Genomic DNA, 57,340 nt, shown 5'->3' on the forward strand with positions numbered 1-57,340 from the left:
TTGGATGCGGGGAGATTGAGATTAATATTTTTAGGTGGAATGGGCTGTTCAAACCATTTTGTATAGTAGCTTTCCAAGCGTCCTGAACGAATAATTTGATCAATAGCTTGATTGACCAAATCTTGTAACTCACTATCCTCTTTGGGCAGTGCCAATGCATAAGGTTCATCGCTGTAAAGCTCGCCACTGATGCGATAATCTTGAGGGTTCTGTGAATTAGCGATAAAGCCAGAAAGCAATACATCGTCCATAAAATAAGCATCAGCCTTACCTAAGGTCACCTGATTAAACCCTTGGGCCAATGTTTGGGCAGGGATAATATTCATGTGCATATGTAGGTCTTGATTGGTCTTAGAAAGCCATGCTAATGGTCTGGTTCCTGCGGTTGACGTGACGTTTTTGCCTTTCAGATCCTCAAGCGTGACAATCGGGCTTTTGGCAAGGGTGACAAAACGAATACTGGTGATAAAAATAGCGGGGCTAAAATTCACCATTTTTTGGCGTTCTTGAGTATTGCTAATATCGCTACACAGTAAATCAATACGATTATCCGCCAAAGCAAGCAGACGATTGGCGTGTGTGACAGGATAGTAGGCGACTTTTAGCGGTTCATTCAACGACTTGGATAGTTGCTCGACCACATCTTTGCACACATCGATTGAATACCCCATAGGTGTTTGATTGTCGAGGTTTTCGCTGTCAACATATGAAAAAGGAATGGCGTTATTGGTGTATCCAAGATAAATGGTTTTAGTCTCTTTAATCTTGTCTAAACGCGTGCCTGCCTGTGCGGGCAAAGCGGCGATTAATGTACTAAGACCGAGTGTCAACGCAAGGTGAGAAAATTTCATCATGAACTCCCATACAAAAACGTTCTCGTTTTATGAGGCGTTTTTCAGTAGTTTGGCAGCTTCAATGGCAAAGTAAGTCAAAATGCCATCGGCACCTGCACGTTTAAAACATAACAATGATTCTAAGATCGATTTTTCACGATTTAGCCAACCTTTCTCAAAAGCCGCGACCATCATGGCATATTCGCCAGAGACTTGATACGCATAGGTAGGCATTTTGAACGTATCTTTGACCTCACGCAAAATATCAAGATAAGGTAAACCAGGTTTGACCATGACTAAATCAGCACCTTCTTGAATATCTAAGGCCACTTCATGTAGTGCTTCATTTCGGTTAGCAGGGTCAATTTGATACGTGCGTTTATCGGCTTTGCCTAAATTCGCAGCTGAAGCGACTGCATCGCGAAATGGTCCATAGAATACACTGGCATATTTGGCAGAATACGCCATAATCATGGTGTTAATAAATCCATTATCTTCTAAAGCACGACGAATCGAACCAATCCGTCCGTCCATCATATCGCTAGGAGCAACGTAATCGGCTCCCGCTGCTGCATGAGTTAACGCCTGTTTAATTAAAATTTCTACGGTAATGTCATTTAAGATATAACCGTTTTCGTTAATCACACCATCTTGTCCATGGCTGGTATAAGGGTCTAAAGCAACGTCTGTCAATACACCAAGATTAGGAAATTCTGATTTTAATAGACGAACGACTTTTGGAATCAGCCCATCGGGATTCGTTGCTTCAATCCCATCAGGCGTTTTTAATGACGCATCAATAACGGGGAAAAGAGCTATCACGGGAATACCCAAATCAACACATTCTTGAGCGATAGGCAATAAAGTATCTGGCGAATATCGATTCACGCCTGGCATAGAAGGAACAGGTTCAATGACCCCTTTGCCTTCACGAACAAAAACAGGGTAGATGAGATCGTTAGGGGTTAATACATTTTCTTGTACCAAACGTCTGGAAAAGTCAAATTGACGATTGCGACGTGGACGAATATAAGGAAATTTGGATGTTAATATCATGGTACCACCTGTGGAGAAATCCAATTTAAAATTGCATCATTAGCTTCTTGAATACCGATTCGATTAGAAGCTGAAAAAGGAATGGTTTTGAGATCGCCAAGTTTGCTGAGTTGCTGGTTCACCTGTGCAACCGCTCGAACTCTTTGTCCATAAGGCAATTTATCGGCTTTAGTTAGTAGAACGAGTACAGGTTTGCCAGTCGGTGCGATCCACTGGGCTAGTCGTTGGTCGAGATCCGTCAAGCCGCGACGAATATCAATTAACAAAACAATCCCTGCTAAGCTGGTGCGTTCTTTTAAGTAGCTTCCTAGCACATCCGCCCATTCTTCATGGGTGTTTTTGGCAACGGAAGCAAAGCCATATCCAGGTAAATCGACTAGAAAGCCAAGAGGACTTTTGGGATTCAAAGGGTCGGGAATGCCAAACATATTGATCAGCCGAGTGCGACCAGGCGTTTTACTGGAAAACGCAAGACGTTTTTGGTTAGTGAGAACGTTAATGGCAGATGACTTCCCGACATTCGAACGTCCTACAAAACATACCTCAGGGGCATGCGGTATCGGCAATTGGTTGAGTTTGGCAGCCGATATGAAAAATGAAGCACGATGTAAAAGAGACACAAGAAATTAATTTATATCAAAGGTTAAACAATTTTATCATTGTATAATTTTTCAAGTTCATAAGCCAATAGGGCTTTGTGTTAAAATGATATATTGATTTATTATTGAGAGCGTCGGCTTACTTAACGTAAACTGGCTTGCGTATTTTGTCATATAGGTATTTACGGCAAATGAAAAAATTTAACTCTACACTTAAAGCAGTTGGCGTTGCACTAGGATTGATGACCTGTGCAGGTGCTTTTGCAAATGAAATTAGCCCGAATTTGGAAAACGGTCAGAAACTTTATTTACAAGGTGATGTGTCTCGTGGCATTATCGCCTGTATTGCTTGTCACGGACCAGGCGGTAACAGTGTGATCGCTATGTATCCTAGTTTGGCAGGTCAGCCAGCAGGTTATATCGTAAGTCAGTTAAAACACTTCCAAGCTAAAGACGGTGCGAAACCTGCACGTTTGGATGCGTCTGGTAAGATTACTACGATGACAGCTACTGTTGCGAACATGACAGAACAGGATATGGCTGATTTAGCCGCTTATATTAGTTCCCAAGAGTTGACATCTTTGGCTACCTCTAAATACACGACAAATAAAGACATGGTGGCTTTAGGTCGTGATATTTGGCGTGCAGGTATCCCTTCTCGTAACGTGCCAGCCTGTGCTAGTTGTCATGGACCAGCTGGTCAAGGAATGCCGGAAGAATTCCCTCGCTTATCTGGACAACAGCCTGATTATGTTTATAGTCAGTTGATTGCGTTTGCAGATGGCTATCGTCAGAAAGGCGGGAACGAAAATATGATGGGTACGATTGCGAATCGTATGAGTCGTCAAGAGATTCAAGCTGTTGCAGACTACGCGACTGGCTTGCGTTAAATTCTTTTGATTCATCAGTAAGGGGGGATTCCCCCTTTTTTTATCGGTATAACATGAAAGATCTAAAACGCCAATATTCACCCCGTTTTCTTTTGTCTTCATCCTTTGAATTGCTTGGTTCCATGCGGTTTGCCATCAGCTTGCTGACCTTGGTTTGTATCGTTAGTGTGATTGGAACGGTCGTTGAGCAGCATCAGCCAGAACTAAGCTATATTGATAAGTTTGGCACTTTTTGGTATCAGGTATTTGTTCAGTTTGATATTGGTGAGATTTACAATGCACCTTGGTTTTTGTTTGTTATGGGCATTGTAGTCGTGTCAACTAGTATTTGCTTGATCCGCAATGTTCCTAAAATGATCAAAGAAATGCGAAATTTTCGAGAATATGTGAGGGAACAAAATCTACGTGCATTTCCACATCGTTTTCAGATACAGAGTGAACGTTCGGTTGAGGGAATTGAAAAGAACGTATTAGCTTGGTTGGGTAACGAGGGGTATCGTTACAAGATTCGTCGTGATGATACGGCCATCATGGTGGGAGCGAAAAAAGGATCCTCAAATAAATGGGGATATATCTTTGCTCATTTGGCGATTGTAGTGGTGTGTTTGGGCGGTTTATTAGATAGTGAATTACCTCTAAAATTACAAATTTTACTTGGACAAAAAACACCGATTCCTCAGTCGGCTCGTTATGTGTCAGAAGTGCCATCTGATGCTATTTTTGGGGTGAATAATATTAGTTTTCGTGGGAATGTGTCTTTGTCTGAGGGGGCAGAGGGCTCTGACTTTGCCTTACTAAGAGTGGGTGGTAATTTATATCTCCAACAGCTTCCGTTTTCGGTTAAGTTAAATCGATTTATTGTTGAATATTATGAATATAACGGGATGCCGAAACGTTTTGCCAGTGAAGTGACGATCACTGATGCAAAGACAGGTAAACAATACGATGAGACGATTGAGGTCAATCACCCTTTTACGCTTCATGGCATCACGCTTTACCAGAATAGTTTTCAAGACGGTGGCTCAAAAGTCTGGCTAGAGGGATATCCGTTGATTGGTCAGGGTACTTCTGTGGTCGATGTTTCAGGGACAGTGGGACAAGATTATCAGGTGGATGTTGATGAGGGAAGACTTCAATATCGTTTGAATATCGATGATTTTCGTTTGTTAAATGTTGAGAATTTGGGCGGACCGAATGATGCGACAGGACATGCGAAAACATTTACCTCAGATCTAAAGGATTTAACGGGAAGTGCGGCAAGAGAACGTAATCCTAATATTCGTAACCTAGGGCCAAGTATTCGATACACGCTGACAGACAAAAACAATCAGTCTGTCCAATTTATGAATTACATGTTACCAGTGGTGGGGCTTGAACCGATACCTGTTTTCTTATTTGGTGTCCAAAACGCATTAACGAATAATATGATGTATATTCGAGTGCCTGCTGATGAAAAGGGTAGTATCCAGCAGTTTTTATTACTTAGAAAAGTGTTGAATGATCCGAATATGCGTGAAAAAGCGGTAAACGCATTTGTAGAAAAAAATCAAGATTCAGGAAAGATTCCAAAAGAGGGATTACGCAAGTTAGCTTCACAAGCACTAACCATCTATGCTAATGCAGGATTTGCTGGCATCGAGGATTACATTAATGGAGTGGGCATCCCTGAATCTCAGCGTGTGCCAGAAACATTACGTGGCACCATGAGAGAGGTGTTGCAGAATTATTTGGTGTTCTCGATTATTGAGCTAAATAATATCGTTCGCCAAGAAATGGGATGGGAAGCAGTAGCGATGAATGACGAAGCAAAAGTGGTCCAAGAAGCTCGTTGGTTGGATTTGGCCATGAATGCGTTGTCAGATTTTACGCATTACCCTTCTCCGATTATTTTTCAACTTAAATCGTTTAAACGGGTGCAAGGCAGTGTTTTACAAGCGACCCGTTCACCTGGTGAGGTTTGGGTATATTTGGGTTGTATAATGCTGGCATTGGGCGTATTCGCGATGTTTTATATTCGTGAACGTAGGGTGTGGGTGTATATTAAGTCAGGTCATCCTAATCAGATAACGGTGGCTATGACTTCTCCAAAACGCACAATGGACTTTGAAAAAGAGTTTAATCAGTTGCGTCAAGATTTTAGAAAATTAGGCAGTATAGATGAGTAATACTTTGAACGATAACCGCGATGAGATTATTTGGACTGAAAAGTCTAAACGTAAAGTCAGTTTGGTCGATTATGCTTTTTTGTGTTTGTTATTGGTGCTAGCTGGTATCAGCTTGTATGTGTACGGACACAATATGGACATTTATGAAAAATGTATTTTAGTGTTCAGTGCTGGGGTGATGGCATGGCTGGGATGGCTTTGGAAACCCTTGCGTACACTCATGATTGCATGCGGTTTAACAGCAGGGTTGGCTATTTTTCTATACGATGGAAATTTAAACAATGCACAGACAAACTTCTTTCTAAAGTATTTACTGTCTTCGCAATCCGCTATTTTGTTTATGTGCGTGATGTTTTTTATGGCGACATTGTCTTACTGGGTCGGTTTTGTGAGTCGCACCGCTTTATGGTTGGGAACCGCATTGACTTGGGGAGCGGTATATGCGGGCTTTGTTGGCTTGTTAGTGCGTTGGCGTGAAGGGCATCTTATTTCAGCAGAGATGGGGCATATTCCTGTTTCTAACCTGTATGAAGTATTTGTCTTATTTTGCTTAATTACGGCATTGTTTTATTTATATTACGAAAAACGTTATCGCACTCAATCATTAGGGGCGTTTGTTTCCTTAGTGATTACTTCGGCGGCGGTCTTTTTGTTGTGGTACACCGTGGAACGTAATGCAGCAACGATAACGCCTTTGAATAATGCTTTACAAAGTTGGTGGATGAAATTGCATGTTCCCGCTAACTTTATCGGCTACGGTACGTTTGCTTTGGCCGCTATGGTCGGATTCGCTTATTTGGTCAAACAGCACGGCGAAACAAAATCATGGAAACCGCTTATTCCTGTCTTGGTGGTGGGAGCCGCCTTAGTGTCTGAACCTTTTATTTTTAGAGCCAAAGATAATGTAGGATTTTGGGCGGTGTATTTTGGCATAAGCGTGTTGCTCGTTGCTTTGATTTTGTCATTTAGACATAGAATCGCGGCCAAATTACCTGCGTTAGAAGTGCTGGACGATATTATGTATCGTGCCATCTCGATTGGGTTTGCATTCTTTACGGTGGCGACGATTCTAGGGGCTTTTTGGGCAGCTGATGCTTGGGGGACTTATTGGCAGTGGGACCCTAAAGAAACATGGGCGGCGATTGTATGGTTAAATTACGCAGCATGGTTGCATTTGCGTTTGATGAAAGGAATGCGAGGCACAGTGGCTGCTTATTGGGCTTTAGTGGGCTTGGTGGTGACCAGCTTTGCTTTCTTGGGCGTAAATATTTTCTTGTCAGGCTTGCATTCTTACGGTGAGCTTTAAGAATCATTGCTGATCGCTGAATATGAAATTCAGCTTGAGTGTGACTCGATGAAGACGATTTCACTGCCATCGATGATTGATGAAAGAGCTGAGCAGTGAAAAATAAGGAGGGAGTTTCCCCTCCTATTTTGTCGTTTAAAGTTCTATGGTTAAAGGATGTTGACTCAGTTCAGAACAGACTTTGGAGAGTCGTTGGGCAAGATTGAGTTCGCCTCGAGTATCTTCCCAGTGGCCGTTATGAAACTGGTAATGCCAAGCCCCACTCGGTGCGGCTAACCAGATTTCTTGTAAAGGTGCTTGTGTGTTGATAATCGCTTGTTGTCTATTGGCAAATGTTAAACTGAGTACCGCTCCATTTCTGGATGCATCAATATCGAGATCAAGATGTTCAAACCATTGGTCCACTTGAGTTTCAATTTTTGAGAAAATGGTTTCGGCTAATGATAAAAATTCTGTTTCAGTCATTTAAAAGGGCATAAAAGTTATGAAAACGCTTATTATAAAATGTTTTGTGATTCTCGGCATGGCATTTATCGTTTCTTCTTGTGGTTATAAAGGCGATTTATATTTGCCCAATCATCAAACATCCGCATCAATACAAAATTAATAGGTAAATAAATGAGTGAATTAAGTCCTGTCTCAGCCCCTTTTTTTCATTATGAGAAAGGGGAGCTTTACGCTGAAAATGTTGCTTTGTTACAGTTGGTCCAAGAATTCGGTAGCCCCTTGTATGTGTATTCTCGTGCAGCACTCCAATCGGCTTGGTCAAAATGGGAAGAAGCGGTGAAACCTTATCGTGCCATGGTGTGCTATGGTATGAAAGCTAATTCTAATTTGGCAATTTTGCAAATGTTCGCTCGTTTAGGTGCAGGGTTTGATATTGTGTCAGGCGGTGAATTAGAACGTTGTTTAAAAGCAGGAGCCGATCCTAAGAAAATCGTGTTTTCAGGCGTTGGAAAACAGGATTGGGAAATCAAAAAAGGGATTGAAGCGGGTATTTTTTCGTTTAATGTTGAGTCGATCTCTGAACTTAAAAATATTATTAAAGTGGCGACCGAATTGCGTCAAAAAGCTTATATTTCGTTTCGAGTCAATCCAGATGTGGATGCAAAAACGCATCCTTATATCTCAACAGGATTGAAAGAGAATAAGTTTGGAATTGATTTGGCCTATATCGAAGAGGCGGCTCAGATAGCGAGTGCCTCTGAATTTGTCGTGTTAAAAGGATTGGACTGTCATATCGGTTCGCAAATAACGGAAATCGATCCTTTTATTCATGCTTTAGAACGTTTGTGCGTGTTGGTGAAAAAATTAAAAGCAAAAGGTCATCCGATTTCTCATATTGATTTAGGGGGCGGTGTCGGTATTCGCTATCAAGATGAAACCGTGATTAATTTAAATGATTATGTGTCATTGGCGTTTTCGGTTTTGTCTCAACAAGGATTGGATGATGTGCAAATGGTGTTTGAGCCAGGGCGATCTTTGGTGGGCAATGCAGGGGTGTTGTTGACTCAGGTCCAATATATCAAGCAAACAGGTGAGTATGAGTTTGCGATTGTAGATGCAGCGATGAATGATTTGATTCGTCCTACCCTTTACGATGCGTACCATCAAATTATTCCATTGGTACAAAAAGAACATATTGCAACGAAAGTCTATGATGTGGTAGGGCCTGTATGTGAAACGGGCGATTGGTTAGGTAAGAAAAGACCTTTAGCCATCGAGGAAAAAGATTATTTGGCGGTTGTTTCTGCAGGGGCTTATGGTTTTACCATGTCTAGTCAGTATAATTCTCGACCGAGAGTGGCTGAGGTTTTGGTGGACAACGATCAGTATCATTTGATTCGTCGCCGTGAAACTTTGGCGGATTTATATGCTCAAGAAGTGATGCTTTAAGTTTGGGAGAGGTAAGAAAATGAATGCATTGCGTTTAGATTTTGTGCGTTTTGCTTTGGAACAAGGTGTGTTGAAATTCGGTGAGTTTGAAACAAAATCAGGTCGATTAAGTCCGTACTTTTTTAACGCAGGATTGTTCAATACGGGTCGATCATTAGGTCGTTTGGCGACGTATTATGCAGAAACATTATTGCAATCTAATGTTGAGTTTGACATGATTTTTGGACCTGCATATAAAGGCATTTCTTTGGCGGCGGCTACGGCCATGGTGCTTTCAGAAAAGACAGGTAGAGATATACCGTATGCGTTTAATCGCAAAGAAAAGAAAGATCATGGAGAAGGTGGTGTATTGGTGGGATCGCCTTTAAAAGGTAAGGTGATTATTATTGATGATGTGATCACCGCAGGTACATCAGTCAGAGAGTCAGTGGATATCATTCAAGGACAACAAGCAACCGTCGCAGGTGTGTTGATTGCCTTAGATCGCATGGAAAAAGCAGGGAATGCAACAGACGTTTCTAGCCTGTCTGCCGTTCAAGAAGTCCAAAATACCTATCATTTTCCAGTCATTAGTATTGCTTCATTAAATGATATCATGATGTTTTTGAAAGAAGACGATCGATTCCAAACCTATGAAGCTAGTGTTGAAGCCTATCGCCGCCGTTACGGTGTTTAGCCTGTGATGGTGGTTGAAAGGGTGTAGTGGGTTTTGGTGTAGATGATCGATTCCAAACCTATGAGGCTAGTGTTGAAGCCTACCGCCGTCGTTACGGTGTTTAGCCTGTGATGGTGGTTGAAAGGGTGTAGTGGGTTTTGGAATGTTAGGTATCTGAATAAGAAGCTCCCGTTTGATAAGGGAGCTTTTTTGCTATTAAGCGGATGCTTTTTTTACAAAATAATGAAGCCCCATGGCCAGTGTTACAGCTGTAATCAAAGGTAAGTAGCTGTCATAACCTTGGGCAGTGAAGCTGATGACTAAAGCAAAGGCCGTTAGAGGTGCTTGCATGGAAACCGCTAGAAACGCACAAGCACCTGATAAGGTCATCGCCGCTAACGGTACGTCAGGGAAAATATACTGACATAATAAACCCACAATCAAGCCTAAGATGGCACCCAAAGACAATCCTGGTGTAAGTGTGCCGCCGAATGCTCCGCCTTTTAATGTCATGATGACCGCGAACCATTTTGCAAAAAATAAAGCTATGGCGATTAGCAAAGTGATTTGATGATTAAATGCGGTTTGTGCGGCAGAACGTCCATTGCCCAAAATCTCAGGAAGAAAAATCGCTATCACACCAGAAATAAGAAAGACAGTGGGTAAGGACCATAGTAATGAGTATCCCTTGTATCGAGAGGTTTCTGCCCAGTTGCTTTGTTTTTTAAACCAAGTAGCAGGCAGACTGACGACCAATCCAACTAAGGCGGAAAACAAGATGGTGTTTAATGATCCGTCGATTTGAATGGTGTGGTAAAACGCTGATGAATCAACCGTGATGCGAGCAACGAGGGTGGCGATTAATGAGATGGATAAGGCGATTAATGCAAAGGGAATACTAAAACTGCCTAATAATATTTCTAATGCAAAAATAGCCCCAGCAAAGGGAACGTGATAGACAGCCGCTAAGCCAGCTGCCGCACTGCTTGCAAGAATAGGCGTATGCCATTTGGCATCAATATGAAAATAATTTAGGCATTTTTGAGCAAATAAAGCACCTATCTCTCTTGGAGCGACTTCTCTTCCAATGGGTGCTCCGCAGCCAACGCCAACAATTTGCAAAATAGCATGCAAACAGTTTTCAATAAAAGGAGCGGTTTTGCCAGATAAGATGCCTTTGATGCCAACCACTGCACGTCCTTTTGTTTGTAATAGACAAAGACAGATGGCGACGATAACACCGCCTATCAACATAGATAATAAGCGTCGTGTAGGCGTGGTGTGATCCGTCACAATAGGATATTGAGATTCAGAGTGACCAAAGGAAAGAACCTCAATATGATGAATTAACCAGCTGAGAAAAGCAGCACCTAAACCAGTCAAAATGGCTATGCAAATAATACCAAAAGCTAAATGGAATTTTCTAAGCATAAGGAAAATAGGGGATTAAGATGAAGATATATTATAAATAAAATGCAGGGAGAAAAGATAAGATAGTTAATAATGAGAATAAGAGAATGTGGGTGAGGTGGTGAAAGAGCCTCTGAATGCTAGTGTACAAGCGTGTTTCGAGGATGGGCGTATAGTGTGTGTGGTTAAAGAGATGATAAGACTGATGGTGGGAATGGGGGAAAGAACCTCTGAATGCTAGTGTGCAAGCCTGTTTCGAGACTAGATGTGAAGTGTGTATGGTTAAAGAGATGATGTGGCTGATGGTAGGAATGGGTGAGTGAACCTCTGAACGCTAGTGTGCAAGCCTGTTTCCAGATTAGGGGTAGATGATGTGAGGAATTAGGTGGGACGGTGAGATGAGAGAGATTGAAGTGAATGAACTTTTGAATGCTAGTGTACAAGGGTGTTTCGAGACTGAGTGTATAGTGTTCGTGGTTAAAGAGATGATGAGACTGATGGTAGGAGGTGGTAAAAACCTCTGAACGCTAGTATAAAAGCGTGTTTCGAGGCTAGATGTGAAGTGTGTGTGGTTAAAGAGATGATAAGGCTGATGGTGGGAATGGGGGAAAGAACCTCTAAACACTAGCATACAAGCCTATTTTCAGATGGGGTGGGTGGTGTGAGGAATTAGGTGAGACGGTGAAATGCGAGGGGGTAAAGTGAGTGAGCCTCTGAATGCTAGCATACAAGCCTATTTCCAGATTAAAGGTAGAGGGGGTGTTTGGATAAGGGAAATAAAAATCTCGTCAATCCATCAACTTTAAAAAAAAGAAAATGAACTGACGAGAATGGTGATGAGTTAGGCACTCAATTTTTCTTTCAGTAAGGCATTTACCTGAGCAGGGTTGGCTTTGCCTTTTGTGGCTTTCATCACTTGTCCTACTAAGGAGTTAAATGCTTTTTCTTTGCCTGATTTAAACTCTTGCACAGTCGCTTCATTGGCTTGAAGTACTTCGTCAATCATAGCAGAAATTGCCCCTACATCACTGATTTGTTTAAGGCCTTTTTTCTCAATAATGCTATCGGCATCCCCTTCGCCTGCCCACATTGCTTTAAATACATCACGTGCGATTTTGCCACTGATCGTATTATCTTCAATGCGAGTAAGCAATAAGGCTAGGTCCGCAGGTTGAATGGGACATTTGTCTAAACTTAATTCGTCTTGGTTTAGAGCCGCACTTAACTCGCCCATCATCCAGTTTGCCACGAGCTTGGCATTGCCTTTGAAATGTTTAAGTGTTTGTTCAAAGTAATCGGATAACTCGCGACTAGAGGTTAATTGGTGAGCATCGTAAGCAGTTAGGCCCAACTCGTTTTCATAGCGTTGACGACGACTAGAGGGTAATTCAGGCATATCCGCTTTGATGCGTTCAATCCAATCTTCGCTGATGTAAAGTGGAGGTAGATCAGGATCGGGGAAATAACGATAATCATGAGCGTCTTCTTTGCTACGCATACTACGGGTTTCATCATTGACATCGTCGTATAAACGTGTTTCCTGAACAACGGTACCCCCATCTTCAATAAGTTCAATTTGACGGCGAGCTTCGTATTGGATAGCACGTTCTAGAAAGCGGAATGAGTTAACGTTTTTGATTTCAGTGCGTGTTCCAAATTCGCTTGATCCGAATGGACGCACAGACACGTTAGCATCACAACGGAATGACCCTTCTTGTAGGTTGCCATCACAGATGCCTAGCCACATAACGAGTGCGTGTAGTGTTTTGGCATAAGCGACCGCTTCAGCAGCAGAACGTAATTCGGGTTCAGTAACAATTTCTAGTAATGGCGTGCCCGTTCTGTTTAAATCAATGCCGGTTGATGCTTCGCCAAGAGGGCCTAAGAAATTATCGTGTAGTGATTTTCCCGCATCTTCTTCTAAGTGAGCACGAGTGAGGTTCAACGTATGAATCTTGTCTTCGACTAAGAAGTTGATTTGGCCACCTTGTACGACCGGTATTTCATATTGGGAAATCTGATAATTTTTAGGTAGATCGGGGTAAAAATAATTTTTACGTGCAAAAATGCTCATCGGTGCGATAGTGGCACCAATGGCTAAGCCGAATCTGATGGCTTTCTCAACCGCCGCTTTGTTCATGACGGGAAGACTGCCAGGAAGTGCCATATCGACTAAATTCGCTTGAGTGTTAGGAGCTGCACCAAAATGAGTGCTACTGCCTGAAAAGATTTTTGATTCTGTGGAAAGTTGTACGTGTGTTTCCAAGCCGATTACTATTTCCCATTTCATAGTTTAATCTCCGGTTTTTGGGTGTGCCAATTTGTGACCTCTTGGAATTGGTGGGCAATCGCTAATAATTCACCCTCTTTGAAATAGTTACCAATCAGTTGTAAACCAATAGGACGATGATGATGGCCGAATCCGCAAGGGATGGACATGCCTGGTAAACCAGCCAAACTAGGGCTAAGTGTGTAGATGTCAGCAAGCCAATCAGCGGTTGGATCGTCGCGTGTTTCCCCGATATTCTTGGCGACCGTTGGACTGACGGGGCCCATGATGACATCACATTTTTCAGCAAATGCATCTTTGAAACTATTTGCAATCATACGACGGATACGCTGAGCTTGCAAGTAGTAGGCATCGTAGTAACCTTGTGAAAGCACGTAAGTACCAATCATAATACGGCGTTGAACTTCTGGACCAAATGCTTCACTACGCGAACGACTGGTCATGTCTTCGATGTGTTGGTAGTGTTGAGTGCGGTGTCCATAACGAACTGCGTCATAACGTGACAGGTTACTAGAAGCTTCAGCGGGAGCAATCACGTAGTAGGCAGGTATAGCCAATTCTGTTAGCGGTAAAGAAATATCAACAAGTGTGGCCCCTAACTGTTCAAATTCTTTTAGTGCCGCTTCTACGGCGATCTTAACGTCTTGCGATAAGCCTTCACTAAAATATTCTTTAGGAATGCCGATACGTAAACCTTTTAGAGGTTGGGGCCCAGAAAACCTTTCCAAAGCTTGTAAGTAGTCTTTTTTGATGCGTCCTTGGGCATTTGGTGTGCCATGACAAAATTCAACGCTGGTAGCATCTTTAGGATCAAAGCTAGCAATACAATCGAGTAGTTCAGTTAAATCTTGGGCACTGCGTGCAAAAACACCCCCTTGGTCAAGACTGGATGCAAAAGCAATCATACCAAAGCGTGAAACCGTGCCGTAAGTAGGTTTTATCCCACTGATTCCACATAAAGCCGCTGGTTGTCGGATAGAACCGCCTGTGTCAGTCCCTGTCGTTGCTAACACGATATCTGCTGCAACGGCTGCGGCTGAGGCACCAGAAGAACCACCAGGAACAGCTTGGGTATCCCATGGATTAAGAACAGGGCCAAAAGCTGAGTTTTCATTACCTGAACCCATGGCAAACTCATCGCAAGAAAGTTTACCGATATTAACCGTGCCAGCATTTAGTAAGTGGCTGACAACAGTCGCATCAAAAGGACTGGTGTAGTTTTCTAGCATTTTACTGCTGGCAGTGGTTCGCCATCCTTGGGTGACAAACAAATCTTTGTGAGCGATAGGCAACCCTGTTAAAAAGCTGGCTTGGCCACTAGCGATGCGTTCGTCTGCTGCTTTAGCTTGAGCCAAGGTTAATTCAGGCTGGATATCGATAAATAGATTCAGTTTTTTTAAGGATTCGGCTTTTTGGAGTGCTTTCTGTGCCAATTCCACCGCACTGACCTTTTTGGTGTCCAAGGCTTGGCGTACGGCTTTAAGAGTATTTAATTCTGTCATTATTCAATTACCTTTGGAACTAAAAATAAGCCATTTTCTGTGGCGGGGGCATTTTTCATCAGTAGATCACGTTCAGCGATAGATGAGGACTCGGTCACTTTATCTTCTCGCAAGCGTAAAGCCACTTGTTCATGTGCAGATAAAGGGTGAGATAGGGGTTCAACGCCAGTGGTGTCAACCGATTGAAGTTTTTCAATAATATTCATGAGGCTATTTAGCTCGTCTAGCATATGAGTTTTCGTATGCTCATCAAGTTCTAAACGGGCAAGTTTAGCAATACGAGTAATGTCTTGAAGATTTAGTGCCATAGTATTTTATCTAAAATAAGACTGAAATATTCGCATATTTCAGGTAAAGAAATTCATTTTAATGTATCATTATAAGATAAACTGAAAAGGTCTTGGGTTGATTATTTTTTCATCCAAGAGTTTATGTATAGAATTTTAGAATGATTTGTTAAAGTTTAAATTATGGGATTTTTAAGACGCTATTTTTCAACAGATATGGCTATTGACTTGGGTACAGCGAATACACTCATCTATGTACGCGGTAAAGGAATCGTTTTAGATGAGCCATCTGTCGTGGCGATTCGTAATGAGGGCGGTACGAATGGTAGAAAAATTATCCAAGCAGTCGGACATGAAGCTAAGCAGATGCTTGGTCGTGTACCGGGTAATATCGAAGCGATCCGTCCGATGAAAGACGGTGTAATTGCTAACTTTACGGTAACTGAACAGATGATTAAACAGTTTATCCGTAAGGTTCATCCTAAGAGTTGGTTTGCTCCTAGTCCTCGCATTATTATTTGTGTTCCATGTGGTTCTACTCAAGTAGAGCGTCGTGCGATTCGTGAAGCAGCTTTAGGTGCGGGTGCCAGTGAGGTTTATCTGATTGAAGAACCGATGGCAGCTGCGATTGGAGCAGGTTTGAATGTTTCAGATGCTAGTGGCTCCATGGTGGTCGATATTGGTGGTGGTACGACAGAAGTTGCCGTTATCTCCTTGGGTGGCATGGTTCACAAATGTTCGATTAGAGTCGGTGGCGATAAATTTGATGAAGCAATTGTGAACTATATTCGTCGCAATCACGGCATGTTGATTGGTGAACCTACCGCTGAGTTGATTAAAAAAGAAATTGGTCTTGCCTTTCCAGAAGCAGAAGTTCGCCAGATGGAAGTAAAAGGACGTAATTTGTCAGAGGGTGTTCCAAGAAGTTTCACCGTTAGTTCAAGTGAGATTTTGGATTCTTTGTCAGACACGTTGAATCAGATTGTGACGGCCGTAAAAGGGGCGTTAGAAGAGACTCCTCCTGAGTTAGGTGCGGATATTACTGACAAAGGTATCGCTTTAACAGGTGGTGGTGCATTACTACGTGATTTGGACCGCTTACTTCAAGAAGAAACAGGGTTGCCAGTAGTGGTCGCCGATGATCCTTTGACTTGCGTGGTAAGAGGTTGCGGAGAAGCATTAGAACATCTTGAGAAACTAGGTCCAGTCTTTACTGACGATTAGTATGAAGCGAGATGGCTCATTAAGGCTTTTTGTCAATGGCCCATCCATTGGGCTAAAGCTATCTTTTTTATTGATATTGGCATTGGCTTCTATGGTTATCGATAGTCGTTGGTCTAGTATTACTAGTCCGTTTAGAAGCCTTTTGTCCACAATAATCGCACCTGTTCGTTATACCGTGTATCTGCCTGGTGAAGTGGTACATGGTATAAGCGTTTGGTCGGATGCGATTAATGCACTGAACAAAGAAAGTGCCGAATTAGAAAATTTAAGAATTAGTTTGGCACAAGAACAAACTCAGTATGAGCAGGTCTCCGCAGAAAATATGCAGTTACGCAGGTTGCTGGGTGTAAAAGAAAATGTATCGACAAATAGTGTTGCGGTAGAAATCTTGTACACTCCAGCGGATCCTTTGGCCCAGACTTTGGTATTAAACAAAGGCAGTGATGATGGGATTGAGGCAGGAATGCCAGTCATCGGTGAAGGAGGGGTGATTGGCCAAATCAGACGAGTTAATGCTCGAACATCTGAGGTTGCTTTGATCACGGACGATAAAATTGCTATCCCTGCTATGGTGCTACGTAATGGACTGAGAGTGATTGTGTTTGGATCGGGGCATCCCTCCCAAATTGAAGTCCATTTTTTACCGAATAACGCCGATATTAAACCGGGCGATAAGCTGATTACAAGCGGTATTGGGGGATTGTTCCCACCAGGCCTTTCTATTGGAACGGTTACCTCATTAGATTCTAATTCGTCCGATGGATTCTTAAAAGCCTTTGTTGAACCTAGTGCACATCCCGAACGCTATCGTCACTTTTTGGTGCTACTGACGAAACCAGAAGGGGTATCAAATGAGTGATCAAAAGAAACGTTCTTTAAAATCGTTACAGCCATTGCGTGCTACCCAGTTTGATATGACGGTTTCGCCCACGTATGCTTGGGTGACGATCTTGATTGCTTGGGCGATTAGCTTTTTGCCTTGGCGAAATTGGCCAGGTACACCTGATATTTTATTGTTGGTCTTGGCCTTTTGGTGTGTGCATGGCATTGTTCGTGTGGGATTGGTGACTGCATTTATTTTTGGCATTTTAATGGATGTCCAAGATACGAATTTACTAGGCACTCATGCGGTTACCTATACGATTGTATTGTTTTGCATGATGTTGTTAAGAAAACGAATGCTCCAATTTACACCAGTGGGGCAGTTTTTTCATGTATGGCCAATATTTATTTTGGCTCCGATTCCATCTTATGTCATTTCTATGTGGTTGCAAGGTAATACGTGGCATCAGTGGGATTGGTTATTGTCGGGTCCATTAACAGGCATTTTGTGGATCTTTGTTGATTTGGTGTTGCGATTGCCATTTGGTTTTGGTCGTAATGATGATGCGACTTTGTAATGATGTTGAACTTTAGGAAAGAACAAAATAAACCACAGAATATTCGCCCTAGGGTGCTGGTGGCTGCTTTGTTTGTATTGTTTTGTTTCGGGATTCTTATTCATCAGTTGTGGGCGTTACAAGTGAGTCGGTATCAAGGCTTTTCTGAACGTGCCGATCGAAACCGTTTGACCCTTATTCCCATCGAACCTCGTCGCGGCGAGATCATGGATAGAAATGGGGTGGTGCTTGCAAAGAATTATCGAGATTACACCATAGAAATTATTCCCTCCCAAACCAAAAACGTCAAAGCACTGGTCGAAAAAATTGCGGAAGTCATTCCTTTGAGTACGGCTGAAATACGTCGTTTTAATCGTAATTTGCCTCATGCAAGACGATTGGATCGCGTGATGCTCAAACGAGGGTTGACTGAACAAGAGGCGGCGGTATTTGCAGTTCGTTCTTATGAATTTCCAGGTGCGTATTTAAGAGCAAGATGGGTTAGGGCCTATCCTCAAGGAGAAACTGCGGCTCATATTATCGGATATGTGGGGCGGATCTCTGAACAAGACCAAGCTAAGATTGAGGCTCAAGGACAAGAAGGAAATTATCGCGGCACGGATATTATTGGTAAACGAGGATTGGAAGCGAGTTACGAGCGTTTATTACATGGACAAACTGGCTGGGAAGAGGTCGAAGTATCGGCCTCAGGACGACCCGTTAGAACCATTAGTCGCACGGATCCCGTCCCTGGATCTGATTTGTATTTATCCATTGATTTGGGGTTACAAAAGCTAGTAGAGGGAATTTATCGTTCTAAAAAAGATCCTCATAAAGGAGCATTAGTCGTCATTGATGTTAAAACAGGCGGTGTGTTAGCCTATGTATCCGAGCCCTCCTATGATCCCAATTTATTTATTGATGGGATTAGCGAGGAAAATTGGCGACGATTGGCAGACGATCCTAACCATCCTTTGATTGATAGACCCTCAGGTTCTTCTTTTCCCATCGGATCGACTTACAAACCTTTTGTTGCCTTGGCCATGCTTTATTACAATGTCCGCGATCCATCGGCCTTAATCCCCGATCCAGGTTATTTTGAGTTGTACGGACAACGTTATCGTAATGCAGGAAATGCTGTTTATGGACCAACGAATTTATATCGTGCTTTGGTCGTTTCATCAGATACCTATTTTTTCAGTTTAGGTCCGCTAATTGGTGTGGATAGACTGCATGATTTTGAAAAACAATTTGGATTTGGCCAAAAAACAGGTATTGATATTGAGGGTGAAAAGAAAGGTGTATTACCCTCAAAAGAATGGAAACAAAAGGCTTTTAGACGTGCAAAAGATCCCTCTGATCGTGCTTGGCATGCTGGCGAAACGGTTTCATTAACGGTGGGACAAGGTTATAACTCATTTACGATGATTCAGTTGGCTCAGGCAACCGCTACATTGGCTAGAAATGGACAATATATCACTCCTCATTTGGTGGATATTATTGCCAATCCTAAACAGGAAACAGCCCAAAAATTATTAGGCAAGGTAAGCCATGTGATTGACTTGCCAGCTAGTTATTGGAAAAGTGTTCAAAATGCCATGCAAGGCGTTAATACGCGTGGAACGGCAGCTAAAGCGTTTGAAGGAGCAAGCTATACTTCTGCGGGTAAAACAGGAACGGCACAGGTTTTTAGTTTAAGAGGTAGCAAATATAACGCCAATACCCTACCTAAAAATCTACGTGACCACGCTTTGTACATGGGCTATGCTCCTGCCAATAATCCAGAGATTGCGGTGGCGTTAATCGTAGAAAATGGTGGCTGGGGAGCAAGTTTGGCGGCACCGATTGCTCGACAGGTATTTGATTATTGGTTCTCGCCCAATCATAAAGTGACTCAATTAGAAAATGAATCATTGGATGAGCCTTTGGAATATGTTCAAGAAGAGTCGCCCGATGTGAATCAAGTTAGTTTGAAAACATCCGATGAGGTGGTGTTTGATGAACCAACAGAGGCGGTTCAAGAAGACGAACCAGTGGTGTTTGACAATAAATCCTTTTTTAAAGATCTGGAATCTAAGTTTGAATTAAGCAATGTTCCTTATCAAAGTCTGCCCAAACAAAAAACAGGAGATTAGGTGATATGTTGATAAGGTTGATAAAGAAAGCGTTTACGGTGTTTGATTGGCCATTGTTGCTGATATTGTGTACATTGGCAGGTATCGGTTTATTGTCGATGTATTCAGCCGTGGGCGTAGGAACAGAGTGGCGTTTTGAAGGTCAAATTCGTAACTTTATTTTGGCCTTTTTAGTGATGTGGGCAGTGGCGATGATACCGCCCAAGTGGCTGATGCAAGTGTCCGTTCCGTTTTACATTCTCGGGGTGGTGCTGTTAATAGCAGTCTTATTGTTTGGTATTACCAGCAAAGGTGCGACGCGATGGTTAAACGTAGGGGTGGTGATACAGCCATCTGAAATGTTGAAGCTTTCTGTTCCTATGATGTTGGCGTGGTACTTTGATAGGTATGCAAAACAAAATTTAATTCGCCATTACATCGCGACTGGTTTTTTATTACTGTTGCCGTTTTTTCTCATTCTCAAACAGCCTGATTTAGGTACAGCACTCTTGGTGTTTGCTACAGGTTTTTTTGTCATGTATTTTGCAGGCATGTCCTTTAAAGTATTGCTTCCTGCGTTTTTATTGGGTGTGTTAGGACTGGCCTTGATTCTGCATTTTGAAGATGTATTATGTTCGCCTCAGTTTGATTGGGTGATCTTGCACGATTATCAAAAACACCGAGTTTGCACGCTTTTGGACCCGACTAGTGATCCTTTAGGAAAAGGCTTTCATACGATACAAGGGATGATTGCTATTGGTTCGGGTGGTATTTTTGGAAAAGGTTATATGCAAGGTACGCAGTCTCATTTGGACTTTGTGCCAGAAAGTACCACTGACTTTATTTTTTCTGTGTTTGCAGAAGAGTTTGGTTTATATGGCTGTATCATATTGTTGCTGGCTTATGTGGCCTTGATTTTTAGAGGCATGATGATTGCCGTGAAGTCAAGTAGCGTGTTTGGTTGTTTGTTGGCCGGTGCGATTAGTCTGATGTTTTTTGTTTATGTTTTTGTCAACATCGGCATGGTTTCTGGTATTTTGCCCATTGTAGGAGTGCCACTACCTTTCATGAGTTACGGTGGAACGGCATTAGTGACGCTGGGGTTGGCTTGCGGTATATTGATGAGTGTGTCTTATCATATTCCCAAAAAGAAAAAAGATAAGGAGGTGTAGTCATGAAGAAATATATTGGGGTATTGGCTTTATTCCTATTACTGGGAGCTTGCCAAACACAGCCAAAAACTGAATATCAGGATAAGATCACTACTCGTATTTACAAAATTCAACATGATTCCGATGATGACGTGATTTATACCCCTGCTCGCTGGGAAGACTTGCCAGGTTGGAATGAACAGTCGCAGGAGGGCTTGGCAAAGGCGTTGATTAAAAATTGCGAAGCTGTATTGCGTACTCGCCCTTTTCCTCATTCAGTTTCAAAGACTGTTTGGCAGGACGTTTGTGAAATAGCACGTTGGTCAAATATGGAAGAGGAGCGGATTATCCCTTTTTTACAAGAATATTTGCAACCTTGGAAATTAGAGGGGAAGGGGTTGGCGACTGGTTATTACGAACCGATCTTAGAGGGGAGTTTGACAAGAACGGAAAGATTTAAATGGCCGTTATATACACCTCCAAAAGACCTTATCAAATTAAATTTGCCTGATCGAGGTAAGAAAGAAAGAGGTAAGTTGGTCGGTAACAAGATAGTGCCTTATGATACGCGTGAAGAGTTCGAACAAAGAAAAGATAAACCAAAAGTGGTTGTTTGGTTGGATGACCCGATAGAAGCTTTTTTCTTGCAGGTACAAGGTTCAGGTAAGGTGCATTTACAAGATGGTCGTATGTTGCAGGTGTCGTATGCAGACACGAACGGACACCCTTACACGTCGATTGGAAAAGTTTTAATCGATAGAGGCGATTTAAAGGCGGGACAAGCTTCTATGCAAGGGATAAAAGCTTGGACAAAGGCTCATCCTGACAAGTTGCAAGCATTGTTGAATTATAATAAATCGTATATTTTCTTTATGCCAAAGATCATAAAACCGCCGTATGATGGACCTAAAGGTGCATTTGGTGTGCCATTAACGGCCCAAAGATCGATTGCAGTCGATCCCAAGTATGTAAAATTAGGCACCCCAGTATTTTTGGTTACTAAGTGGCCAAATTCGTCTAAAAACTTCCGTCAGCTGGTGTTTGCTCAAGATACGGGGACCGCTATTAAAGGTAAGGCCAGAGTGGATGTTTTCTGGGGTAGTGGTGCCGAGGCAGGTCAGTTGGCTGGTAAAATGAAACAAAGCACACAGTTGTGGATTTTGTGGCCGAAACAAGCAGGCCGTCCAAACGCATATTAGACAGTAGGAGACTTAATCATGCAATATGATGTAGCAATTTGTGGTGGCGGTATTGTTGGCATGGCAACAGCCTTGTCTTTGGTTCGTCAACAGAAAAAAGTTTGTATTATCAGTCCAAAATATCAGCCTTTGATTTTTACGAATGATGATTACCATCCACGAATTTACGCGATTTCAGGGGCAAGTAAAAAATTATTAGAAGATTTGGGTGTTTGGAGTAATATTCCTGTAGAACGTTATCAGGCAGTCGAAAGAATGGAAATTCATGGAGACGGTGATGGTTTGCTGGAGCTAGATGCTTGGCAAGCGAATTCATCGGAATTGACATGGATTATGGAGTCGGGGCAAATCGAAAACGTTTTGATGCAAGCCCTTAGATACTTGAATGTGACGTGGATCGATGCACAGGTCGTGGGTTACGAAAAAGGCAGCTTGACCGCTTCCGATGGTAAAACATATACGGCCGATCTATGCGTCGGGGCAGATGGTGCAAATTCTAAATTGCGAGAATTGGCAGGACTGTCGCACACAAAAAGAATGTATGGGGACATTGGCTTGGTGTGTCAGTTAAACACCGCGTTTCCTCACCAAAGTACCGCATACCAATGGTTTAGAACCGATGGTATCTTGGCGTTCTTACCTTTGCCAGATACGGCTGATGGTCCTCAGGTCTCGATGGTTTGGTCCTTACGTACTCCGCAAGCAGAAGAATGGTTGCAAAAAACACCTCAAGAAATTTCAGAACAGTTGCCAGCGATTTTGCAATCCATGACGCAGCATCGACTTGGAACAATGTCGGTAAGAAGTGAACTCAAAGGATTCCCCTTAACCTTGCAAGAAACCCAATTGGCAGGTAACGGCGTGGTCTTGATGGGAGATGCAGCACATCGTTTGCATCCATTGGCCGGACAAGGGCTAAATTTGGGCTTGGGCGATGTGTATAGCCTGTCGCATATTTTGGCCACGAAAGAACACTTTAGAAACTGCGGTGATGAGCGAATTTTGGACCGTTATCGTGACTCAAGAAAAAGAGATATTTTGGAGATGAAATTGGCAACGGATGGGTTGCATAAATTATTTGCTTCTCCCGATATGATGGTGTCTAAAGTTAGAAATCTAGGGCTAAATATGGTGCAAAATTTCCCTTGGGTAAAACGTAAATTAATTGAAGCGGCTATCGGTTTGAAAAAGATAGATGCTCGTTACCAATAAGATAAAAAAATAGGAGTTTTTATGAAAAAAATTTGGATGTTATGTTTGATGATAATCTCGTTGTTGGGTACGGTTCACGCAGAAGCGGTGAATCCTAATGTCGTGACAGGTGATGAAGCCAAAGTGTTAGAAGATAAAATTAAAAAATCTTTTTCTTTGGACAAAATGCTTATCGTCAAAACAGATATTCCAGATATGTATGAAGTCGCCTCTGATGCAGGTATTTTCTATGTTGATCGAACAGGACGTTATTTGTTAAGTGGCGATTTGTACGATTTAGAGAAAAATAAACTGTATCCTAGTGGTTATTTTATTGACAAAACATTGACGATTCCTTTTGATCAACTACCCTTTGAATTAGCGATTAAACGCGTTCATGGTAATGGTGAGAAAAAGGTAGCAGTGTTTGAAGATCCTTTCTGCGTGTATTGTCACAAGCTAGATGAGGAGCTAAAAAAACTTGATAACGCAACAATTTATACTTTTGTGTTCCCATTCTTAACAGAACGTTCTTTACCTTATGCTCAAAATATTTGGTGTTCGCCTGATCCTGCTAAAGCATGGGAAGACTGGATGTTGAACAAAAAAGTTCCTGAAACGAACGCGTGTGGCACGTTCCCGCATAAAGATGTTGTGGCATTGGCTAGAAAAATGAATATTCGTTCTACCCCTGTTATTCTCTTTCCAGACAACGAAAGAGTAACGGGATACATTGATTTGGAAGAATTTAAAAAACATTGGAAATAAATGTTCACTTGTGATAAAGTCAATAGTAAGACATGACAAAATAAAAATAATAAAGTGACCATTTCATTAACATTGAAGAAGGAGCATGTAATGAGTATCAATGTAGTAGGGCGTAATGTAGAAGTAACTGAAGCGATCAGAGGTTATGCACAGGAGAAGCTCTCTCGTATCATTAAATACTTCGATCATGTGGTAGAAGCTAGTGTGATTTTGTCGATTGAGAAAATTAAACATCGTGCTGAGATTACCCTGCGTGTTTTTGGTCAAGATATGCATTGCGAAGCGGATGGAGAAGATATGTATAGTGCCATCGATGTGCTGAGCGATAAGGCAGATCGTATGGTATTAAAACTTAAAGAACGTAAACAGACTAAGGCTGTTTCACAGAAGCGTTCTTTTACCTAAATAGATAAAATGAGCATCATTTACGAAAATTTAGATATTAATAATATTTTGCTAGATGTTGAAATCACTAGCAAAAAGCGTGCATTAGAACGTGCTGCACTCATGTTTGAAAATAACATTAAGGTGGCACGTTCTGTTATTTTTGATGGTTTTTTTGATCGAGAAAAACTAGGGTCCACGGCGTTGGGATCGGGGGTTGCTGTACCTCATGCCAGACTCGCTTCCATCAAGAAACCGATTTTAGGGTTTATTCGATTTGCCAAACCATTATTTTATGATACGCCAGATGGTGAACCCGTTAAACTCATGATGTTTTTAATTAGCCCTGAGAAAGAGCCCCAAAATCATCTAGAACCATTGGCAGAACTTGCTAGAGTTATGTCAGATGCTTCTTTGCGCGAACGTTTGTTTCAGGCTAGTACACCAGAAGAACTCAAGAACGTATTTAAATCCTCATGTTAAGTATCCAAAAACTTGTGAATGAAAACTCTCGGATCCAGTTCCAATGGATTGCTGGAGAAGAGGCGGCGAAATCTCGCTATATTAAAAGTGAAGACATGGTCAGTTCCTCCGCAGAGTTGGTGGGACATTTAAATAATGTTCATCCGAGACGCATTCAGGTTTTTGGTGTGGAAGAAATGGCTTTTTTTGAGCGATTGCCAGAACGTTCCCAAAATAAAATCTTAGTTCACTTTGCAGAGGGTAATGTGTTTGCCATTATCGTTGGTAATGGGCAAGCATTGCCTGATAATTTAATCAAATTCTGTATCGACGCACAGATTCCCTTACTGTCAACGACTGAAGATGCGGCACATATTATTGAAGTTTTGCGTATTTATTTAAGTCGGCGATTTGCTCCTAAAACCACCGTACATGGTGTATTTATGGACGTGTTTGGTTTGGGAGTGTTGATTACAGGGGAGTCTGGCTTAGGTAAAAGTGAATTGGCATTAGAGTTGATCTCTCGCGGTCATGGCTTGGTTGCTGACGACGCGGTTGAGTTTTCCCGTAATACGCCTAATGATATTGACGGTAAATGTCCTGAGTTATTGAGAAATTTATTAGAAGTGCGAGGCTTGGGATTATTGGACATCAAAACCATTTTTGGTGAAACATCCGTAAGACGCAAGATGCGGTTGAAGCTGATTGTGCATCTGGTGAAAACGAGTTCTGATGAGCGATTGGAACGATTACCTATCCAATCAAACACCCAAGATATTTTAGGTGTGCCGATTTTAAAAGTGAATTTGCAAGTTGCAGCAGGCCGAAACTTAGCTGTATTGGTGGAAGCGGCGGTACGCAATACCATTCTTAAATTAAGAGGTATTGATACCTTAGCAGAGTTTATGGAACGCCAATCTAGAGCGATTATGGAAAGCACCGAACAGGCTGATGTATTGTCACAGAAAGAATTTGCAGATGAAGATGAACATGAATAAGAATTTTTGTGTGGTTATTTTGACGGGCACTTCGGCATCTGGTAAATCGGTTGCATTAAAGCGATTGGAAGATCAATCCTTTAATTGTATTGATAACATTCCCGTTGCCTATATTGAAGATGTGGTTGAAAAGTCTAGTCAAGACAGCCAGCCATTGGCCTTAGCGGTGGATATTCGTTCATCTGGTGATTTATTACGATTACCAAAAATCGTGGAACATATTCGTCAAGCCAATATTCCGTTGCAGATCTTTTTTCTTGATGCGGATGACCATACCAGCATTCGTCGTTATTCAGAGACTCGCCGTAAACATCCTTTGGCATTACGCTATCCAGAGAAAAAATGGTCGTTAATTGCTTGTATTGAGCAGGAACGCCAATTATTAGCACCTTTAAGAGATTTGGGCTATGTAATCGATACATCAGATATGCGACCCAGTGACTTGCGTCGATATATTTCTGAACTGGTTTCTTTTAATGCAAGTGAGTTGTTGTTGACCTTGGAGTCTTTTGCGTTTAAAACAGGCGTTCCGAACGATGCCGATTTGGTGTTTGATGTAAGATGCTTGCCTAATCCTTATTATGATCCCGCATTGGCCCCTTTGACAGGTAAAGACAAAGCGATTGAGCAATGGTTGTCTCAATATGAGGAAGTCGAATCTTTTATTAATGATATTTATCAGTTTTTAATTAAATGGTTGCCCGTGTATTTGAGAGATACGCGAAGCTATTTGAATGTTGCGATCGGTTGCACAGGTGGCAAACATCGTTCTGTTTATGTCGTGGAAACATTGGCCAAACGCTTGTCAAATGATATTAAAAAAATGAAATGTTCCATGCGTGTTAATCATAAAGCACAGCCTCAGTTAAATACTACATTAGAAGAGCATTAAGGACGTTTTAAGAAGCGGTGCGATCGCGAGGCGTGGTGAGTGCCTTGGTCCACTCATGGTGAGTGGCGATGCTTAATACGAAAAAGAATAAAAGGCATTTTTGACCCATTCGATTTCTTGATTTTCAATGCCGATGACATCAAAGCGGCAACTGGGCGTGCGTCCTCCAAAAAAATCACGACTTAATAAGGGCAAGAAATATTGGGCGGTTCTGATGATTTTGACTTGTTTTTGTTTGGTAATACTGGCCATAGCACCGCCGTATTTTTTGTTTTTTCGATACCGTACTTCAACAAAAACGAGCGTCTGTTTGTCTAACATTACCAAATCAATTTCGCCAAAAAAACAAGAAAGATTTTGTCGAATAAGTTTTAACCCACGTGCAAATAGGAATTCTAAAGCCATCTCTTCGTATGAAACCCCTTTTCTTTGGGTGGGGGATAATTGCTGAATGTTTGAACTCATCTGTATTCCAGAGCAAATGAAAACTTTTATAATAAGGTGAAGTGAAACGAGAAAAAACCTCAAGCGGACAATCTTATCCCATCGTATCATTACGTATTGACATTTGATTGGGACAGCGGAAGTGTCGTGCGAGCATATTGAGTGTGAGGGCGGAAGCTGTGTGTGATGAGATGTGTGCTTATTCGCTGATATAGGTGAAGACGCGTTAAACGGTCTTTTAAAAGGATAGATTTATATGATGAAATTAACGTTATTAGAACAGGCTTTTCAGTCTATTTCGCAGCAACATTGGCCCGCTTCAAGTCTGTATATGATCGCCACACCTATCGGCAATTTATCCGACATTAGTTTACGTGCTTTGTACGCTTTACAGTTAGTAGATGTTATTGCTTGTGAGGATACTCGGTCAAGTAAAGTGTTGCTAAATCAGTGGGGAATTCAAACTCCTTTGATTGCCTTGCATCGCCATAATGAACGAGAGGCGAGTCAATCAGTATTGAGCTATTTAGCTGAGGGTAAACGTGTGGCCTACATTTCGGATGCAGGTACGCCAGCGATTAGTGATCCAGGTGGTAAATTAGTGGCAGATATACTGAATGAGGGCTTTCGAGTTATTCCATTACCTGGTCCTTGTGCCGCCGTTACAGCGTTGATGGCAAGCGGATTAAGTGATGATGAATCACCTGCTTTTTTATTTGCAGGATTTGTGCCAAGCAAAGGGAAACAGGCTTGGTTGGAGCAATATGCCTCGTTTGATACAACGGTGGTGTTTTACGAAGCACCGCATCGAATATTGGACACGGCACGTTTATTTGAAGCATTATTTGAAAAAGAACGTCGTGTGGTCGTGGCTCGAGAACTTACGAAACGTTTTGAAGAGATAAGTGTGCAGACGGTAGAAACCTTGACACAATGGTTGGAAGCTGATCATCATCGTCAACAAGGAGAATTTGTGTTGTTGCTGGAGGGTAAAAAGTCCCCAGTGAGCACGCAAGCAGATTATATTCCTTTGCTAAAAATCTTGTTGGAAGAGGGAGTTTCTGCAAAAGACGCTTCTAGAATCGTGGCGAGATTTGGTGGTGGAAATAAAAAACAAATTTATCAGGAGATCTTGAATTTAAAAGCATCTGACTGATCTAGATAGGGATTTGCTTGCCTAAAATAAATCGGATGAAACTTAGGAAGTATAAATCCGATGAAACTTAGGAAGTGCCTTATTTTTTTATGCCAGATAAATACTTGAAATCTGCAACTCGAGTAAACAAGCGGTTTTGAGAGATTCGTGAATAAATGATTAGTGTTACAAGGTGATGAAATCATCATAACTAGGAAAAACGATTTGGCACTGAAAACCAGTAAGCAAGCGACTCTTAATATTTTTATAACGGTGAAATGGATCAAAACGTGGTCCATTTATTCCTTAAATTTTCTTTAATAAATCGGGCAAAGATCGAATATCTTTAATGCGAAAATCCATATAACGAGGCGACAACGGTTTTTTGCTACTAAATGGAGTGTGAGGGTGGAACAAATACACGGTTCTCATGCCAATTTGCTTGGCGGGTTTTAAGTTTTTAAGCGTATCTTCAACAAAGATGATCTGGTGAGGGGGACAAGATAGTTGGTGAAGTACCCGTTTTAACATGGATACCGAGGGCTTGGGATAATGAATGCCAGCGATTTTCATATCATCGATAGCAAAGATTTTTTCGATATGATGATCGATATTCAAAGTATTTAAAACGATTTCAGCATAGTCTTTGGGTGCATTGGTATAAATAAATTTTTTACCAGGTAACGTCTGAAATAGTAGGTTAAGGTAAGGTTCGGGCTTGATATGAGCCGCAATATCAAAGTCATGGCTCGATTTTAAAAACGCTTTGGGATTAACTTGGTGATGACGTTGCATGCCAATCAGGGTGGCACCATATTTTTCCCAATATTTCTGACGATAATAATTGGCCTGATCTTTAGAGACATTAAGATGCTTCATGACGGCGTTTGTCATGGAAACATCTATCTGCTTAAAAACAGAAAAAGAGGCATCGTGTAATGTATTGTCTAAGTCAAATAACCAAATAAGAGATGAACGGTCATTCATTACGTTTCCGTTATCATCGTACCTACGCCACGATCGGTAAGAATCTCTAATAGCAGACAATGAGGCACGCGTCCATCGACGATATGTACGGAATTTACCCCATTTAAAGCCGCTCCTAAAGCAGACGTGATTTTGGGGATCATGCCTCCAGAAATCGTTTCGTTATCGATGAGTTCGTGGATCTGTTTTTGGGTAAGATGTCTGAGTAACTTGCCATCTTTATCTAAAACACCAGGGATATTGGTCATCAGCAATAGTTTTTCTGCGTGTAAAGCTTGGGCAATGCGTCCAGCGACTACATCGGCGTTAATGTTATAGACTTTGCCTTCTTCTGGATTAAAACCAATAGGTGAAATAACGGGAATGAACTGATCGTTTCTTAGCGTGTTAAGAATGGATGTATCAATATGCTTAATGTCGCCTACATAGCCAATATCAAGCGGTTGGCTAGGGTTCTCTTTATTTGGCATGAGTTTCTTTTCAGCAGTGATCATCGCACCGTCTTTGCCAGTTAAACCAACTGCTTTACCGCCTGCTTCATTGATCATCATGACAATATCTTGCTGAACCTGTCCACCTAACACCCATTCCACCACTTCCATGGTATCGTCGTCTGTGACTCGCATTCCTTGAATAAAGCGTCCCTCTTTGCCTAAACGTTTTAATGCGGTGTCAATCTGAGGTCCACCGCCATGAACAACGATAGGGTTAAGTCCGACTAATTTGAGTAGTACCACATCATGAGCAAAACTTTTCTGTAGCCTTTCTTCTGTCATGGCATTGCCACCGTATTTGATGATAACGGTTTTGCCATGAAACTGACGTATATAAGGCAGTGATTCAGCGATAATCTCGGCTTTTAGTTCTGTGTTGATCGATGTGGACATCTTTTTTCCTTATTCAGCGAGTGCTTTCTCTAAAAGGGGGATAAATTCTTCGTGATTGTAATCACCCACGAGACGTTTGATGATATTTCCTTTTTTGTCGATTAAAAAAGCCACGGGTGTATATCGAACATTATCAAAAGCTTTTGCAATGCTACCGTCGCTATCTAATGCAACGATAAAGGGTAATTGATGGGCATCCGCAAAGTTTTGAACAAACGTTTTGGGATCATAAGACATGGCAACCGCAATGGTTTCCAAACCTTTGTCGTGATATTTTTCATAATCACGGATGTTTTGAGGCATCATGCGAACACAAGTGGTACAGCTGGTTGCCCAGAATTTAAGATAAACTACTTTACCTTTTAGGTCAGAGAGGTTGAGTTCTTTTCCATCAAGGGTGTGAAATGTCACGTCAGGTGTCTGGGAAGTTGAACAAGCGACTAATCCCAGACATAAACAAATTGCTAAAATAATTTTTTTAAACATCATTGAATAATACGGTTATTTAGAGGTTTTATTGACATGAGGGGTGATAGCGTTAGGATAAACGCCACTTTCTAGTTCATTATTAGTAATGTATTCAAAAGCCTGAACCACTTGTTTGACACCACTGACTCGAGCGGCGGTTTGGGCGGCCAAGTTTCCTTCTTCTTGTGTCACGATACCGAACAAGTAAACAACACCATCTACTGTCAGGATGTTAATCGTACGATAAGGTACGCCCGAAGCGGTTAACAAGGCAGATTGGACTTTTGAACTCAGCCATTTGTCGCTCGTTTTTGTTGAGAAAGAAATAGAAGGTTCAATGGTTAATCTATCCACTACTTGGCGAACATTAGGGATTTCTTTTGCAATCTCAATCACTCTATCGTGAATAGCTTGGCTGGGGACTTGGCCAACTAAATAGAGGCTTTGGTTATATGAGATTTTGGCTACATAAGCTAAATCGCCAATCTCCTCAGAACTTAATCGATTGTTAGCACGTAAATAAATTTCTTTATCGGCTAGTTGTGCAGATGAGGTGCGTCTATCCGTCACAATAGATGTACCTGTAGCAAAGGCACCACCTACTAATAATGGGACACAACCTGAAAGTATCGTGGGTGCACTAAGAGCGATCAAAGTGCTTAACATAATGGGTTTCAAAAACGTTGTCTTCATTCTTTGTCTCCAAACATAAAACCATCGATAAGGTCACATAAAATATGAAGAATCATGATGTGAACTTCTTGGATACGCATTGTTCTATCGTGAGGAACGCATAAATGCACATCATCTTGAGTGAGCATTTGAGCGATTTTTCCGCCACCTTTGCCAGTTAATGCAATCACAGGAATACCTTGTTCGTGGGCCATTTCAATGGCGTGGATGACATTCTTAGAATTGCCGCTGGTGGAAATCGCAACTAATACGTCACCTGGTAATCCTAACGCTTGAACTTGACGAGAAAATACCTCATCAAAACTATAATCATTCCCTACGGCGGTCATGATGGATGTGTCAGTCGTTAGCGCAATACCTGCTAAAGGAATGCGATCGCGTTCAAAACGTCCTACTAGCTCCGCAATAAAATGTTGGGAATCGGAAGCAGAACCGCCATTGCCACACGCCAAGATTTTATGACCGTTATTAATGGCATTGATAAGTAAATTACTAGCGTGTACTAAAGGTTCGGATAAGTTTTTTGACGATTCCATTAAATTTGCAATCGCCATATCGAAATGTGATTCAATACGTTTGTGTACGTTCATAATGCTGACTGAATAAATCTTTCTGATGATACATTATATACTTTTTCAAGCGTGATAAAATGAACTTATGAGTAAAAATACCCTTTTAGATGAAGAATTGTTGGCAAGTGCCAAACATACTATTTGTGCTGAGATTCAAGCCCTTGAACACTTTAAAGAAGGGCTGGGCGATAGTTTTGTTAAAGTGGTAAGGCTGATATTGTCTTGCCAAGGAAGAGTAATCGTGACAGGGATTGGCAAATCGGGGCATATTGGTCGAAAGATGGCGGCTACGTTTGCTTCGACAGGCACCCCTAGTTTTTTTGTTCATGCGGCAGAAGCTGTTCACGGTGATTTGGGGATGATCACAAAAGACGATGTCTTGATCGCGATTTCTTATTCAGGGGCGGCTGTAGAACTATCGACCATTATCCCTGTTTTAAAACGATTAGGGACGCAGGTTATTGGTGTTACGGGTAATTCACATTCTGATTTGGCCCGTATGTCTGATATTGTTTTGAATGTACACGTGGAACGAGAAGCCTGTCCTTTGAATCTAGCCCCTACGAGCAGTACCACCGTAACGTTGGTATTGGGTGATGCCTTGGCGGTGGCTTGTTTAGAAGCACGAGACTTTAGAGAATCTGATTTTGCTCGATCTCATCCAGGTGGTGCCTTAGGTCGTCGTCTCTTAACTAAAGTGGACGATGTCATGCGTAAGGGCGATGAACTGCCCGTGATTAAGGCTGATACAGGGATGGACCAGTTGTTACAAGAAATGTCTCAAAAACGCATGGGTATGGTGGTGGTCGTAGATGATCACGACTCGGCGATAGGGATTTTTACTGATGGCGATTTAAGAAGATTAATCGAGAAAAAAGGAGATATTCGTGGTCTTGTGGCTAAAGATGTGATGAATATTCATCCTATTACGGTTCCTTGTGGGTTGATGGCTACGGAAGCCGCTCGATTAATGGAAGAAAAACGACTCACGCATATGTTGGTTGTTGATGACAAAAAACTGGTGGGTGCTTTGCATATGCATGATTTAATGCTGGCAAAGGTGATATAGGAAAATAAGATTATGGCAGTATCTTTAAGTCATCCAGATGAATTATTAGTTTTATCTCGACTCTCTCCTGAATTATGCGAAAAAGCCAAGAAAATTCGTTTGTTGGCCTTAGATGTGGATGGCATTTTGACAGACGGAGGGTTGATTTACAGTGAACATGGTGAATCTTTGAAACGTTTTCATGCTTTGGATGGACATGGTTTGAAAATGTTGATGGAAAGTGGCATAGAAGTAGCGATTCTAACAGGACGTTCGGGTGAGATAACCGTTCGTCGTTGTGCGGAATTAGGTGTTTCAAAGGTATTCCAAAGTGTTCGTAATAAGGCACAGTTATTAGCCGAATTGGTGCATGATCTAAGAATGGATATGCAAGAGGTGGCTTTTGTAGGAGATGATTTAATCGATATGGAAGCCATGAGAAATAGCGGTTTGTCAATCAGTGTGCCCAATGCACCGATATATGTCCAGAATTATGCTAATTATGTGACTTCGCGAGAAGGTGGCCGTGGGGCGGTCAGAGAAGTGGCTGATATTATTTTAGCCGCTCAACACAAATTGGCCCCATTTTTTAAACATCATTTAACGGGTAATTTTATCCAATGAAAGAGCGTTTTTCGGGAATTTTAGCAGTCACTTTTTTGTTAGTGTTGGCCGTCAGTTCTTGGTGGGCGGCTGATTACGCGGCTCGTTCTGTCGAAGGAGTGCCAGAAACAAAGAATTTGGATGCCCCTGATGCGTGGTCGGGAAAATTTACCATGCTTAGTTCTAATGAACAAGGTGTGGTGGTGAATCGTTTGGTGGCCGATTCTATGGAGCATTATCCAGTCACCGATACTTGGGAGATTGTGGCACCCCATTATTTTGCACAGTATCCAAATGAAGCACCTATCGAAGCAACTTCAGATAAAGCGATTGTTTATAACGCCGAGACACCCAGAAAAATAGAATTATTAGGCCATGCTCATATGGTTCGATCGGCTTATGCAGGAGAAGAACAGCTGGATATTGATAGTGAAAAACTGGTGGTGTATCCAGATTCTGGCATCGTTATGACGGATGAACCAGTTGTCGCTACCCAAGCAGGTTCTCGCTTATCGGGTAACTATATGACCTACAATAATCGTACTCGTCAATTAAACATACGACGAGGAACGAATTTAAACATCTCAGATAAGGATATTCCTAAAAAATGAACAAGGTATTTTTGACAACGATGATGATGGGTTTGATGACGGTAGCGGGTGCTAATACATCGTCGCATATTAATGTTACGTCTGATTCATTAGAATATGATGCAAAAACACAAACGAGTATTTTTTTAGGATCAGTAAAAGTGAGTCGAGGAGCGGTTAATTTATACGCAGATAAAGTAGTGGCTAAACGTTTAGCAGATGGTTCTAGCCAAGGTGTGGCACGAGCTTTTTCTGATAAACAAGTCAAAGTCATTCAAGATCTTCCTCGTGAAAAACAAGTGGTAGAGGGGTTTGCCGATACAGTTGAGTATTCATCTAATTCAGGCATGTTTGTATTATCTGGTCACGCAAAAGTGAAACGTTATTTATGTGGCCAGTTACACGATACGATCGAGGGTGATTCGATATATTATGACTCGCAGAAAGATACATATCGTGCGGTTCAAAAGAAAGGAAAGTATGTCGAAACCATGATATTATCTAATCCTAAATCCCCAGAAACCTGCCAGACACAAGGTAATTAATCGATGGAAATAGAAGAAAAAGCAATTCGTGAGCTTAATATTATCGGCTTACAGAAAACATATGGACAAAGAACCGTCGTCAAAAGCGTTTCGCTAAAAGTCTCTAGTGGTGAAGTAGTGGGCTTGTTAGGTCCTAATGGTGCAGGTAAAACGACCAGCTTTTATATGATTGTGGGGCTGATTTCTGCAGATTCAGGACGTATAGAATTAGACGGAAAAGATATTAGTGCTTTGCCTATTCATAAACGTGCTCGTTTAGGACTGTCGTACTTATTACAAGAAGCTTCGGTTTTTAGAAGAATGACTGTTTGTGAGAATATTCGAGCAGTGTTGGAATTACAAAATGATCCTATCACTGGAAAACGATTGACAAAAGAACAGGTGGCAGAACAGGAAGAAAGCCTCTTAGAAGAATTGCAAATTACGCATATTAGAAATAATCAAGCCTTATCTTTATCAGGTGGCGAACGTCGTCGCGTTGAAATTGCACGGGCATTGGCCACTCACCCCAAATTCGTATTGTTAGATGAACCGTTTGCAGGGGTGGATCCGATTGCGGTGATTGAGATTCAGCGTATTATTAAATTTTTGAAAAATCGAAATATCGGTGTTTTGATTACGGATCACAATGTTCGTGAAACTTTGGGAATCTGTGATCGAGCGTATATTATCAGTGGTGGAACGGTATTGGCATCAGGCGATCCAAAACAAATTATTCATGACAAAGATGTCCGTAAAGTCTATCTAGGTGAAAACTTTAAAATGTAATGTATGAAAATGAAAACGAATGATTATTTAAAACTCATATTGACATCTCATGTTTATGATGTAGCACAGGAAACGCCTTTAGAGAAAGCAAAACTTTTATCTCAACGTTTAAAAAATACCGTTTTGCTCAAAAGAGAAGATACACAGCCTGTGTTTAGTTTCAAATTAAGAGGAGCCTACAATAAGATGTCACATCTTAGTACGGCCCAGATTGAACAAGGTGTTATCGCAGCTTCGGCAGGTAATCATGCACAGGGTGTGGCAATGTCTGCTCAGAAAATGGGATGCAAAGCGGTTATCGTGATGCCTATTTCCACGCCAAAAGTAAAAGTTGAAGCGGTGAAACGTTTTGGTGCCCAAGCCGTGCTACATGGCGATAGTTATACCGATGCATACGATTATGCCAAAAAACTAGAAAAGGAAGAGGGCTTAACCTTTGTCCATCCCTTTGATGATCCTTACGTCATCGCTGGACAAGGCACCATAGGAATGGAAATCATGCGTCAATATTCAGGAAAAATTGATGCAATTTTTTGTCCGATTGGTGGTGGAGGCTTGATCAGTGGCGTGGCCGCTTACATTAAAGCATTACACCCCCAAGTGAAAGTCATTGGTGTCCAAACAGAGGATTCTTGTGCGATGCTTCGTAGTATTAAAGCGAATCGTCGTTTGAAACTGTCGGATGTTGGCTTGTTTTCTGATGGTACCGCCGTTAAGCAGGTAGGTGCCGAAACATTTAAATTAGTAAAATCCTTGGTGGATGATTTTGTAACCGTCGATACTTATGCCTTGTGTGCCTCTATTCGTGATGTTTTCCAAGACACGCGTTCTATCTTAGAACCATCGGGAGCATTAGCATTAGCAGGTGCTGAAGCTTATATTAAAGCACATGGATGGGAAGGTAAAACAGTGGTCGCCATTAACTCTGGTGCAAACATGAACTTTGATCGTCTAAGGTTTGTTTCAGAACGTGCAGATGCGGGGGCGTACAAAGAAGCACTGTTTTCGGTTACCATGCCTGAAAAACAAGGTTCTTTCCGTAAGTTATGCCGTGCCATTGGATCCAGATCGGTCACAGAATTTAGCTATCGCTTGGCAGACAAAGAAATCGCCCATGTATTGGTCGGTATTCAGATTGACTCAAAAGAAGAGATTCAAAAGGTTGCCGAACAAATTCGTAAAAAAGGTTTCGAGGTGGAAGATCTGTCAAACGATGATCTGACTAAATCACATCTTCGTTTCTTATGCGGGGGTAAATCTGGGTTGGCAGATGATGAGGTGTTGTATCGTATCCAGTTCCCTGAACGCCCAGGTGCCTTGATGCGTTTCTTGCAAACCATGCAACCAAACTGGAATATTAGTTTATTTCATTATCGTAATGTAGGTTCGGATATGGGAAGTGTGCTGATTGGTATGCAGGTTCCCGTGCCTGAAAGACCTGCTTTTTTAAAGGCGTTGGATAGTATTGGTTATCCGTATTCAGAACAAACCAAAAACCCTATGTATAAAGCATTTTTGCAAAATTAGAATAGGTGAACGGCAAACATGCTTCTTGGACAAATGATTCAAGAAGCATGTTAATTAGCCTTTAATCAAGGTATTTTTTTAGAATTGGCACACGCTAAAAACAGGCAATCCCGTTTCTTCAATAAGTTTCGATCCTTTCAATTCAGGTAGATCGATAATAGCTGCCGCTTCTACGACATTAGCACCTAGTCTTTGTAAAAGACGATGAGCAGCAATCATCGTACCACCCGTTGCGATCAAATCATCCACTAATAATACACGTTGACCAGGTTTAATCGCATCTGTATGCATTTCCACGCTGGCATTACCATATTCTAAAGTGTATTGTTCCACGACGGTTTTAAACGGCAGTTTGCCGACTTTTCTAACAGGCACAAAACCTACATTCAATTCATATGCCAATACACTACCGACGATAAAACCTCGTGCGTCCACCCCAGCAATTAAATCGATTTTTTTGTTCATGTAACGATAAACAAAAATATCAATAAGTGCTCTAAAGGTTAAAGGATTTTGTAATACGGGCGTGATGTCTCTGAACTGTACGCCTGGTTTAGGCCAGTCTGGCACAGTACGAATGGCTGAAGTAACAAGTTCAATAGGATTGGACATATGAATTTCCTTATAGTTGAGCAATAGATGCTTTTAGTTGTTGAGCAAAAGCGACTGCCTGTTTACCATCACCATGAATACAAATAGTATCGGCATGCAGTGGAATCATTTTTCCTGAAGTACCCATGACATTACCTTTGATGATGTTTTTTATGTGTTCAATCGCAAGATGACTGTCATGAATGACGGCATTGGGTTCAGAACGAGGTGTTAAGGTGCCTTGATCGGTATAGGTTCTGTCTGAGAATGCCTCTTCATAGACGGTCAAACCTGAAGCCTTTGCCATTTTAACCTGTAAACTGCCTGCCAATGAATAAAGAATCATATTGGGTTGACAGTCTTTAATAGCTTGCACGATCGCTTGAGAGAAATCATGATGATTGGCACTCATATTATATAAGGCACCATGCGGTTTGAGATGATGAATGCTTGCATGCGGATCGCAAGCTTTCACAATAGCATTCATCGCACCAATTTGGTAAACCGTTAATTCGTAAATTTCTTGTGCAGACATTTTTATCTCTCGCCTACCAAAACCCTGTTTGTCATCAAAGCCAACGTGAGCACCAATATTGACGTGATGTTTTAATGCTAATTTAACGGTTTTGAACATGGTGCTGAAGTCACCTGCATGAAAGCCACAGGCGATATTGGCTGAATCGATATAAGGCATGATGGCCTCATCATTTCCCATCGTCCAGTTGCCATAGCTTTCACCCATATCACAGTTAATATCGATTCGTTTCATCTGATCACCAATTCCTGTAATTCTTTCATAGGTGTTAAAGATTGTTCCAGTTTTTTCCACTTTTCTTTTCTGTCTAAGTAGAGTTCATGGGCCTTTTCTAAACTACATAACTCGAATTGTATCGAAGCATTAGGTGGAATTTGGGCGATATAACCTAAATCAGCCCAAATAACGTTGGCGATTTTAGGGTATCCGCCAGTAGTTTGTCTATCTGCCATTAAGACGATAGGTTGTCCAGCAGGGGGAAGCTGAATAGTACCAAAAACGGTGCTTTCCGATAACATATTGATCGGTTCGGTAAGTGTTAGTTTCTGGCCCTCAAGCCTAAATCCCATTCGGTTAGAAGCGGGCGTTACAACGTAGGTGCTATGAATAAAATCTTCTTGAGATGAGCTGCTTAACTTGTCCCAATGCCATCCTTTCATCACCCGTATGGTTCGTTTCTTTTGGTTTCCTAAATTGGATTCGATATAAATTTTAAACTGTTCAATGTCTTTGTGTAGCCGATTGCTAGGGGCTTTGATCGGCAAAATAGGCAATACATCACCGTTTTTTAAGGGAGCTTGTCCCAGTTTGTTTTTCATATCACAAGAACGGCTTCCCATTATGATAGGCGTTTGAACGCCACCCAAAACCGCTAAATAAGCGATATTGGTGTGTGGTTGACCACCCTCCAAAGGCGATCCAAATCTTAATACTTGACCTGCTTTAACAAAATAAGGACGCAACGATGTAATGGGTTGATCGTCAAGAAAAGCAGGCCATTTAGTACCTGATAAAACGATATAAGTATGGGTGGTAAAGCGTAATGTGGCCCCCATGAGAGCCATTTCTAATACGGCATCATTTTTGTTGTTGCCCAATAATAGATTGGCGATTCGAGCGGCACTTTTGTCCATAGCACCGCATACAGGCACCCCAATATGTTGATAACCATATCGTCCCTCATCTTGTACCGTGCTGAGTATTCCATGTTTAATCACTTCAATCATCTTATTATTCTCCTAGTTCATTCAACGCGTGAAATGTTTCTTCATTAATGCGTTTGAATTTCACTGTGCTATTAGGGGTGATCAGCGTTAAATGTTCGCTGTCATGTTGAGGGTTAAATAGCTTTAAAGGGCAACGGCCGACGATTTGCCAACCCCCAGGCGAGGTTTTAGGATAAATAAAGCATTGGCCATTGGCGATGCCGACTGAACCAGCAGGAATAGAAAGTAGCGGATTACTTTTTCGTGTGATAGGCACTAAATCCGCGTGTAATCCTGTCATATAGGGGGCTCCAGGTGCAAAGCCCAACATCGCAACGGTAAAGGTGCTGTGAAGATGTTTCTCGATCACGGCATCTGGACTGATATGCAGTTCTTGAGCGATGGATTCAATATCCAAATTCATTTCATAACAGATGGGTAATTCAATGATTTGGCCAGATGAGGCATGGTGGCTTGTTTGCATATGATTTAAGGTGTTCTGAATCGCTTGACAAATTTCCTCACGTGTATGAGGAGATAAGCATTCATAACTGATACCAAGCGTTGAGAAAGCGGGAATAAAATCTCGTATGGCTTGGTGTTTGATATGTTGTAGCTGTTTAATTGCTTCGCTGTTTAAGTTTCTGACGATGAGTTGTTCATCGCCCTCATCCGTTATTGTCCATGTGTTCATGTCTCACCATCATATTGCTAGGAAAGATAATGTTGAAAGTGCTTCCTTTATTAGGCGTACTTTCGATGATTAGTTTGGCATGGTGCCTTAATACAATGTGTTTCGTAATAGCCAGTCCCAGTCCTGTACCCCCCGAAGCACGAGAACGACTTTTGTCAACGCGATAAAAACGTTCTGTGATTTTTGGAATGTCTTTTGCATCAATACCAATTCCCGTATCCTGTACACAAAATACGCCCTCACCAGATTCGTTTTGATACCAAGACGTGATAATTTTACCTTTTTCTGGTGTATAGCGTACGGCATTACTCAGTAAATTGCTGACTACAGAAGAAAGCTCGCTTTGTTTGCCCATCACGTACAATGTATCATCTAGATTAAAGATAAATTCGTGTTTTTCTTTTGATAGTTCAATGGCTTGTTTGGCAATATGCTGGATAACTTGAGAAAAATGACAGGGTTCACACTCTGGTAAAGCTGAGGACTCTAATACCGAAAGGGTTAATAAATCACTGACAATGGCCAACATTCTTTGTGCTTGTTGGTGCATAAGTGTTTCGTAATGTTTTCTTTGTTCATCGCTAATGGCAGAAATAGGTAATTCTTGAAGTGTTTCCAAAAATCCAATGAGCACTGTTAAAGGCGTGCGTAATTCATGAGAAACATTGGCGACTAAATTTTGTTGTAAAGATCGTAATCGTTTAATTTCTGTAATGTCTTCACCCAAAAGCAAAATACCTTTATCGCCGTTTCGAAGTAATTGGATTTGGAGGGTTTTATGGGTCTGATGAGAAATATTTAGTTGAATAGAATGTTCCCAATTACCGCTGTTGACGTAACGATGAAATTCGGGATGACGTAATAAATTAAGTAGGTTTTGTCCTGTATCTTGATGAGGATTTAAGCCCAAAAGTTCAGAAGCGGTTTTGTTATACCATTGTATTTGAAAATGCTTGTTCATCAAGACGGCTGCTTCTGGCAACACTTCAGCCGCACTGACAATACTGTCATTTAGTTGAATGGTTTTTTGTAATGTGTGATGTAGGGCTTTTGATTTTGTGTAGATAGTTTGAATCAGTTCTGAATATAAGGTAGGTAACTCGGGTGGTTGGTGATAAAGACTGCCTTTTGCCCAGTTTTTAAACTGATATACAACGATATGATGTCGAATAATGATAATGATCAGTACCGCGAGTAATAAAATTAATCCCGCGTGATGCCAAAAATTAATATTAAAGGCGATAACACCTAGTAAGAGGATCCCTAGTAAAACACTTAAATGCTTCATATCTTTTCATCCGCTGAAAATCGGTAGCCACCGCCACGGATGGTTTGAACAAAATGTCTTAGATTTACCTTGTCTAACACCTTTCTTAAACGACGGATATGTACGTCAATGGTACGTTCTTCCAAAAACACATGATCGCCCCATACCAAATCAAGTAGTTGTGTTCGTGTATATAATCGATCAGGATGGGTGACAAAAAAGTGTAGAAGCTTGAATTCAGCAGGGCCTACCTGAATCAGTGTGTCATCGACCTGTAATTGTCGAAGATGAGGGTTTAATATAAGTGGACCAAACGTAATCATATCGTCAAGCGATTGGGGTGATTTACGCCGTAATACTGCTTTAATTCTCGCTAATAATTCTTTGGGAGAAAAAGGTTTGGTGATATAGTCATCTACACCGACCTCAAACCCCTCGATTTTATTGCTTTCATCGGCTTTTGCTGTCAACATGATAATAGGCACATCATGACTACGTTTGTCTTGACGGATTTCTTTAATAAGTGAAAGGCCAGATTGGCCAGGTATCATCCAATCCATCAAAATAAGGTCGGGTAGTTTTTCTTGGATAATGGAACGTGCTTGTTGTGCCGAACTTGCTGTTTTAACCTTATATCCCGCCATTTCAACATTTAAAGCAATGAGCTCTTGTATGGCAATTTCATCTTCAACAATAAGTATCGTAGTATTCATGGGATATCGGTTAAAATGACGACAATAGTAAATCACTATACATTATCGTATATTTTTCGATGATGTGGTATTTTTATAGGTTGATGATAGGATGGAAAAAGATAAAACGACACACTTTGGGTTTCAGACAGTAAAAGAAGAAGAAAAAGCCTCGAAGGTGGAAGCTGTTTTTGATTCAGTGGCTTCAAACTATGACTTGATGAATGATCTGATGTCGGCGGGCATGCACCGTTTATGGAAGCGTTTTACGATAGGTCGAGCGAATGTTCAGCCTGGCATGAAAGTGTTGGATATTGCCGCAGGTACGGGAGATTTAACGGTCGCTCATGCCAAAAAAGCAGGATCGACAGGCGAAGTTTGGCATACGGATATTAATTTTTCTATGCTAAAAGAAGGCAGAAAGAAATTAGAAAACGAAGGTTTTATGCTACCTACCGTGGTATGTGACGCAGAAAAATTACCTTTTCCAGATCGTTATTTTGACGTGATTACAGTAGCCTTTGGACTTAGAAATATGACGCATAAAGACAAAGCGTTGGCAGAGATGTATCGCGTCTTGAAACCAGGTGGTAAGTTGCTGGTGTTGGAGTTTTCTAAGGTTTACCAACCGTTATCAAAGATATATGATTGGTATTCTTTTAAGGTATTGCCTTGGTTAGGCGAAAAATTTGCGAAAGATGCAGAAAGTTATCAGTACTTGGCCGAATCGATTCGTATGCACCCAGACCAAGAAACATTAGCTCAAATGATGAGAGATGAGGGATTTAAATTAGTGCAGTACTTTAATTTAAGTGTAGGGGTAGTTGCTTTGCACGAGGGAATTAGAATTTAACGATAGCGATGAATGGGTCTTGTGTTAAAGAACGCACTATCAGATAGGAAATGAAAAATGTCTGTTAATAAGTTGTCGATGCTACCTTCTGTCAATCAGGTATTGGTGGGTATCTTAAATAAAATGTTATCTAAAGAAGCTTGGGCTCAAAAACTCGTTCAAGAACAAGCAGGCAAAACGATTTGTCTGAATCTAGCGACTATCTCTTTGCTATTAATGATACAGGCGGATGGTAGCTTCAGTGAATTGAAAGAACCTGTACAGCCTAATGTAACCTTAACGTTGAAAGCCGAACAGTTAAAACAATTCATCACCATGTCCGATCGCAGTCCCGATAAAATCGCTTCTTTGCTACATTTAGAGGGGGATGCAGGCTTAGCTCAGATGTTATCTACATTAGCAAAAGATTTAAGATGGGATATTCGTCATGATTTATCTCAAAAGATAGGTGCCATCCCTGCTGAGTTAATGATCACGGGCTTTATGAAAAGTATCGATTTTGCAAAAGATATGACAAAAAGAGCGGCCCAAACTTCAGCAGAATATTTGGCTTATGAGTATCAGATAATGGCCAATCAAGCGGGTCTCAAAATGCTATCGCAAGATATATTGGATCTAAAAAAACGAATTGAACGCTTGGAAGTTAAGGGATAGTGAAGTAGTATGGGATTTTTTCGTTTATTGAAAATATTAAATGTCGCCAGACGATATGGTTTGGACGAGATGATGCTATCTTACACCAAGAAAAGTTGGGTGATGCGAGCCATGCGTGTTATTCGTTTGGGCAGACGTTTTGATAACAGTAGAGGCGAACGCTTACGATTGGCCTTGGAAGCATTAGGGCCTATTTTTGTTAAATTTGGACAGGTGCTTTCTACACGAAGAGATTTAATTCCTGCTGATATGATTGTGGAACTGTCAAAACTTCAAGATGATGTTCCACCATTTGATTCCGATACCTCTATCCGAATTATTGAAAAAGAATTACATCAGCCTATCGATAAGCTTTTTCAGCATTTTAATCCGACTCCCGTTGCTTCAGCTTCTGTCGCACAGGTGCACTATGCACGATTGTTTGATGGCACAGAAGTGGCAGTAAAAGTCTTACGCCCAGGTATGCTGGACATTATTGAAAAAGATTTAAGCTTGCTGAAAACGATTGCAAAATGGGTCCAAAGATTATTGGTGGATGGAAAGCGATTAAGACCTGTGGAAGTCGTCAATGAATTTGATAAGTACTTGCACGATGAATTAGATTTGATGATTGAAGCCTCTAACTGCAGTCAATTAAGACGTAATTTTGACACGAAAGAAAGAGAAGGATTGATTCAAATTCCAGAAGTGATATGGAGTCATACCTCCCGCCAAGTCTTTACGATGCAATGGATGAATGGCGTGCCTACTAGTCATGTTGACGTGTTGAAAGAGGCAGGCGTGGATCTAAAAGATTTGGCCCAAAAAGGAGTAGAGATTTTCTTTACTCAAGTATTTGAAGATGGTTTTTTTCATGCGGATATGCACCCTGGAAATATCTTAGTTTCGTTGGATAAGAATTCGTTTGGGCAGTATATTGGCTTGGATTATGGCATTGTAGGCAGTTTGTCTGAGTTTGATAAAAACTATTTGGCCCAAAATTTCTTGGCCTTTTTTAATCGCGATTATCGTCGTGTGGCTCGATTGCATATCGAGTCGGGCTGGGTGCCTAAGGATACGCGTGAGGAAGAGTTGGAAGCGGCGGTGCGAGCGGTATGTGAACCATATTTTGATCTACCGTTGTCCCAAATATCGCTAGGGCAGGTTTTAATGAGATTGTTCCAAACGTCTCGTAGATTTAATGTGGAGATCCAACCCCAATTAGTCTTATTGCAAAAAACCTTACTGAATGTAGAAGGCATGGGGCGTGATTTATACCCTGATTTAGATTTATGGGATACCGCTAAACCCTTTCTAGAAAAGTGGATGAATCAGCGTTTGGGGCCGAAAGGATTTATTGAGAATATCAAAAAAGAAGCACCTTATTGGGCTGGCATGATTCCTGCTATGCCGAGATTAATTTATGATCAGCTTTCTAAAGAAAATCGATTGCAGGAATTAGAAGCACAATTATCGCGGTTAAATAAACGAAGCAAAGTCAATACCTTGTTGATGGGAATCATGGCCGTTTCGTTATTAGCCATGGTGGTGTTTATGTTTGTGAAAATAGGTTAAAAATGGCGATTTTGTTTGAAAAGAAAATACGTAGTTTGGATGAATTGCTAACTGTCATACCGCACTTGCCTCGTCCGATTGTCTTTACCAATGGTGTTTTTGATATTTTGCATCGTGGACATGTGTCTTATTTAGACGAGGCAAAACAACTGGGGGCCACGCTGATTGTGGCAGTCAATACGGATGAATCGGTGAAAAGACTTGGTAAGGGGGAAGATCGTCCGATCAATTCTGAAACAGACCGTCAGGCGATGTTGGCTGCGTTAGAAAGTGTCGATTATGTGACGACTTTTTCTCAAGATACGCCCTATGAGCTGATTGCCCAGATTCGCCCAGATATTATTGTGAAAGGTGGGGATTATGATATGGACAAATTGCCTGAAACGGCCTTGGTGAAAACTTGGGGAGCAAAGGCGGTTGCCATTGATTTTCAGTTTGATCGCTCAACCACACAGTTGTTAAAACGTATTCGTGGCTAAGTGACTTCAAGGTGCTATAGCTAACTTTTTTAAAGTAAGCGGCGTGTTTTTTGAAAAATAATATTAGCTTATCATTAAAAAATAGGCCTTCAATGTGAGGGCCTATTTTACTTAGTTTTCTTCGTCTTCTTCAGGTAAAAAACCACCTGATTGATGTCGCCATAAATGGGCGTAAATACCATTTAAAGCTAACAATTCTTGGTGTGTTCCTTGTTCAACGATTTTTCCTTTATCCATCACCACAATTCTGTCCATGGCAGCGAGTGTTGATAGGCGATGGGCGATGGCTAATACGGTTTTGCCTTGCATGAGCTGCGATAAACTTTCTTGAATGGCCACTTCAGATTCAGAATCTAAAGCACTGGTTGCCTCATCCAATAAAAGAATCGGTGCGTCTTTAAGTAGTACGCGAGCAATGGCAATGCGTTGACGTTGACCGCCTGATAGCTTGATACCGCGTTCGCCGACAAAGGCATCAAAACCAGAACGCCCTTGGGCATCTTTTAAATCTTGGATGAATTCAAAAGCTTTGGCCTGTTTACTAGCGGTAATCATCTTCTCTTCAGATGCATCAGGACTGCCATAAAGAATGTTTTCGCGAACCGAACGATGCAATAAGGCCGTATCTTGGGTCACCATAGCGATTTGATTACGTAAACTATCTTGAGTGACGTGGGCAATATTCTGTCCATCGATTTCAATCAGTCCTTTTTGTATGTCATAGAATCGCAACAGAATACTCATTAAACTGGATTTTCCAGCACCTGAACGACCGACCAGACCAACCTTTTCACCCGCTTTGATATGTAAATTAAAATGTTCCAGCAAAGGTTTGTGTGGATTGTAAGCAAAAGACACTTCTTTAAATTGAATATCGCCCTGTTGAACGCTTAAAGCAGGAGCATTGTCCATATCCACAACATCAATAGGTTTAGTCACGGTATCAATGCCATCTTTAATGGTACCTAAGTGTTCAAACAACATGGTGGCTTCCCAAAGTATCCAATGAGAAATACCATTTAGACGAGAAGCCATGGCAATCGCGGCTGCCACTGCACCCACCCCCACAATATGGTTGTTCCAAAGGCTAATGACCAAAAAGCTGGTGCTGAGTATTAGAAAAACCGTTAATAAATGGTTGCAAACATTAATACCAGTAATGAGTCGTCCTTGTCGATAGGCGGCCTGCAAGAATGGCTTCATGGCTTGCTGTGCGTAGGCTTCTTCACGTCCAGCATGTGAGAAAAGTTTAACGGTCATGATGTTGGAATACGCATCTGAAATTCTTCCTGTCATGACTGAACGGGCATCAGCCTGTGCAGAAGAAACATCCAGTAGCTTGGGAATAAAGTAGTACAACATAATGAGATACAGCACAAGCCAAGCAATAAAGGGCAAGCTGATTTTCCAATCAAAGCTACCGATAGACAGCGTCATCGTAATGAAGTAGATACTAGCGTAAACCAATACATCACTAATCAGCATCCAAAAGTCTCGAATAGAAAGGGCTGATTGCATGATTTTGGCGGTTACGCGACCTGCAAATTCATCTTGGTAAAATTTCATGCTTTGTCTAAGCATGACACCGTGAAACAGCCAACGCAATCGCATAGGAAGATTGGCAAAAAGCACTTGATAACGAATGAGACTTTGTGCGGCATAAAGTAACGGACTGAATAAAATAATCAGTGCAATCACCAGCAAATACGAACCGCGATCATGAAATACTTTGTCAGGGGAGTCGCTAAGCCATTCAACAAGATTACCCATCCAGACAAATAATAGTGATTCGACAATACCAATGCAAAGAGTTACTAATAAAATTAAAAGGATGTAAAAACGAGCCCCTTTAATGCAATACCACAGAAAACTAGACATTTTCTTAGGTGGTATGGTGTTGCTTGCATCGGGAAAGGGATTAAGTAGGTTTTCAAAAAGGGAAGTCAATTTCATCATATTTTTTAGACGGAGGTAGTACTGCTCATCATGTTTTCTTGGTTTTGGATTAATTCAATTTTGTAACCATCTGGATCTTCAATAAAAGCAATAACGGTAGTACCGCCTTTTACAGGACCTGGCTGACGTGTTACGTTGCCACCTTTTTCAGCAATGCGGTCACAAGTGGCGTAAATATCATCAACACCGAGTGCAATATGGCCATAAGCATTGCCAAGATCATATCGATCAACGCCCCAGTTATAGGTCAACTCGATTTCAGCTTGATGAGGATTAGATTCAAAACCTAGATAAGCCAAAGTATATTTATATTCAGGATTATCCACTTTACGAATCAGCTTCATTCCTAGAATATCTTGGTAAAAATGAATGGATGCGTCGAGATTACCAACTCGAATCATAGTATGTAATAAACGTTGCATATTATTTCCTATCGAATAAATGATGTTAAATATTGATGTAAGGCTGGGACAGAATCGACGATCGTATCGGGGTCGCTGGATTGGATATCATGCAGATCATGAGCACCATAGCTGACCGCTACGTTTTTCATCTTGATAGCTTTTGCCATATGTATATCATGACTGGTATCGCCAATCATGATCGCTTGTTCTAAGGGCGTATTGAGTTCAAGCAAAATTTCTTCAAGCATCAGAGGATCAGGTTTGGGGGCTGTTTCATCCGCTGTTTTAGTGGTATCAAACAGTTCCAATAAATTTTGCTCCGTAAGTACCTGATTTAGACCAGGACGACCTTTCCCAGTAGCCACGGCTAGTAAGGCACCTTGGTTTTTTAAATCCCATAACATCTCTTTAACACCAGAGAATAAATGTAGTTCATTATCTGGATGAAAGAAATGAATTTTATAGTGTTCGATAATTTTGGGAATTATCTCGGGATCTAAATCCGGAGCAATATGATATAACGCTTGATGTAAAGACATGCCGATCACCCAACGAGCTTTATCGGTATCAGGTGCTTCCAACCCCACATCACGAAAAGCCTTTTGTAAGGCAGAAGTGATTTGGTAGGTGGAGTCCATCAACGTACCATCCCAATCAAAAATAAACAACATGATTTTTTTAATATAAAAAAGCGAACTTATTATTTTAACATGGAGAAATCTTGATAGGCAGAGGGTACAAAATATGTCTTTGAACTGATAAAGAAAAATATCATTTTGCTCATGATTCAAACGAGCAAAAATCGATTAAAATTCTATAACATTTATTTTCTAGGAAATACAATATGTCCTCTTTTTTCCCTACATGGCGTAAGGTCGATACCTTGTCGCCAAATGATTATGTCAAACCTGATGAACGATTATCCATTGGTCAAAGTGCGGTGATGGGCGTACAACACGTGGTGGCGATGTTTGGTTCCACGGTGTTAGCTCCTTTATTGATGGGCTTTGATGCAAACCTTGCTATTTTAATGTCGGGTATCGGTACATTAATCTTTTTTATTTTTGTGGGTGGTCAGGTACCCAGTTATCTTGGATCGAGTTTTGCTTTTATCGGTGGCGTGGTCGCCGTTACTGCTTATACAGGTTCGGGCAGTAATCCCAATATTTCGATAGCATTGGGCGGTATTGTTATCTGCGGCTTGGTTTATGCTTTGATCGGCTTATTAGTGACGGTGATGGGTAGTAAGATCGTTGCGATTATTGAGAAGCTGATGCCACCCGTGGTCACAGGAGCGATTGTATCGGTGATTGGCTTAAACCTTGCACCGATTGCCGCAAAAGGGGCGATGGGTAATTCTAATTTTGAACTTGCCATGGCCTTGATGACGATATTTTGTGTGGGCTTGGTTGCGGTGTTTACGCGAGGTATGATTCAACGCCTATTAATATTGTTGGGATTGATTATTTCAAGTGTGGTGTACTATATTTTCGCTAATATACTCGGCTTTGGTACCCCTATTAATTTTGAGTCCGTCGCTCAAGCCAGTTGGTTTGGTTTGCCACAGTTTACGACACCTACCTTTGAGTGGTCGGCTATTAGCGTGATTGCACCTGTTGCGGTTATTTTGGTGGCAGAAAACTTGGGTCATATTCGTGCGGTCAGTGCGATGACAGGAAAACCATTGGATAAGTACTTGGGGCGTGCATTTCTGGGTGATGGTATTGCCACGATGGTGTCAGGTTCAGTAGGGGGTACAGGTGTCACCACTTATGCTGAAAACATCGGGGTGATGGCCGTGACGAGAATTTTCTCTACCTTGATTTTCTTGTTTGCTGCGATTTTTGCTATCTTTTTAGGATTCTCACCAAAATTCGGTGCCTTAATTCACATTATTCCAGGGGCTGTATTGGGCGGTGTTTCCGTGGTGGTCTTTGGTTTGATTGTAATTGCAGGGGCGAGAATCTGGGTAGTCAACCAAGTTGACTTTAGCCACAACAAAAATCTTATTGTAGCTGCAGTGACGATGATTTTAGGTGGTGGTGACTTTAGTGTGACGTTAGGAAGCTTTTCTTTAAATGGTATTGGTACGGCAACATTCGCGGCGATTATTCTGTATGCGATTTTGAATATGGGTACCAAAAATAACGAAAAGAAAGACGATTCGCCATTTGATTCGGTGTAAGCAGTTAAATATAACGCGAAACAAACCGACCTGTATTCATAGCAGGTCGGTTGTTTTTTTAGGCTTTATTTTTCTTTGTCTGGCAGGTCACCACTTGATCGCTAGATAGTTTTAGTTGTTTTTTTGAGACTTAATTTTTCTTTGTCCGATAGGGTGGTGTTTTCTTTATTGACTTTTGAAGCCCAATAATTGGCTAATAAGGCACCTGAAAAATTATGCCATACACTGAAAATAGCACTTGGTACAGCAGCCAAAGGTTCAAAATGTTTCATCGCCAAAGTAGCCCCCAAACCAGAGTTTTGCATCCCTACTTCGATAGCAATGGTTTTTTGAGCATCGTAAGGTAGTTTGGTGAATTTAGCGATTAAGTAACCGAGCAAATAACCCAAGCCATTATGTAGGATGACCACTAGAAGCACTATCCATCCTGATTCGATTAAACGTTCTTTGCTATTGGCAATGACGGCCGCTAAAATCAGCATAATAGAAATGAGTGATAAACAAGGCAGTGTATGGGTGACCGCACGGATGTTTGATTTAAATAAAGCATTGATGATAATGCCTAAAATAATGGGGAATAAAACGATATTCGCCACGGATTTAAACATTGTGACGGCTGAAATTTCTAACCACTGATGAGCTAATAAATAGAAAATAGCAGGCGTTAACACAGGGGCAAGTAATGTCGAAATAGAGGTGACAGCTACCGATAGGGCAACATTACCTTTTGCCATATAACTGATGACATTCGAAGCGGTGCCACCAGGGCAAGAACCCACTAAGATGACCCCGACGGCAAGTGACCGCTCTAAATCAAAAATAACAGCTAATGCATAAGCAATACTTGGCATGATGACAAATTGTGCGATAACGCCGACTAATACAGCTTTCGGATATTTGCTTAATATAGAGAAATCTTTCGTGCTGAGCGTCATTCCCATGGCTAACATGATAATGCCTAATAACCAAGGAATGGCGGGGGCAATGCCTTTAAATTCATTTGGGAAAACAAAAGAAACGATACCTGCGAAAAGAATCCAGATTGAGAACGTACGCTCAACCCATTTGTTGATGGTGGTTAACATTTTTATCACTTATCAAAAAAATCAAAAGCCATGATTATAGTGCTTTTTGATGTTTTTAGACGATGTTTTTTTGGCAAAATAAGAAAATAACTATATTTATCAAGATGTAAAAGCAAAGTGTTTATGACTAGGGTTTTTCCTAATTAGAAAAAAAGTCATGAAGCTAGAAGAATTATTCGTTTGAAATGTTTGTATCGTTTCATCTATAACATTCAATATAAGAATTTTTTTATGGAGACTATGATGTGGTATTGTCCTGATGAAATGCGTGCAAAATTTTCTAAACTCATGTCTGATATGTACCAAAAGGAAGTGCCTTTGTACGGTGATTTAGTGCAATTGGTCAGTGATGTGAATGAAAATGTATTAGCTCACGATCCTCAAGTAAAAGAGCAGTTAGAACAAACGGGTGAGTTGCCTAGATTAAGCTTAGAGCGTCATGGTGCGATCCGTGTGGGAACAGCTTATGAATTATCAACGATTAGACGAGTGTTTGCGGTGATGGGAATGTTCCCTGTTGGGTACTATGATCTGGCTCCTGCAGGGGTTCCTGTGCATTCAACGGTATTTCGTGCGATAGATACGGATGCGTTAAATCGTAGTCCGTTTAGAATTTTCACCTCCTTATTAAGACATGAATTAATTGATGATGAGGCATTAAGACAGACCGTATCGGAGACCTTGGCCAAACGTCAAATCTTTACGAAACGAGCATTGGAACTGACAGAGAAAGCTGAGAAACAGGGCGGATTGAACGAAGCGGATGCGGATGAATTTGTTCGTGAGGTATTGGAAACATTCCGTTGGCATGAAGAGTCACCGATTAGTAAAGATTTATATGAACAGCTACATCATCAACATCGTTTGATTGCGGATATTGTTGGCTTTAAAGGCCCGCATATCAATCATTTGACACCAAGAACGTTGGATATTGATAGCGTTCAGTCTGGGATGATTGAACGAGGCATTACGCCAAAAGAAGTGGTGGAGGGCCCGCCATTACGAGCTTGTCCTATTTTATTGCGCCAAACTAGTTTTAAAGCATTAGAAGAAAACGTGGTCTTTACAGATGGTGGGCGTGAAGCGGGCAAACATACGGCACGTTTTGGTGAGATTGAACAAAGAGGTGTAGCGGTCACGAAAAAAGGAAGAGCCTTGTATGATCGCTTGTTGAATGAAACACGTGCGGCGATTGGCGGAGCACCGAATGAAGCTAATCGTGATGAGTATATGCGTATTCTGGCAGAGAAGTTTTCTGTCTATCCCGATACATGGGATGAGTTAAGAAAGCAAGATTTGGCTTATTTTCATTACTTTGCACAAGGACGATCCGATAAAAAGGTTACTCGCGAGGATTTGCCTGAATTGATTGCTAAAGGTTTGGTGAGATTTGAACCTATTGTTTATGAGGACTTTCTCCCCGTTTCTGCAGCGGGAATTTTCCAGTCGAATTTAGGTAAGAATGGTCAAAAACAATACGATATTGATTCCAATAAAACCTTGTTTGAAGAATGTTTGGGTGCAAAAGTAACTGATGAATTGTCATTGTATGAAAAAGCACAAAATGAATCGATCGAAGCATGTTTGGCCGTATTAAATGGAGAGAAATAATGGTGAAAGAATTATTGAAACAATTGGGTGTTGAGGCTGATTTGTACACAGATGGCACCTTATCGGTTAAGTCGCCTATTCATGGTAATGAGATTGCAAAGGTTGTGGAAGATAGTCCAGAACAAGCCACTTTGAAAATCGCTAAGGCAAAAGAAGCCTTTTTGAAATGGCGTTGCGTTCCTGCACCCAGAAGAGGTGAGCTGGTTCGTATTCTTGGGAATATCTTAAGAGAATATAAAGAACCGCTAGGTGCCTTGGTTTCATGGGAAGCTGGGAAGATCGCACAAGAAGGATTGGGTGAAGTTCAAGAGATGATTGATATTTGTGATTTCGCCGTGGGATTGTCTCGTCAGTTATATGGCTTGACGATTGCGTCTGAACGTCCTGGTCATCATATGCGTGAAACTTGGCATCCGTTGGGAGTGGTAGGCGTGATATCGGCGTTTAATTTCCCTGTTGCAGTGTGGAGTTGGAACGCGGCACTGGCATTTGTATGCGGTAATTCGGTGGTTTGGAAGCCGTCTGAAAAAACGCCTTTGACGGCATTAGCTTGCCAAGCTTTGTTTAAAAAAGCAGTGAAAGCTTTTGGTGATGAGGCTCCTGATGGTTTATCTGAATTATTGATAGGAGATGCTCGTATCGGAGATGTATTGGTTAATGATCATCGTGTACCTTTGGTAAGTGCAACAGGTAGTACGCGAATGGGACAAATCGTTGGACCAAAAGTTCAAGCACGTTTTGGAAAATGCTTGCTGGAACTAGGTGGTAATAATGCCATGATTTTGACACCTTCTGCTGATTTGGATTTGGCTGTTAGAGGTATTTTATTTGCCGCGGTGGGAACAGCAGGTCAACGTTGCACAACCCTTAGACGTTTGATTGTTCACGAATCGATCAAAGAGGTGGTGCTTGAGAAAGTGAAAAAGGCTTATGCATCGGTAAGTATCGGACATCCTTTGGAGGGTAATTTAGTTGGGCCTTTGATCGATAAACAGATCTTTGATCAAATGCAATCGATGTTAGCACAATCCCGTGCGGTGGGAGGTAAGGTATTTGGTGGTGAGCGAGTGTTAGCGGATCAATATCCTAATGCTTACTATGTGAAACCTGCTATTGTGGAAATGGATAGTCAGAATGAGGTGGTGAAAACGGAAACCTTTGCACCGATTATGTACGTGATGAGCTATTCAGATTTTAATGAAGCGATTGCTATGCAGAATGATGTTCCACAAGGCCTATCGTCATGTATTTTCACTAATGACGTTCGCGAAGCTGAACAGTTTTTAAGTGCCAGTGGTAGTGATTGTGGTATTGCTAATGTGAATATCGGTACAAGCGGTGCAGAAATAGGCGGTGCATTTGGAGGCGAAAAAGAAACCGGAGGTGGACGTGAATCTGGCTCAGATGCTTGGAAAGCATATATGAGAAGACAAACTAACACCATTAATTATTCTAAAGAATTACCGTTAGCACAAGGTATTAACTTTGGTTAAATAAAAAAAAACTCCCATCATGAATTCATCTGAGTGAGTGATGGGAGCGATAAGGAGGAACCATGACGTACTTGAATAATCCTGGGGCGTTGTATGATGACGAACCATCACAATTAACACCAAGTCAATCTTTTTTTATTAATGTATTGCCATTGCTGTTGACCGTGGCGATTATGCTAGTCCAATTTTTTATTTTTGATGATTTTACCCCTCACATTCCTTTGGCTTGTGGCATTGTTATCACGGGACTATTTGTTTATTTTCGTAAAGGAAAATGGCGTGATATGGAAAATCACTTTTTAAAAGTGATCAAAATAGGGTTGCCGGCCATTATTATTTTGATGGGAGTGGGGATGTTAATCGCTACTTGGATTGCGGCAGGTACGGTTTCGACTATTTTATATTATGGATTTCATTTTTTTAGTCCGACTAATTTCTTGTTTACGCTTTGTTTATTGTGTGCCTTAATTTCACTGGCGACAGGTACCTCATGGGGGACAGCGGGTACGGTTGGTTTAGCCATGATGGGCGTGGGTGAGGGATTAGGCATTCCACCTCACGTGACGGCAGGTGCCATTATTTCGGGTGCATTCTTTGGTGACAAAATGTCTCCTTTGTCTGATACGACTAATTTAACACCTGCCGCAGCGGAGATCGGGATTTGGGAACATATTAAAGGCATGGTACCAACTACCTTACCCGCTTTAGTGATTTGTTTGATATTTTATGCATGGTTGGGAACACAGTATTCAAATGACAATATGAATCTACAAGTTATTCATGATGTCAAAGAAACGATTAAAACGCATTACAACATCAGCTTGATTACCTTGATTCCTGCGGTGATTGTTATTGTGGCAGCGGTGATGAAAATGCCAGCATTACCGACAGTATTTGCAGGGGTTATCGTGGCTGGACTCATTGCCTTGTTTTTGCAAGGAGTCAGTGTAGCGGAGCTATTTCATGTATTGCAAAATGGCGTAAACAGTCAGACGGGGATGCCTTTAGTCGATAAATTATTAAGTAAAGGTGGCGTGATGTCGATGACTTGGGTGGTGAGCTTAACGATTTTTGCGATGGCCTTTGTCGGTTCGATTGAATATTACGGATCGTTGAATGCGATCATGAACAAAGTGAAAGACTTTATTAAAGGTCGTTTCGGACTGGTATCATCCGCTTATGGGGCGACGGCAGGTTCCAGCTTGATTATCGGTGATGTGTACACGAGTTTGGTATTGCCAGGCAGATTGCTAAAAGACAAATATGAGGAGTTAGGCTACGAAAAAACAATTTTGACGCGTTCGATCGAGGATTGCGGTACCTTGCTGTCTCCTTTGATTCCATGGAATATGGGTGGTGCATTCATCGCAGCAACATTAGGCGTGGCGACTTTTGATTATGTACCCTTTGCAGTTTTATGTTGGTTGTCTCCTTTGATTGGCTTGATATACATGTTTTTAGGGGTCTTTATGCCAAAAAGTAAAGGTCGCCAGAGCAAAGAAAAAATTGCAAAATGGGAAGGACTATAAGTGTCAGGAGTTCAATCATGAAAGAAGCCGTTTTATGGCACCAATTGGTCGATGCACCAGAACATTCTCCTGTATTAACAGAAGACTTAAATGTAGATGTCTGCGTCATCGGTGCAGGATATACGGGCTTATCTGCGGCCATTCACCTTGCTCAAGCAGGCAAGAAAGTAGCGATATTAGAGGCACATCATGTAGGTTATGGTGGCTCAGGACGTAATGTTGGTTACGTCAATGCAGGAACGTGGGCACCACCCGATGAGTTAAATAAGTATCTAGGGGAGAAAGCGGGCGAACGTTTAAGTCATGAGTTAAGCATGGCCCCTAAATTGGTATTTGATACGATCGATCGCTTTAATATTGATGCACAAGATACGCGGACTGGCACAGTGCATATGGCTCATCATGCACAGGCAGAATCAGATATAGAAAAACGTTATGAACAGCTAAAGCGGCGAGGTGCAGAGGTTGTCTTGCTAAATGCTAATGAATGTCAAGCATATGTTGGTAGTCGAGCAGTTCGTAAAGCGTTGTTAGATAAGCGTGCTGGCACGATCAATCCTTATGCGTATGTTGTAGGCTTAGCACAGGCAGCAAAACGTTTAGGTGTTTTATTATTTGAACAAACAAAAGTGAAAGAAATGGTATCTGTTTCGGGGCAATGGGAAGTCGCTACGGAACAAGCTATGGTGCGAGCGGAACGGGTTGTCATTGCAAGCAATGCTTATACAGAGGGACAATGGACGACGATACAGAAAACCATTTATCCTGTTAGTTTTTATCAAATCGCTTCTAAGCCTTTGGACCCTGAAATATCTGAAACGATTTTGCCACAAAGACAAGGAGCTTACGATACTCGTTTGGCCCTATCAAGCATTAGACGAGATAAAGCAGGTAGGCTGATCTTGGGTACAGTAGGTTCACCTCACGGCAAAAATTTCCTGTATCATGCATGGGCAAATACGATGTTAAAGCACTATTTTCCGATGTTGAAAGGGTTGGAATGGGAGTGTTATTGGACAGGCTGTTTTGGTTTTACAAAAGACCATATTATGCGAATATATGAACATTTTCCAGGCGTTATTTGTGCGACGGGCTTTAATGGTCGAGGGATTACAACCGGTACTTTATTTGGGCAAGCCATGGCAAAATATCTGTTAACGGGGGATAGACAAGTATTACCATTAGATATTTACCAATTAGACGACTGTAAGATTTCGTATCGTCAGATGAGAGGGTATGCGTATGACGCAGGGATCGCGATTTATCACGCAGGTCAATGTTTAAAAATCGTTGCATAAAACGCGAGATGAAAAAGAAAATGGTCAGTTAATACTGACCATTTTTATAAGACGTGTGGATTTACCACTTGAGAACAGGATCTTTTTTGTTTCCGATAATATCAACTTCGGCCGACACAGCACCTGCAGGAATGGCAATATCGACTTTCGATCCTAAAAGGAGTTTCATCACACCATCGACTAATTTTCCAGAATTTTTAGACCAAGGCTCAAAATGGCTACGTAATACTTGGATTTGGTCAGGTGTCTGAGTGATAGTTGTGCCATCATTTAATGTAAAACGAATGCCTTTTACGTAAGCGGGATTGGATGAACCGCCACCATTGACGTAAAGTGT

Annotated in this window: 59 protein-coding genes (2 of these 59 running past the window's edge); 34 read left to right on the forward strand and 25 right to left on the reverse strand. The window is 41.4% G+C overall.

The window, feature by feature from the left end; translation table 11 throughout:
- The 3 genes in view from IX83_RS01025 to yihA are tightly spaced (at most 27 nt apart) and all read right to left on the reverse strand, a layout consistent with a single transcriptional unit that may run on beyond the window.
- Positions 1-854, reverse strand: partial view of an amino acid ABC transporter substrate-binding protein gene (locus IX83_RS01025; protein ID WP_051919002.1) — the 5' portion only. Its footprint begins 61 nt before the window's first position; only the first 854 of its 915 coding nucleotides appear in the window; it begins with the start codon at positions 852-854; the stop codon falls past the left edge of the window.
- 27 nt (positions 855-881) lie between these two features.
- A complete protein-coding gene (gene hemB / locus IX83_RS01030; RefSeq protein ID WP_038498162.1) occupies positions 882-1,889 on the reverse strand; it encodes a porphobilinogen synthase in 1,008 nt (335 codons plus the stop codon).
- Positions 1,886-2,509, reverse strand: coding sequence for a ribosome biogenesis GTP-binding protein YihA/YsxC (gene yihA, locus IX83_RS01035; protein ID WP_038498165.1), 624 nt, complete (start codon positions 2,507-2,509; stop codon positions 1,886-1,888). Before yihA ends, hemB begins: the two co-directional genes overlap by 4 nt.
- A gap of 170 nt (positions 2,510-2,679) precedes the next feature.
- Here yihA and IX83_RS01040 point away from each other — a divergent pair, with 170 nt between their 5' ends.
- From IX83_RS01040 to ccsB, 3 genes are read left to right on the forward strand one after another with little or no spacing between them, the layout of a single operon-like run.
- The gene (locus tag IX83_RS01040; protein WP_038498168.1) at positions 2,680-3,378 is read left to right on the forward strand and encodes a c-type cytochrome; all 699 of its coding nucleotides are present in this window, start codon (positions 2,680-2,682) and stop codon (positions 3,376-3,378) included.
- 53 nt (positions 3,379-3,431) lie between these two features.
- The gene (locus IX83_RS01045; protein ID WP_051919005.1) at positions 3,432-5,543 is read left to right on the forward strand and encodes a cytochrome c biogenesis protein ResB; all 2,112 of its coding nucleotides are present in this window, start codon (positions 3,432-3,434) and stop codon (positions 5,541-5,543) included.
- On the forward strand, positions 5,536-6,849 hold the full coding sequence (gene ccsB / locus IX83_RS01050) for a c-type cytochrome biogenesis protein CcsB (protein ID WP_077315978.1): 1,314 nt from the start codon (positions 5,536-5,538) through the stop codon (positions 6,847-6,849). The genes IX83_RS01045 and ccsB overlap by 8 nt, the downstream gene beginning before the upstream one ends.
- 135 nt (positions 6,850-6,984) lie before the next feature.
- On the opposite strand, the gene cyaY is transcribed toward ccsB, so the two are convergent.
- A complete protein-coding gene (cyaY, locus tag IX83_RS01055) occupies positions 6,985-7,314 on the reverse strand; it encodes an iron donor protein CyaY (RefSeq protein ID WP_038498171.1) in 330 nt (109 codons plus the stop codon).
- Positions 7,315-7,333: 19 nt separating this feature from the next.
- On the opposite strand from cyaY, the gene lptM reads away from it, so the two are divergent.
- Genes lptM through pyrE form a run of 3 tightly spaced genes read left to right on the forward strand, consistent with a single transcriptional unit; the run spans position 7,334 to position 9,421 of the window.
- Entirely contained in the window at positions 7,334-7,456 is a 123-nt protein-coding gene (gene lptM / locus IX83_RS09150) for an LPS translocon maturation chaperone LptM (protein ID WP_077315980.1), read from the forward strand.
- 11 nt (positions 7,457-7,467) lie between these two features.
- Positions 7,468-8,745, forward strand: coding sequence for a diaminopimelate decarboxylase (lysA, locus tag IX83_RS01060; protein WP_038498174.1), 1,278 nt, complete (start codon positions 7,468-7,470; stop codon positions 8,743-8,745).
- Between the two features lie 19 nt (positions 8,746-8,764).
- Complete coding sequence (pyrE, locus tag IX83_RS01065; protein ID WP_038498177.1) at positions 8,765-9,421, forward strand: orotate phosphoribosyltransferase; 657 nt, start codon at positions 8,765-8,767, stop codon at positions 9,419-9,421.
- 195 nt (positions 9,422-9,616) lie between these two features.
- Here pyrE and IX83_RS01070 read toward each other — a convergent pair whose 3' ends face one another.
- The 4 genes from IX83_RS01070 to gatC form a co-directional block, all read right to left on the reverse strand.
- Positions 9,617-10,831, reverse strand: a complete 1,215-nt coding sequence (locus IX83_RS01070; protein WP_038498180.1) for a chloride channel protein — start codon at positions 10,829-10,831, stop codon at positions 9,617-9,619.
- Positions 10,832-11,651: 820 nt separating this feature from the next.
- Positions 11,652-13,100: an Asp-tRNA(Asn)/Glu-tRNA(Gln) amidotransferase subunit GatB gene (gene gatB / locus IX83_RS01075; RefSeq protein ID WP_038498183.1), complete on the reverse strand. Its 1,449-nt coding sequence runs from the start codon at positions 13,098-13,100 to the stop codon at positions 11,652-11,654.
- On the reverse strand, positions 13,097-14,602 hold the full coding sequence (gene gatA, locus IX83_RS01080; RefSeq protein ID WP_038498186.1) for an Asp-tRNA(Asn)/Glu-tRNA(Gln) amidotransferase subunit GatA: 1,506 nt from the start codon (positions 14,600-14,602) through the stop codon (positions 13,097-13,099). Before gatA ends, gatB begins: the two co-directional genes overlap by 4 nt.
- Positions 14,602-14,910: an Asp-tRNA(Asn)/Glu-tRNA(Gln) amidotransferase subunit GatC gene (gene gatC / locus IX83_RS01085; protein ID WP_038498189.1), complete on the reverse strand. Its 309-nt coding sequence runs from the start codon at positions 14,908-14,910 to the stop codon at positions 14,602-14,604. The genes gatA and gatC overlap by 1 nt, the downstream gene beginning before the upstream one ends.
- Before the next feature lie 159 nt (positions 14,911-15,069).
- On the opposite strand from gatC, the gene IX83_RS01090 reads away from it, so the two are divergent.
- The 12 genes from IX83_RS01090 (at position 15,070) to rapZ (ending at position 26,651) form a co-directional block, all read left to right on the forward strand.
- Positions 15,070-16,113, forward strand: coding sequence for a rod shape-determining protein (locus IX83_RS01090; RefSeq protein WP_038498192.1), 1,044 nt, complete (start codon positions 15,070-15,072; stop codon positions 16,111-16,113).
- A gap of 1 nt (position 16,114) precedes the next feature.
- Positions 16,115-16,972: a rod shape-determining protein MreC gene (gene mreC / locus IX83_RS01095; RefSeq protein ID WP_038498194.1), complete on the forward strand. Its 858-nt coding sequence runs from the start codon at positions 16,115-16,117 to the stop codon at positions 16,970-16,972.
- Entirely contained in the window at positions 16,965-17,513 is a 549-nt protein-coding gene (mreD, locus tag IX83_RS01100) for a rod shape-determining protein MreD (protein ID WP_038498197.1), read from the forward strand. The genes mreC and mreD overlap by 8 nt, the downstream gene beginning before the upstream one ends.
- A gap of 2 nt (positions 17,514-17,515) precedes the next feature.
- Positions 17,516-19,627, forward strand: coding sequence for a penicillin-binding protein 2 (mrdA, locus tag IX83_RS01105; protein WP_077315911.1), 2,112 nt, complete (start codon positions 17,516-17,518; stop codon positions 19,625-19,627).
- A gap of 5 nt (positions 19,628-19,632) precedes the next feature.
- Positions 19,633-20,778 (forward strand): rod shape-determining protein RodA, encoded by a 1,146-nt coding sequence (gene rodA / locus IX83_RS01110; protein WP_038498200.1) that lies wholly within the window; start codon positions 19,633-19,635, stop codon positions 20,776-20,778.
- A gap of 2 nt (positions 20,779-20,780) precedes the next feature.
- Positions 20,781-21,956: a murein transglycosylase A gene (gene mltA, locus IX83_RS01115; RefSeq protein WP_038498203.1), complete on the forward strand. Its 1,176-nt coding sequence runs from the start codon at positions 20,781-20,783 to the stop codon at positions 21,954-21,956.
- An 18-nt stretch (positions 21,957-21,974) separates the two neighbouring features.
- The gene (locus tag IX83_RS01120; protein ID WP_038498206.1) at positions 21,975-23,168 is read left to right on the forward strand and encodes an FAD-dependent monooxygenase; all 1,194 of its coding nucleotides are present in this window, start codon (positions 21,975-21,977) and stop codon (positions 23,166-23,168) included.
- A gap of 21 nt (positions 23,169-23,189) precedes the next feature.
- Entirely contained in the window at positions 23,190-23,915 is a 726-nt protein-coding gene (locus IX83_RS01125) for a DsbC family protein (protein WP_051919008.1), read from the forward strand.
- A gap of 90 nt (positions 23,916-24,005) precedes the next feature.
- Entirely contained in the window at positions 24,006-24,320 is a 315-nt protein-coding gene (gene hpf, locus IX83_RS01130) for a ribosome hibernation-promoting factor, HPF/YfiA family (RefSeq protein WP_038498209.1), read from the forward strand.
- Between the two features lie 9 nt (positions 24,321-24,329).
- On the forward strand, positions 24,330-24,782 hold the full coding sequence (locus IX83_RS01135; protein WP_038498213.1) for a PTS sugar transporter subunit IIA: 453 nt from the start codon (positions 24,330-24,332) through the stop codon (positions 24,780-24,782).
- On the forward strand, positions 24,776-25,759 hold the full coding sequence (gene hprK, locus IX83_RS01140; RefSeq protein ID WP_051919011.1) for an HPr(Ser) kinase/phosphatase: 984 nt from the start codon (positions 24,776-24,778) through the stop codon (positions 25,757-25,759). Before IX83_RS01135 ends, hprK begins: the two co-directional genes overlap by 7 nt.
- Positions 25,752-26,651: an RNase adapter RapZ gene (gene rapZ / locus IX83_RS01145; RefSeq protein WP_038501376.1), complete on the forward strand. Its 900-nt coding sequence runs from the start codon at positions 25,752-25,754 to the stop codon at positions 26,649-26,651. The genes hprK and rapZ overlap by 8 nt, the downstream gene beginning before the upstream one ends.
- Positions 26,652-26,723: 72 nt before the next feature.
- Here rapZ and IX83_RS01150 read toward each other — a convergent pair whose 3' ends face one another.
- Positions 26,724-27,116 (reverse strand): YraN family protein, encoded by a 393-nt coding sequence (locus tag IX83_RS01150; RefSeq protein WP_051919014.1) that lies wholly within the window; start codon positions 27,114-27,116, stop codon positions 26,724-26,726.
- A gap of 235 nt (positions 27,117-27,351) precedes the next feature.
- Between IX83_RS01150 and rsmI the strand changes: the two genes are divergently transcribed.
- On the forward strand, positions 27,352-28,251 hold the full coding sequence (gene rsmI, locus IX83_RS01155; protein WP_051919016.1) for a 16S rRNA (cytidine(1402)-2'-O)-methyltransferase: 900 nt from the start codon (positions 27,352-27,354) through the stop codon (positions 28,249-28,251).
- 285 nt (positions 28,252-28,536) lie between these two features.
- Here rsmI and IX83_RS01160 read toward each other — a convergent pair whose 3' ends face one another.
- The 5 genes from IX83_RS01160 to IX83_RS01180 are packed head-to-tail and all read right to left on the reverse strand — an operon-like array spanning position 28,537 to position 31,855.
- Positions 28,537-29,217: a pyrimidine 5'-nucleotidase gene (locus IX83_RS01160; protein WP_038498216.1), complete on the reverse strand. Its 681-nt coding sequence runs from the start codon at positions 29,215-29,217 to the stop codon at positions 28,537-28,539.
- The gene (gene argB, locus IX83_RS01165) at positions 29,217-30,104 is read right to left on the reverse strand and encodes an acetylglutamate kinase (RefSeq protein WP_038498219.1); all 888 of its coding nucleotides are present in this window, start codon (positions 30,102-30,104) and stop codon (positions 29,217-29,219) included. Before argB ends, IX83_RS01160 begins: the two co-directional genes overlap by 1 nt.
- Positions 30,105-30,113: 9 nt before the next feature.
- Complete coding sequence (locus IX83_RS01170) at positions 30,114-30,593, reverse strand: peroxiredoxin family protein (protein WP_392387051.1); 480 nt, start codon at positions 30,591-30,593, stop codon at positions 30,114-30,116.
- Between the two features lie 12 nt (positions 30,594-30,605).
- Positions 30,606-31,265, reverse strand: coding sequence for a BON domain-containing protein (locus IX83_RS01175; protein WP_051919019.1), 660 nt, complete (start codon positions 31,263-31,265; stop codon positions 30,606-30,608).
- On the reverse strand, positions 31,262-31,855 hold the full coding sequence (locus tag IX83_RS01180; protein ID WP_038498225.1) for a phosphoheptose isomerase: 594 nt from the start codon (positions 31,853-31,855) through the stop codon (positions 31,262-31,264). Before IX83_RS01180 ends, IX83_RS01175 begins: the two co-directional genes overlap by 4 nt.
- Positions 31,856-31,922: 67 nt before the next feature.
- Here IX83_RS01180 and IX83_RS01185 point away from each other — a divergent pair, with 67 nt between their 5' ends.
- Genes IX83_RS01185 through ilvA form a run of 6 tightly spaced genes read left to right on the forward strand, consistent with a single transcriptional unit; the run spans position 31,923 to position 36,918 of the window.
- Positions 31,923-32,906: a KpsF/GutQ family sugar-phosphate isomerase gene (locus IX83_RS01185; protein ID WP_038498228.1), complete on the forward strand. Its 984-nt coding sequence runs from the start codon at positions 31,923-31,925 to the stop codon at positions 32,904-32,906.
- Positions 32,907-32,918: 12 nt separating this feature from the next.
- Entirely contained in the window at positions 32,919-33,509 is a 591-nt protein-coding gene (locus IX83_RS01190) for a KdsC family phosphatase (protein WP_038498231.1), read from the forward strand.
- Complete coding sequence (gene lptC, locus IX83_RS01195; RefSeq protein WP_038498234.1) at positions 33,506-34,099, forward strand: LPS export ABC transporter periplasmic protein LptC; 594 nt, start codon at positions 33,506-33,508, stop codon at positions 34,097-34,099. Before IX83_RS01190 ends, lptC begins: the two co-directional genes overlap by 4 nt.
- Positions 34,096-34,623 (forward strand): lipopolysaccharide transport periplasmic protein LptA, encoded by a 528-nt coding sequence (lptA, locus tag IX83_RS01200; RefSeq protein ID WP_051919021.1) that lies wholly within the window; start codon positions 34,096-34,098, stop codon positions 34,621-34,623. Before lptC ends, lptA begins: the two co-directional genes overlap by 4 nt.
- Positions 34,624-34,626: 3 nt before the next feature.
- Positions 34,627-35,391, forward strand: a complete 765-nt coding sequence (gene lptB / locus IX83_RS01205; RefSeq protein ID WP_038498237.1) for an LPS export ABC transporter ATP-binding protein — start codon at positions 34,627-34,629, stop codon at positions 35,389-35,391.
- 9 nt (positions 35,392-35,400) lie between these two features.
- Complete coding sequence (gene ilvA, locus IX83_RS01210) at positions 35,401-36,918, forward strand: threonine ammonia-lyase, biosynthetic (RefSeq protein ID WP_038498240.1); 1,518 nt, start codon at positions 35,401-35,403, stop codon at positions 36,916-36,918.
- A 78-nt stretch (positions 36,919-36,996) separates the two neighbouring features.
- On the opposite strand, the gene IX83_RS01215 is transcribed toward ilvA, so the two are convergent.
- From IX83_RS01215 to phoB, 6 genes are read right to left on the reverse strand one after another with little or no spacing between them, the layout of a single operon-like run.
- Complete coding sequence (locus IX83_RS01215) at positions 36,997-37,530, reverse strand: adenine phosphoribosyltransferase (RefSeq protein WP_038498243.1); 534 nt, start codon at positions 37,528-37,530, stop codon at positions 36,997-36,999.
- A 10-nt stretch (positions 37,531-37,540) separates the two neighbouring features.
- Positions 37,541-38,278 (reverse strand): 5-oxoprolinase subunit PxpA, encoded by a 738-nt coding sequence (locus IX83_RS01220; protein WP_038498246.1) that lies wholly within the window; start codon positions 38,276-38,278, stop codon positions 37,541-37,543.
- Complete coding sequence (locus IX83_RS01225) at positions 38,275-39,270, reverse strand: 5-oxoprolinase subunit C family protein (protein ID WP_038498249.1); 996 nt, start codon at positions 39,268-39,270, stop codon at positions 38,275-38,277. The genes IX83_RS01220 and IX83_RS01225 overlap by 4 nt, the downstream gene beginning before the upstream one ends.
- A gap of 4 nt (positions 39,271-39,274) precedes the next feature.
- Positions 39,275-39,943 (reverse strand): 5-oxoprolinase subunit B family protein, encoded by a 669-nt coding sequence (locus IX83_RS01230; RefSeq protein WP_051919024.1) that lies wholly within the window; start codon positions 39,941-39,943, stop codon positions 39,275-39,277.
- On the reverse strand, positions 39,918-41,231 hold the full coding sequence (gene phoR, locus IX83_RS01235) for a phosphate regulon sensor histidine kinase PhoR (protein WP_038498252.1): 1,314 nt from the start codon (positions 41,229-41,231) through the stop codon (positions 39,918-39,920). The genes IX83_RS01230 and phoR overlap by 26 nt, the downstream gene beginning before the upstream one ends.
- A complete protein-coding gene (phoB, locus tag IX83_RS01240; protein ID WP_038498254.1) occupies positions 41,228-41,923 on the reverse strand; it encodes a phosphate regulon transcriptional regulator PhoB in 696 nt (231 codons plus the stop codon). The genes phoR and phoB overlap by 4 nt, the downstream gene beginning before the upstream one ends.
- Positions 41,924-42,014: 91 nt before the next feature.
- Between phoB and ubiE the strand changes: the two genes are divergently transcribed.
- Genes ubiE through rfaE2 form a run of 4 tightly spaced genes read left to right on the forward strand, consistent with a single transcriptional unit; the run spans position 42,015 to position 45,442 of the window.
- On the forward strand, positions 42,015-42,755 hold the full coding sequence (gene ubiE / locus IX83_RS01245; RefSeq protein WP_038498257.1) for a bifunctional demethylmenaquinone methyltransferase/2-methoxy-6-polyprenyl-1,4-benzoquinol methylase UbiE: 741 nt from the start codon (positions 42,015-42,017) through the stop codon (positions 42,753-42,755).
- Between the two features lie 57 nt (positions 42,756-42,812).
- Entirely contained in the window at positions 42,813-43,409 is a 597-nt protein-coding gene (locus IX83_RS01250) for a ubiquinone biosynthesis accessory factor UbiJ (protein ID WP_038498260.1), read from the forward strand.
- Between the two features lie 9 nt (positions 43,410-43,418).
- Positions 43,419-44,963, forward strand: a complete 1,545-nt coding sequence (gene ubiB, locus IX83_RS01255) for a ubiquinone biosynthesis regulatory protein kinase UbiB (protein ID WP_038498263.1) — start codon at positions 43,419-43,421, stop codon at positions 44,961-44,963.
- A gap of 2 nt (positions 44,964-44,965) precedes the next feature.
- Entirely contained in the window at positions 44,966-45,442 is a 477-nt protein-coding gene (gene rfaE2 / locus IX83_RS01260) for a D-glycero-beta-D-manno-heptose 1-phosphate adenylyltransferase (protein ID WP_038498266.1), read from the forward strand.
- A gap of 111 nt (positions 45,443-45,553) precedes the next feature.
- Here rfaE2 and IX83_RS01265 read toward each other — a convergent pair whose 3' ends face one another.
- Genes IX83_RS01265 through IX83_RS01275 form a run of 3 tightly spaced genes read right to left on the reverse strand, consistent with a single transcriptional unit; the run spans position 45,554 to position 48,473 of the window.
- Entirely contained in the window at positions 45,554-47,398 is a 1,845-nt protein-coding gene (locus IX83_RS01265) for an ABC transporter ATP-binding protein (RefSeq protein WP_316242961.1), read from the reverse strand.
- A gap of 5 nt (positions 47,399-47,403) precedes the next feature.
- A complete protein-coding gene (gene gloA / locus IX83_RS01270; RefSeq protein ID WP_038498272.1) occupies positions 47,404-47,820 on the reverse strand; it encodes a lactoylglutathione lyase in 417 nt (138 codons plus the stop codon).
- An 8-nt stretch (positions 47,821-47,828) separates the two neighbouring features.
- Positions 47,829-48,473 carry an HAD-IA family hydrolase gene (locus tag IX83_RS01275; protein ID WP_038498275.1) on the reverse strand — a complete coding sequence of 215 codons (645 nt, stop codon included), beginning with the start codon at positions 48,471-48,473 and terminating at the stop codon, positions 47,829-47,831.
- A 173-nt stretch (positions 48,474-48,646) separates the two neighbouring features.
- Between IX83_RS01275 and IX83_RS01280 the strand changes: the two genes are divergently transcribed.
- The gene (locus IX83_RS01280; protein ID WP_051919028.1) at positions 48,647-49,987 is read left to right on the forward strand and encodes a solute carrier family 23 protein; all 1,341 of its coding nucleotides are present in this window, start codon (positions 48,647-48,649) and stop codon (positions 49,985-49,987) included.
- Between the two features lie 101 nt (positions 49,988-50,088).
- On the opposite strand, the gene IX83_RS01285 is transcribed toward IX83_RS01280, so the two are convergent.
- Complete coding sequence (locus IX83_RS01285; RefSeq protein WP_051919626.1) at positions 50,089-51,078, reverse strand: bile acid:sodium symporter family protein; 990 nt, start codon at positions 51,076-51,078, stop codon at positions 50,089-50,091.
- Between the two features lie 234 nt (positions 51,079-51,312).
- On the opposite strand from IX83_RS01285, the gene hglS reads away from it, so the two are divergent.
- The 4 genes from hglS (at position 51,313) to amaA (ending at position 57,003) form a co-directional block, all read left to right on the forward strand.
- The gene (hglS, locus tag IX83_RS01290; RefSeq protein ID WP_038498278.1) at positions 51,313-52,683 is read left to right on the forward strand and encodes a 2-oxoadipate dioxygenase/decarboxylase HglS; all 1,371 of its coding nucleotides are present in this window, start codon (positions 51,313-51,315) and stop codon (positions 52,681-52,683) included.
- A complete protein-coding gene (gene amaB / locus IX83_RS01295) occupies positions 52,683-54,176 on the forward strand; it encodes an L-piperidine-6-carboxylate dehydrogenase (protein ID WP_038498280.1) in 1,494 nt (497 codons plus the stop codon). The genes hglS and amaB overlap by 1 nt, the downstream gene beginning before the upstream one ends.
- 62 nt (positions 54,177-54,238) lie before the next feature.
- Positions 54,239-55,705 (forward strand): Na+/H+ antiporter NhaC, encoded by a 1,467-nt coding sequence (gene nhaC / locus IX83_RS01300; protein ID WP_038498283.1) that lies wholly within the window; start codon positions 54,239-54,241, stop codon positions 55,703-55,705.
- A 17-nt stretch (positions 55,706-55,722) separates the two neighbouring features.
- Positions 55,723-57,003, forward strand: coding sequence for an L-pipecolate oxidase (gene amaA / locus IX83_RS01305; protein ID WP_038498286.1), 1,281 nt, complete (start codon positions 55,723-55,725; stop codon positions 57,001-57,003).
- Positions 57,004-57,064: 61 nt separating this feature from the next.
- Here amaA and IX83_RS08500 read toward each other — a convergent pair whose 3' ends face one another.
- Positions 57,065-57,340: the 3' portion of a TQO small subunit DoxD gene (locus tag IX83_RS08500; protein ID WP_051919030.1), read on the reverse strand. Its footprint extends 672 nt past the window's final position; 276 of the gene's 948 nt are visible here — the last part of the coding sequence; its start codon lies off the right edge, out of view; its stop codon occupies positions 57,065-57,067.

It is taken from the genome of Basilea psittacipulmonis DSM 24701, from assembly GCF_000743945.1.
Lineage (GTDB): Bacteria > Pseudomonadota > Gammaproteobacteria > Burkholderiales > Burkholderiaceae_B > Basilea > Basilea psittacipulmonis.

What these genes read in the sequence shown, in the direction of transcription:
- hemB (WP_038498162.1), bottom strand. Translation starts at nt 1,889, where the DNA reads ATGATATTAACATCCAAATTTCCTTATATTCGTCCACGTCGCAATCGT.
- IX83_RS01040 (WP_038498168.1), top strand. Translation starts at nt 2,680, where the DNA reads ATGAAAAAATTTAACTCTACACTTAAAGCAGTTGGCGTTGCACTAGGA.
- IX83_RS01045 (WP_051919005.1), top strand. Translation starts at nt 3,432, where the DNA reads ATGAAAGATCTAAAACGCCAATATTCACCCCGTTTTCTTTTGTCTTCA.
- ccsB (WP_077315978.1), top strand. Translation starts at nt 5,536, where the DNA reads ATGAGTAATACTTTGAACGATAACCGCGATGAGATTATTTGGACTGAA.
- cyaY (WP_038498171.1), bottom strand. Translation starts at nt 7,314, where the DNA reads ATGACTGAAACAGAATTTTTATCATTAGCCGAAACCATTTTCTCAAAA.
- lptM (WP_077315980.1), top strand. Translation starts at nt 7,334, where the DNA reads ATGAAAACGCTTATTATAAAATGTTTTGTGATTCTCGGCATGGCATTT.
- lysA (WP_038498174.1), top strand. Translation starts at nt 7,468, where the DNA reads ATGAGTGAATTAAGTCCTGTCTCAGCCCCTTTTTTTCATTATGAGAAA.
- pyrE (WP_038498177.1), top strand. Translation starts at nt 8,765, where the DNA reads ATGAATGCATTGCGTTTAGATTTTGTGCGTTTTGCTTTGGAACAAGGT.
- IX83_RS01070 (WP_038498180.1), bottom strand. Translation starts at nt 10,831, where the DNA reads ATGCTTAGAAAATTCCATTTAGCTTTTGGTATTATTTGCATAGCCATT.
- gatB (WP_038498183.1), bottom strand. Translation starts at nt 13,100, where the DNA reads ATGAAATGGGAAATAGTAATCGGCTTGGAAACACACGTACAACTTTCC.
- gatA (WP_038498186.1), bottom strand. Translation starts at nt 14,602, where the DNA reads ATGACAGAATTAAATACTCTTAAAGCCGTACGCCAAGCCTTGGACACC.
- gatC (WP_038498189.1), bottom strand. Translation starts at nt 14,910, where the DNA reads ATGGCACTAAATCTTCAAGACATTACTCGTATTGCTAAACTTGCCCGT.
- mreC (WP_038498194.1), top strand. Translation starts at nt 16,115, where the DNA reads ATGAAGCGAGATGGCTCATTAAGGCTTTTTGTCAATGGCCCATCCATT.
- mreD (WP_038498197.1), top strand. Translation starts at nt 16,965, where the DNA reads ATGAGTGATCAAAAGAAACGTTCTTTAAAATCGTTACAGCCATTGCGT.
- mrdA (WP_077315911.1), top strand. Translation starts at nt 17,516, where the DNA reads ATGTTGAACTTTAGGAAAGAACAAAATAAACCACAGAATATTCGCCCT.
- rodA (WP_038498200.1), top strand. Translation starts at nt 19,633, where the DNA reads ATGTTGATAAGGTTGATAAAGAAAGCGTTTACGGTGTTTGATTGGCCA.
- mltA (WP_038498203.1), top strand. Translation starts at nt 20,781, where the DNA reads ATGAAGAAATATATTGGGGTATTGGCTTTATTCCTATTACTGGGAGCT.
- IX83_RS01120 (WP_038498206.1), top strand. Translation starts at nt 21,975, where the DNA reads ATGCAATATGATGTAGCAATTTGTGGTGGCGGTATTGTTGGCATGGCA.
- IX83_RS01125 (WP_051919008.1), top strand. Translation starts at nt 23,190, where the DNA reads ATGAAAAAAATTTGGATGTTATGTTTGATGATAATCTCGTTGTTGGGT.
- hpf (WP_038498209.1), top strand. Translation starts at nt 24,006, where the DNA reads ATGAGTATCAATGTAGTAGGGCGTAATGTAGAAGTAACTGAAGCGATC.
- IX83_RS01135 (WP_038498213.1), top strand. Translation starts at nt 24,330, where the DNA reads ATGAGCATCATTTACGAAAATTTAGATATTAATAATATTTTGCTAGAT.
- hprK (WP_051919011.1), top strand. Translation starts at nt 24,776, where the DNA reads ATGTTAAGTATCCAAAAACTTGTGAATGAAAACTCTCGGATCCAGTTC.
- rapZ (WP_038501376.1), top strand. Translation starts at nt 25,752, where the DNA reads ATGAATAAGAATTTTTGTGTGGTTATTTTGACGGGCACTTCGGCATCT.
- IX83_RS01150 (WP_051919014.1), bottom strand. Translation starts at nt 27,116, where the DNA reads ATGAGTTCAAACATTCAGCAATTATCCCCCACCCAAAGAAAAGGGGTT.
- rsmI (WP_051919016.1), top strand. Translation starts at nt 27,352, where the DNA reads ATGATGAAATTAACGTTATTAGAACAGGCTTTTCAGTCTATTTCGCAG.
- IX83_RS01160 (WP_038498216.1), bottom strand. Translation starts at nt 29,217, where the DNA reads ATGAATGACCGTTCATCTCTTATTTGGTTATTTGACTTAGACAATACA.
- argB (WP_038498219.1), bottom strand. Translation starts at nt 30,104, where the DNA reads ATGTCCACATCGATCAACACAGAACTAAAAGCCGAGATTATCGCTGAA.
- IX83_RS01170 (WP_392387051.1), bottom strand. Translation starts at nt 30,593, where the DNA reads ATGATGTTTAAAAAAATTATTTTAGCAATTTGTTTATGTCTGGGATTA.
- IX83_RS01175 (WP_051919019.1), bottom strand. Translation starts at nt 31,265, where the DNA reads ATGAAGACAACGTTTTTGAAACCCATTATGTTAAGCACTTTGATCGCT.
- IX83_RS01180 (WP_038498225.1), bottom strand. Translation starts at nt 31,855, where the DNA reads ATGAACGTACACAAACGTATTGAATCACATTTCGATATGGCGATTGCA.
- IX83_RS01185 (WP_038498228.1), top strand. Translation starts at nt 31,923, where the DNA reads ATGAGTAAAAATACCCTTTTAGATGAAGAATTGTTGGCAAGTGCCAAA.
- IX83_RS01190 (WP_038498231.1), top strand. Translation starts at nt 32,919, where the DNA reads ATGGCAGTATCTTTAAGTCATCCAGATGAATTATTAGTTTTATCTCGA.
- lptC (WP_038498234.1), top strand. Translation starts at nt 33,506, where the DNA reads ATGAAAGAGCGTTTTTCGGGAATTTTAGCAGTCACTTTTTTGTTAGTG.
- lptA (WP_051919021.1), top strand. Translation starts at nt 34,096, where the DNA reads ATGAACAAGGTATTTTTGACAACGATGATGATGGGTTTGATGACGGTA.
- lptB (WP_038498237.1), top strand. Translation starts at nt 34,627, where the DNA reads ATGGAAATAGAAGAAAAAGCAATTCGTGAGCTTAATATTATCGGCTTA.
- ilvA (WP_038498240.1), top strand. Translation starts at nt 35,401, where the DNA reads ATGAAAACGAATGATTATTTAAAACTCATATTGACATCTCATGTTTAT.
- IX83_RS01215 (WP_038498243.1), bottom strand. Translation starts at nt 37,530, where the DNA reads ATGTCCAATCCTATTGAACTTGTTACTTCAGCCATTCGTACTGTGCCA.
- IX83_RS01220 (WP_038498246.1), bottom strand. Translation starts at nt 38,278, where the DNA reads ATGAAACGAATCGATATTAACTGTGATATGGGTGAAAGCTATGGCAAC.
- IX83_RS01225 (WP_038498249.1), bottom strand. Translation starts at nt 39,270, where the DNA reads ATGATTGAAGTGATTAAACATGGAATACTCAGCACGGTACAAGATGAG.
- IX83_RS01230 (WP_051919024.1), bottom strand. Translation starts at nt 39,943, where the DNA reads ATGAACACATGGACAATAACGGATGAGGGCGATGAACAACTCATCGTC.
- phoR (WP_038498252.1), bottom strand. Translation starts at nt 41,231, where the DNA reads ATGAAGCATTTAAGTGTTTTACTAGGGATCCTCTTACTAGGTGTTATC.
- phoB (WP_038498254.1), bottom strand. Translation starts at nt 41,923, where the DNA reads ATGAATACTACGATACTTATTGTTGAAGATGAAATTGCCATACAAGAG.
- ubiE (WP_038498257.1), top strand. Translation starts at nt 42,015, where the DNA reads ATGGAAAAAGATAAAACGACACACTTTGGGTTTCAGACAGTAAAAGAA.
- IX83_RS01250 (WP_038498260.1), top strand. Translation starts at nt 42,813, where the DNA reads ATGTCTGTTAATAAGTTGTCGATGCTACCTTCTGTCAATCAGGTATTG.
- ubiB (WP_038498263.1), top strand. Translation starts at nt 43,419, where the DNA reads ATGGGATTTTTTCGTTTATTGAAAATATTAAATGTCGCCAGACGATAT.
- rfaE2 (WP_038498266.1), top strand. Translation starts at nt 44,966, where the DNA reads ATGGCGATTTTGTTTGAAAAGAAAATACGTAGTTTGGATGAATTGCTA.
- IX83_RS01265 (WP_316242961.1), bottom strand. Translation starts at nt 47,398, where the DNA reads ATGATGAAATTGACTTCCCTTTTTGAAAACCTACTTAATCCCTTTCCC.
- gloA (WP_038498272.1), bottom strand. Translation starts at nt 47,820, where the DNA reads ATGCAACGTTTATTACATACTATGATTCGAGTTGGTAATCTCGACGCA.
- IX83_RS01275 (WP_038498275.1), bottom strand. Translation starts at nt 48,473, where the DNA reads ATGTTGTTTATTTTTGATTGGGATGGTACGTTGATGGACTCCACCTAC.
- IX83_RS01280 (WP_051919028.1), top strand. Translation starts at nt 48,647, where the DNA reads ATGTCCTCTTTTTTCCCTACATGGCGTAAGGTCGATACCTTGTCGCCA.
- hglS (WP_038498278.1), top strand. Translation starts at nt 51,313, where the DNA reads ATGATGTGGTATTGTCCTGATGAAATGCGTGCAAAATTTTCTAAACTC.
- amaB (WP_038498280.1), top strand. Translation starts at nt 52,683, where the DNA reads ATGGTGAAAGAATTATTGAAACAATTGGGTGTTGAGGCTGATTTGTAC.
- nhaC (WP_038498283.1), top strand. Translation starts at nt 54,239, where the DNA reads ATGACGTACTTGAATAATCCTGGGGCGTTGTATGATGACGAACCATCA.
- amaA (WP_038498286.1), top strand. Translation starts at nt 55,723, where the DNA reads ATGAAAGAAGCCGTTTTATGGCACCAATTGGTCGATGCACCAGAACAT.